Here is a 57,671-nt window from a genome sequence, read left to right as displayed (position 1 = left end):
GCCCGGCACCCAGCGCGAGCCCAGCACCAGGTCGGCGCCGCGCAGCGCGCCCAGCAGCCGGTCCAGTTCCTCGGGCTGGTGCGAGCCGTCCGCGTCCATCTCGACCAGGACGTCGTAGCCGTGGTCGATGCCCCAGCGGAAGCCCGCGAGGTAGGCGGCGCCCAGGCCCTCCTTGCCCTTGCGGTGCATGACGTGCACGTTCGGGTCCTCGGCGGACAGCTTGTCGGCCAGTTCGCCGGTGCCGTCGGGGCTGTTGTCGTCGGCGACCAGCACGTGGGCCTCGGGGACCGCCGCCCGCACCCGGCCGACGATCCGCTCGACGTTCTCCGCCTCGTTGTAGGTCGGAATGATCACCAGGACCCTGCCGAGATCAGCAAAACTCTGCTGGTTCACGGTCACGTACAAACCTCTCGGCCGATGGCGGGGAGTGTCAGAACACCATCGCCCGCACTCTGGAACGCGGCTCCGCCGGCAGCCCGCCGACGGAGTGACCACGGTGGAAACTGCTGTGCAGGGCGGAGACTACTGCGTCCTGGCATCCTACTACCGCGCCCGGGAACCACCGGTCCGGCCAGGGCACTCCCCTCCGGTACCCGCCGTTTCCTCGCGGGCGACACCGGTCGGCTAGGGTCGATGACCTTGCCCGTGCCCGGACCCCCGCACCGCCGGGCCCGTTGCCCCGACGATCCGGCACACCCGCCACCCAGCGAAGGAGTAGGACCGCGCGCATGGACAGGCTCATCAACACCGTCCGCCCGTACGCCTGGGGGTCGCTGACCGCCCTGCCCGAACTGCTCGGGCAGGAGCCGACCGGCGAACCGCAGGCCGAGCTGTGGATGGGCGCCCACCCCGGCGACCCGTCCCGGGCCGACCGGGGCGAGGGGCCCCGCCGGTTGGACGAGCTGATCGCGGCCGACCCCGAGGGCGAACTCGGCGCCGCGACCGTCACCCGGTTCGGTCCGGCCCTGCCGTTCCTGTTCAAGATCCTGACCGCGGGCATCCCGCTGTCCATCCAGGCCCACCCCACGATCGCCCAGGCCCGCGCCGGGTTCGCCGCCGAGAACGCCCTCGGCATCCCGCTGGACGCCCCCGAGCGGAGCTACCGCGACGCCAACCACAAGCCCGAGATGGTCTGCGCGCTGGGCGCCTTCGAGGGGCTCTGCGGCTTCCGGCGGCCCGCCGAGGCGGCCGGGCTGATGGCCGGGCTCGCGGTGCCCGGGCTCGGCCCGCTGATCGACCTGCTGGCCGTCGAGGACGAGGCCGAGGCGCTGCGCGGCACGCTGGCCGCCATCCTCACCATGGACGGGAAGGCCGCCGAGGAGACCGTCCGGGAGACGGCCGCGGCCCTGGCCCGCACCGACCCGGCCGGCGACTACGGGCCGTACGCCCGGATCGCCGAGGACTTCCCGGAGGACCGCGGTCTGATCGCCGCCCTGCTGCTCAACCACTTCCGGCTCCGGGCCGGCGAGGCGCTCTACCTGGACGCCGGCGTGCCGCACGCCTACCTGGCGGGTGCCTGCGTCGAGCTCCAGGCCAACTCCGACAACGTGCTGCGGGCCGGCCTCACCCCCAAGCACATCGACCTGCCCGAGCTGCTGAAGGTCCTGGTCTTCGAGGCCGGCGCCCCCGAACTGCTGCACCCCCGCCCGGTCGACGGCACCGCCGGCGAGGAGCTCTACCCCGTCCCGATCGACGAGTTCCGGCTCTCCCGCTTCGTCCTGGACGGCCGGGACCGCGAGATCGACGGCCGCGCCCCGCAGATCCTGCTCTGCACCGAGGGCACCGCCCGGCTCACCGCCGCCGACGGCACCACCCTGGACCTCGCCCGCGGCCGGTCGGCCTTCCTCCCCGCCACCGGCGCCCCCACCCGGCTGTCCGGCACCGCCACGACCCTCTTCCGCGCCACCGTCACCGTCTGACGGCACCCGGGGACCACGCGCCGAGGGCTCGCCTCCCGGGTGGGAGGCGAGCCCTCGGCGTGTCCGTGCGGCGGTCAGCCGACCCGTTGCCCCGGGCCGCCGGCGCCGACTTCGACCGGCACCTGATCCTTCTCCTGATCCTGGCCCCCGCCCTGGCCCTTCTCCCCGGACTGGGCCGGAACAGCCCCGGCGGCCTCGCCGGTCGCGGGCGCCCCGATCGACACGGCGGCCGCCGGCTGCAGGGCGCTGCCCGGCCAGCGGCGCTCGACCGCCTTGGCCACCTTGCGGCCCAGCTTCTGCACGGGCAGCTCCACCAGCCGGTACATCACCCAGCTCGCCAGCATGATCACGACGAGGTACTCGGCCGTCCAGATCAGCTTGCCGCCGGTCGTCGGCGGCACCTTGGGCACGTGCAGCAGCGGCTGGATGGTGTGGACCAGCGGGACGTGCAGCAGGTAGAGCGAGAAGCTGATCCCGCCGAGCCAGGTGAGCGGCTTCGGGAAGCGGCGCTTGCGCAGCGCCATGCCGATGCCGAACGTGATCCAGGCCCCGAGGTAGGAGCCGGCCCAGGCCATCCAGCCGGCCGTCCAGGTGTTCTGCTCCATGCCGTCACGGTTGTACATCCAGGCGACGGCCACCCCCGCGACGACCACGAAGCCGCAGCACAGGATCGCCTGGAGGCGGTCGATCTGGCGGTTCTCGGCCCGGTAGATCGCGGTGCCCGCGAACATCGTCGCGAAGATCATCAGGGTCTCGAACATCGGGGCCCGGCTGTTGTTGTACATCAGCACGAAGCCCAGCAGACCGAGCGTGATCGCCCCGACCCGGGTCAGGTTCGGCCGGCCGCTCAGCACGCAGGCGAAGCCGAACAGCACGATCAGGACGGAGCCCCAGACCAGGTTGCGGGTCGAGGTGATGTCGCTGGTCAGCGTGTGGGAGGCGATGGAGGTGCCGAAGAGCAGCGCCACGCCGGCGAAGCCGACCGCGATCGGGCCGCTGCGGCGGTGCTGGCCGACCGTGAAGAGCGCGGTGACCATGTAGTAGAAGACCATCTCGTAGCTGAGGGTCCACATGACGCCCAGGCCGTTCCAGACGCCCATGAAGTCCTGCAGCATGGTCGAGTTGGCGGCCACGTAGATCAGGTCGTGATCGGTGGCGAAGAGCGCGACCGAGCCGTCGCCCTTCGGGATGATGGCCAGCGCCACCGTGATACCGATGATCACCGGCGGCCAGAGCCGGAAGATCCGTCCGATCCAGAACGCCCGCACGTCCCCGCGGCGCTCCAGCGAGGCCGGGATGATGTAGCCGCTGACCAGGAAGAACAGCATGACGCCGTAGAGGCCCAGGTCGGCGTGCCACCAGATGAAGGACGCCACCCCGTCCGGCAGCATCTTCAGGACGTCGAAGTGGTGGAGCGCCACCACCAGGGCGGCCACGCCGCGAAGCGCGTCGAGCCAGCCCAGCCGACTGGCCGACCCGCTCGCCCGAGCCTTCGTGCTTCCCCCGGCCCGGCGGGCGGACAGCTGTCGTATCGTTTTCACCGCACGGACAGTAGCTCATCACACTGCTGCGTTGGCCTCGGTGACGATCGGACGAGGCCCCCCGGTGCCCCTCGTCGGTGCCAGGTCCTGTCCTAGTCCCGGGTCATGTCGACGAAGCGCGAGTAGTGGCCCTGGAAGGCCACCGTGATGGTGGCGGTGGGGCCGTTACGGTGCTTGGCGACGATCAGGTCGGCCTCGCCGGCGCGCGGGGACTCCTTCTCGTAGGCGTCCTCGCGGTGGAGCAGGATGACCATGTCGGCGTCCTGCTCGATCGAGCCGGACTCGCGCAGGTCGGAGACCATCGGCCGCTTGTCGGTGCGCTGTTCGGGGCCACGGTTCAGCTGGGAGAGCGCGATGACCGGGACTTCCAGCTCCTTGGCCAGCAGCTTCAGGTTTCGCGACATGTCGGAGACCTCCTGCTGGCGGTTCTCGGCCCGGCGGGAGCCGCCGGACTGCATCAGCTGGAGGTAGTCGATGACGACCAGCTTGATGTCGTTGCGCTGCTTGAGCCGGCGGCACTTGGCCCGGATCTCCATCATCGACAGGTTCGGGGAGTCGTCGATGAACAGCGGCGCCTCGCTGACGTCGGGCATCCGGCGGGCGACGCGGGTCCAGTCGTCGTCCGTCATGTTCCCGGAGCGCATGTGGTGCAGCGCGACCCGGGCCTCGGCGGACAGCAGGCGCATGGCGATCTCGTTGCGGCCCATTTCGAGCGAGAAGATCACGCTCGGCAGCTTGTTCTGGATCGAGCAGGCGCGGGCGAAGTCCAGCGCCAGGGTCGACTTGCCCATCGCGGGGCGGGCCGCGATGACGATCATCTGGCCGGGGTGGAGGCCGTTGGTGAGCGCGTCGAAGTCGGCGAAGCCGGTCGGGACGCCGGACATCTGGCCGTTGCGGGAGCCGATCGCCTCGATCTCGTCGAGGGCGCCCTCCATGATGTCGGCGAGCGGCGCGTAGTCCTCGTTGGTGCGCTGCTCGGTGACGGCGTAGATCTCCGCCTGGGCGGCGTTGACGATCTCGTCGACGTCGCCCTCGGCCGCGTAGCCCATGCCGGCGATCCGGGTGCCGGCCTCGACCAGGCGGCGCAGGACGGCGCGCTCGTGGACGATCTGGGCGTAGTACTCGGCGTTGGCGGCGGTCGGGACGGAGTTGACCAGGGTGTGCAGGTAGGAGGCGCCGCCGACGCGCTGGAGCTCGCCGCGCTTGGTGAGCTCGCCGGCCACGGTGATCGGGTCGGCCGGCTCGCCGCGGGCGTACAGGTCGAGGATCGCGCCGTGGACCATCTCGTGCGCGGGCCGGTAGTAGTCGGCCGGCTTGAGCACCTCGACCACGTCGGCGATGGCGTCCTTGGACAGCAGCATGCCGCCGAGGACGGACTGCTCGGCGGCGAGGTCCTGCGGGGGGACGCGCTCGAAGCCGTCCGCGCCGCCCTGGCCCTCGTCGTCGCCACGGCGCTGCCAGCCGCCGCCACCGCCACCGCTCTGCGAACCGTCGCGCTGGGAGCCGCTCCGGCCGCCCTTGCCGCCCTTCTGGAAGCCGCCCTCGCGGCCGCCGCCGTCGCGGTTGCCGTCCCGGCCGCCGCCCTGGCCGGAGCGGCTGCGGGAGACCGGGAGCCGGTCGCCGGGCCCGTCGGGGAAGGACGCGTCGTCGAAGGCGCCGGCGGGGAAGGGGTCCTCGGCGGGCTGCCAGTCCTCCTCCGGCGGCGGGGCGTCGTGGTCGTCGTACTGGGGGCCGGTCACGCGTGTTCCCCGATCAGCGAGTGGTGCGAGTTGGAGCGGGTCTTGCCGGTGGCTGGGTGGAGCGGAGCCGCTCCTCTTTGTACGCCACGGCACCGACAAATCGGACGCCGGGGCGGGCGGGAGTGTCGGGCGGAGGGCCCACGCTAAGGCGCCGGGAGCCGTTCAGCCAAGGCGGTTATCCACAGGGGGTGTGGACGAGCGGCCCTGGGCTGTGGAGAAGTGCCGCAAAGCTGTGGACGCCCCTGTGGAAGGCCCTGTGGATAACCAGACCATCTGTCCACCGTCAACCTGTTGACCAGGTATTACCTCTTTCCGGGCCTGTGCATGAGAAATTCTTCACACACAGCCGGACCCCCGCGGGCGCGAAGCGGGTCGAACGCCTCGCTCAAGAATTCGAGTAATAGACAACTGCCACTAGCAGTCATTACCTGTGGATGAGTAGCCTGGAGCCCATGACCGCCCCTCCCGCAGCCCCGACCCCCTCCAGACGCCGGCACGACCGGGAGATCCTCGCACTGGCCGTCCCGGCCTTCGGCGCGCTGGTCGCCGAACCGCTCTTCCTGATGGCCGACTCGGCGATCGTCGGCCACCTCGGCACCCCGCAGCTGGCCGGAGTCGGCGTCGCCGCCGCCGCGCTGTCCACCGCGACCGGCGTGTTCGTCTTCCTCGCCTACGCCACCACCGCGGCGGTGGCCCGCCGGATCGGTGCCGGGGACCGCCGCGGCGCCGTCCAGCAGGGCGTCGACGGCATCTGGCTCGCCCTCGGCCTGGCCGTCCCGGTGGTGCTGCTCACCGTGCTGCTGGCCCCCTGGGCGGCCGACGTCCTGGGGGCCTCGGAGACCGCCGCCCCCTACGCCGTGACGTACCTGCGGATCAGCGCCCTGGGCATCCCCGCGATGCTCATGGTGATGGCCGCCACCGGCGTGCTGCGCGGCCTCCAGGACACCCGCACGCCGCTGCTGGTGGCGATCGCGGGCTTCACCGCCAACATCGGCCTGAACGCCGGCCTGGTGTACGGCGCCGGGCTCGGGGTGGCCGGCTCGGCCTGGGGCACCGTGCTCGCGCAGACCGGGATGGCCGCCGTCTACCTGGTCGTGGTGGTGCGAGGGGCGCGGCGCGAGCACGCCTCGCTGCGGCCGGACACGGCCGGCATCCGGGCCAGTGCGAGGGCGGGCGGTCCGCTGCTGGTCCGGACGGTCAGCCTGCGCGCGGTGCTGATGATCGCCACCGCGGTGGCCGCCCGGCTGGGCGACGACCAGGTGGCCGCGCACCAGATCACCATGACGCTGTTCAGCTTCCTGGCCTTCGCCCTGGACGCCATCGCGATCGCCGGCCAGGCGATCATCGGCCGCTACCTGGGCGCCGAGGACGCCCCGGGCGCCAGGGCCGCCACCCGCCGGATGGTCGAGTGGGGCATCGGCTCGGGCGTGCTGCTGGGTCTGCTGGTGGTGGCCGCCCGCCCGCTGTACGTCCCGCTGTTCACGCCCGATCCGGCGGTGCAGGGGCAGTTGGACACCGCCCTGCTGCTGCTCGCCCTCAGCCAGCCGGTCGCCGGCCTGGTCTTCGTGCTGGACGGGGTGCTGATGGGCGCCGGGGACGGCCCCTACCTGGCCTGGGCGGCGATCGCGACCCTGGCGGTGTTCACCCCGGCGGCGATCGCGGTGCCGGCCACCGGCACCGGGCTGGCCGGGCTGTGGTGGGCGATGAACCTGTTCATGCTGGTCCGCGCCGCCTTCCTGGTCGGGCGGGCGCGCGGCGGCCGCTGGCTGGTCACCGGGGCCGTCCGGAGCTGACGCGCCGGGGCCGAGGGCTCCGGCACGGAATGCGCCGGCACCGAATGCGCAGGGGCCGAACGCTCCGGAACACGACCGAGGGCCGGACTCCCGGAGGAGTCCGGCCCTCAGGCCACTGCTACGGAACTCAGGCAGCGACGACGGCGACGTCGAGGTTGGCCTGGACGTCGGCGTGCAGCTTGACCGAGACCTTGTGGGTGCCCACGGTCTTGATCGGCGAGGCGATCGCGACGGCGCGCTTGTCCACGGCCGGGCCGCCGGCGGCCTTGATGGCCTCCACGACGTCGGCCTGGGTCACCGAACCGAACAGACGGCCGGCGTCACCCGAGCGAACGGCCAGCTTGACCTGGACGCCCTCGAGCTTGCCCTTGACCTCGTTGGCGGCCTCAAGGGTCTGGATCTCGTGGATCTTGCGGGCGCGACGGATCGCGTCGACGTCCTTCTGGCCGCCCTTGGTCCAGCGGATGGCGTAGCCACGCGGAACCAGGTAGTTGCGGGCGTAGCCGTCCTTGACCTCGACGACCTCGCCGGCGGAGCCGAGACCCGGCACCTCGTGCGTGAGGATGATCTTCATTACTTGGTCACCCTCTCTTAGCGCGCGGTGCTGGTGTAGGGCAGCAGCGCCATCTCACGGCTGTTCTTCACGGCCGTGGCGACGTCACGCTGGTGCTGGGTGCAGTTGCCGGTGACCCGGCGGGCACGGATCTTGCCACGGTCGGAGATGAACTTCCGCAGCAGGTTCGTGTCCTTGTAGTCAACGTAGTTGACCTTGTCCTTGCAGAAGACGCAAACCTTCTTCTTCGGCTTGCGAGCAGGCGGCTTCGCCATTGTGTGCTCCATTTGGGGTTCACGGCCCGGCCTGCGTCCTCAGGACGCCGGCGGCCGGGCCGCACGAAATCTGTCAGCTCTTAGAACGGAGGCTCTTCCGAGAAGCCGCCACCGGACGGGGCGCCCCAGCTGCCGCCGCCCTGCTGGCCGCCGGACGGAGTGCTGGACGCCCACGGGTCGTCGGAGGGGCCGGACTGGCCGCCGCCGCCGGAGTTTCCACCCCAGCTGCCGCCGCCGCCCTGCTGGCCGCCACCGCCGCCCCAACCGCCCTGCTGGCCACCGCCGCCGCCCTGCTGGCCGCCGAAGCCGCCACCAGAGCCGCCGGGGCCACCGGACCGGTTGGCCCGGGTGACCTTCGCGGTCGCCGAGCGCAGGCTCGGGCCGACCTCGTCGACCTCGACCTCGAAGACCGTCCGCTTCTCGCCTTCCTTGGTCTCGTAAGACCGCTGGCGCAGTCGGCCCTGCACGATGACGCGCATGCCGCGCTGCAGCGACTCGGCCACGTTCTCCGCCGGCTGCCGCCAGACGTTGCACGTGAGGAAGAGGCTCTCGCCGTCCTTCCACTCGTTCGTCTGACGGTCGAAGGTGCGGGGGGTGGACGCGATACGGAACTTCGCGACCGCCGCACCCGACGGGGTGAAGCGCAGCTCGGGGTCGTCGACGAGATTGCCGACGAGGGTGATGACGGTCTCGCCTGCCATGGTGGTGATGACCTCTCGGGAAGATGTCCGTTCACCGCTGTTTCACGTGAAACAGCGGACGCGAGCTACCCGAGACCCGAAGGCCTCAGAGGTGGCTCAGTGGGTGTCCGGGCGCAGGACCTTGGTCCGCAGAACCGACTCGCTCAGGCCCATCTGGCGGTCGAGCTCCTTGACGACCTCAGGCGTGGCCTTCAGGTCGATGACCGAGTAGATGCCCTCGGACTGCTTGTTGATCTCGTAAGCCAGACGGCGACGACCCCAGGTGTCGACCTTCTCCACCTTGCCGCCGGCGTTCCGGACGACGGTGAGGAAGTTCTCGATCAGGGGGGAGACAGCGCGCTCCTCGACCGAGGGGTCGAGGATGACCATCACCTCGTAGTGACGCATGGGTAACCCACCTCCTTTGGACTCAACGGCCACGGTCTCTCCGTGGCAGGAGGGTTGTGCAGCGTCGGCACCGGAGCAGTGACGACACCGGCCACCGTAGCGGCCGGGTCCGACAATCGGGCCCCGCTCACCCGACGGGGTGGTCGCCCGGAAGAGGGCGCAAGGGGGCACAACTACACCAGTGCAGACGGCACAGCCTACCCGCACCCGGACGGCCGAACAAAACGCATAGGGGTTGTGAGACGGGCCCAACCGCCGCAATCTGGACGGAACGGGATTCCTGCCCGTTCGTCTCCACGCCAGGAGGTGGGACTCATGGCCCAGTCCGTCCACCGCATGCCCGCGCTCACACTGAACACCGACGGCCACCCGCACCCCCGCGAGAACGCCCTGGTGGGCCTCACCGCCGTGCTGGGCGTGATCGCCTTCACCACCTCGTTCTTCCACAACCTGCACCTGGTGACCTCGTGGACCGGCCTGTTCGGGATCATCACGGGGCTGCTCGGCATGTTCGTCTCGGTCACCACGGCCGAGCGCTTCGTGCTGATGATCACGCTCGGCGCCTCCGCCATCGGCTTCTACCTCGGCATCGCCCGGGGCGGCCTCTGGGGCTGAACCGCCCCGGTCGCACCGTTCCGGAACCCTCGGCGCCCCCGTGGCGTATCTGCAAGGAGACAGGTACGCGACGGGGGCGCCGTCGCGCCCGCAGCGGCGGGCGCCCGGGCCCCGGACGATAGGGTCAGCCCGAGAACCTGGGCCCACCGCAGCCCGACCGACGAGGAGCACCGAGCAATGAGCCTGCGCCTGAGGACGATCACCCGCGAGGAGCACCTCGCCTTCATCAGGAGCCGCGCCTCGGCCAGCCACATGCAGGTGCCGTCGTGGGGCGACGTGAAGGCCGAGTGGCGCTCGGAGTCGATCGGCTGGTTCGACGAGGCCAACCAGCTCGTCGGCGCCGGCCTGGTGCTCTACCGGCAGCTGCCCAAGCTCAAGCGCTACCTCGCCTACCTGCCCGAGGGCCCGGTCATCGACTGGTTCGACCGGGACCTCGACCGCTGGCTCTCCCCGATGCTCGCCCACCTCAAGTCGCAGGGCGCGTTCTCGGTCAAGATGGGCCCGCCGATCGTCATCCGCCGCTGGAACGCCCCCACCATCAAGGAGGCCATCGCCGGCAAGCAGGCCAAGCGCCTGCGCGACGTCGAGGCCGACTGGTACGAGGCGCGCGCCTTCGAGGTGGCCGACCGGCTGCGCAAGGCCGGCTGGCTGCAGGGCGAGGACGGCGGCGCCGGCTTCGGCGACGTCCAGCCGCGCTACGTGTTCCAGGTGCCGCTGGCCAACCGCTCGCTGGACGACATCCACAAGAACTTCAACCAGCTCTGGCGCCGCAACATCAAGAAGGCCGAGAAGAGCGGCGTCGAGGTGTACCAGGGCGGCTACGACGAGCTGCCGATCTTCCACCAGCTCTACCTGGTGACCGCCGAGCGCGACAAGTTCACCCCGCGCCCGCTGTCCTACTTCCAGCGGATGTGGAAGGCCCTCACCGCCGAGGACCAGAACCGGATGCGGCTCTACATCGCCTACCACGACGGCGAGCCGCTGGCCGCGACCACGATGCTGGTGGTCGGCGAGCACGTCTGGTACTCCTACGGCGCCTCGGCCAACCACAAGCGCGAGGTCAAGCCGTCCAACGCGATCCAGTGGCGGATGATGCGCGACTCCTACGCGCTCGGCGGCGGCGTGTACGACCTGCGCGGCATCAGCGACACCCTGGACGAGAACGACCACCTGTTCGGCCTGATCCAGTTCAAGGTCGGCACCGGCGGCCAGGCCGCCGAGTACCTCGGCGAGTGGGACTTCCCGCTCAACAAGCTGCTGCACAAGGCCCTCGACCTCTACATGTCCCGCCGCTGAGGAGGCTGACCCGATGACGCTGTCGCTCTACCTCGACACCGAACGCTGGCGCACCCACCAGCGCTCCGTCCTCGCCGAGTTCCCCGGCCTGGTGCCGGTCGCCAAGGGGAACGGCTACGGCCTGGGCAACCACCGGCTGGCCGAGGAGGCGACGCTGCTGGGCACCGGTGTGCTGGCCGTCGGCACCGCGTACGAGGCGGCCGACGCCGCCGAGTGGTACGGCGGCGAGCTGCTGGTGCTCACCCCGTACCGGGTCGGCGAGGAGGCGCTGCCGCTGCCGCACGCCCGGGTGATCCGGACGGTGGCGAACCTGGACGCGCTGCGGGCGCTGCGCGGCGCCCGGGTGGTGGTGGAGTGCATGACCTCCATGCGCCGCCACGGGGTGAGCGCCGCCGACCTCACGGCCGTCGCCGCCGAGCTGGACGGCGTCGCCTTCGAGGGCCTGGCGCTGCACCTGCCGATGGACCGGCCGGACGGCTCCAGCCCGACCGAGGAGGTCGTCCACTGGGTGGACACCGCCCGGGCGGCCGGGGTGCCGGTGCACACCGTGTACGTCAGCCACCTCGGCGCGGCCGGCATGGAGCAGCTGGCCCAGCGCTACCCGGACATCGTCTTCCGGGCCCGGATCGGCACCCGGCTCTGGCTGGGCGACCACGGCGCGCTGGAGGTCCGGGCCACGGTGCTGGACGTCACCCCGGTGAAGAAGGGCGACCGCTACGGCTACCGCCAGCACCCGGCGCCGGCCGACGGCCACATCGTGGTGGTGGCCGGCGGCACCGCGCACGGCATCGGCCTGGAGGCGCCCAAGTACGTGCAGACCATGGCCTCCCGGGCCAAGGGCATCGCCCGGGCCGGCCTGGCGACCGTCAACAAGACCAAGTCGCCGTTCCACTGGGCCGGCAAGCAGCTCTGGTTCGCCGAGCCGCCGCACATGCAGGTCTCGCTGCTGTTCCTGGACGGCGAGACCAAGCCCCCCGCGATCGGCGAGGAGCTCGGCCTCCAGGTCCGGCACACCACCACGCACTTCGACCGCGTGGTGGACCGCTAGGCCCTGTCCGGCCCTAGAACGACTGAAGCGCCTACGCCTTCTCGGCCGGCTCCGGCAGTTCCGGCTCGTCCAGCCACTGCTCGGAGCCGGCCGGCGCGTATCCGGCGTAGCTCTCCTCCTCGCGCAGCGTCCGGGCGGTGCCGAGCACGAACACGTCCGGGGCCCGGTCGAGCACCCCGCCGGACGGGTCGTCGCTGCCGTCCCAGCGCACCGGGTCGCGGTCCGGCTGCAGGGCGTCGCGGACCACCATGACCACCAGGTAGAGCGTGCCCAGCAGGTGCAGCACGACCGCGAAGTGGTACCAGGCCTCGCCGATCCCGTGCTGCTTGGGCCCGGTGACGAAGCCCAGGTGGGACCAGATGCCCAGGGTGTACAGCACCTCGCAGGCCTGCCAGATCAGGAAGTCCCGCCAGCGCGGCCGGGCCAGCACCGCGAGCGGCAGCAGCCAGAGCGCGTACTGCGGCGAGTACACCTTGTTGACCAGCACGAACAGGGCGACCACCAGGAAGGCCAGCTGCGCGAAGCGCGGGCGGCGGGGCGCCGTGAAGCCGAGCCACGCTATGGCCAGGCAGCCGAGGACCATCAGCACGCCGATGTAGAGGTCGAGGTCGGCCAGCCCCGTACCCCGGCTCTGCATCAGGATCAGCCAGAACGAGCCGTAGTCCTCGGCGCGGTGCTTGCTGAACACGTAGAAGGTCGACCAGCCCTGCCAGTTGGCCGCCATGATCGGCAGGTTGACCAGCAGCCAGGAGCCGACCGCGCCGGCCAGCATCACCCGGAACTCACGCCACTTCCCGGCCCGCCAGCAGAGCACCAGCAGCGGGCCGAGCAACAGCACCGGGTAGAGCTTGGCCGCGGTGGCCAGGCCGATGAAGACACCCGCCCAGCCGGGCCGGGAGCCGGACCACCAGGCCATCGCCACGGCGGCCAGCGCGACCGCGAGGAGGTCCCAGTTGACCGTGCCGTTCAGCAGCAGGACGGGCGCGAGCGCGAACAGCAGGGCGTCCCAGGGGCGGCGGCGGTGGGTGCGCGAGAGCGCCACCACGGCGACCACCGCGCAGGCCATCAGCAGCCCCGCGTTGATCGCCCAGAACCACCGCTCCTGGTCCTGCGAGGTGCCGGCGCCGGGCGTCAGCCAGGCCGCGACCTGCATGAACAGGCCGGTCAGCACCGGGTATTCGAGGTACTGCAGATCCCCCGAGGTGCCCGGGATGCGGTCCACGTACGGGTGCAGCCCGGCCGAGAAGCCGCGGCCGGAGAACAGGTGCGGGATGTCGCTGTAGCAGGCGTGGATGTACTGCGGCGAACCCGGCTGGAACCAGGCCTGGTTGTAGCAGGGCGCCTTCTGCACCATGCCGAGCACCGAGACCACGATCACCGCCAGCGCCAGGAAGCGCGCCGGGATCCACCAGGAGACGCCCAGCAGCGCCCGGCGGCCCGGCGGGCCGCCGATCACCTCGCTGCCGGCCGCCGCCACCGGGTCCTCGTCGGCCGGGACGACCACGGTGTTGACCGGCGGCGCGGCCGTGGCGACGGCCGGCCCGACCGGCCCTGCGGCGTCGCCGGGCCCGGCCGGCCCTGCGGATTCGTCACGATCGCTCGACGTCATGCCGGACATCCTGCCGCACCGGCCCCACCGGGACGAGGAGGACCCCGCAACGGGCCCGGCCTCCGTCGCCCGGCGGCACGGCGAATCATGACGAAACGGCGGTGGCGGCCCTCCGGAGAGGGCCGCCACCGCCGTTCGGTTCATCCGCTCAGCGGGTGGTGGTCAGGGCAACAGCCCGTTCTGCCCACCGCCACCGCCGGTCGAGGACGGTGTCGGCGGCTTGCCGCTCGGCTTGCTGCTCGTCGCCGGGGGGTCCGTCGGCGGCGCCGTGGGCGGGGGCGTGGTGCAGCCGAGGAGGCCGCAGCTGCTCGTCGGACCGGGGTTGGTCCTGGTGTGCGACGGCGTCTGGCTCGGCTGCGTGCCCGGGCAGTCCACGCCCGGGACACAGCCCGGGCCCTGGGTGGACACGGGCGGCTGCGGCTGGTTGTTGTTGGTCGGCGGCGGCTGGTTGTTGGCCGGCTGGGTCGCGGGCGGGGCCGACGGGGTCTCGCTCGTCGTCGGCGTGGGCGTCATGCTCGGCGAGACCGGGGCGCCGGAGGAGTCCACCTGGGTGCCGACCGGCTGCGGGGTCGGGAAGTCCATCTTCTTCTCGTTGGCCAGCGCGGCCTTCATGTACCGGGTGAAGACGTCGGTCGGGATGTCACCACCGTGGATGGACTCCTTGCCGCCGGTGCCGTTGAGCGACAGCCGCTCGTGCTTGCTCGGGTCCTCGCGCCACATCGCGACGCTGGTCACCAGCTGCGGGGTGTAGCCGACCCACCAGGCCGACTTGTTCTGGTCGGTGGTGCCGGTCTTGCCGGCCACCGGGCGGCCCAGCTCCTTGGCCTTGAAACCGGTACCGTTCTTCACCACGTTCACCAGCACGTCGGTGACGTTGTCCGCGACGGCCGGCTCCAGGGCGACCTTGGCGTCCTTCTTGCCGAAGCCCGGGCGCTCGGTGCCGTTCACCTCGACCTTGGTGACCGAGTAGGGCTCGGCCTCCTTGCCGCTGGCCGCCAGGGTGCCGTAGGCGGTGGCCATCCGGATCGGGCTGATGGTGGAGGTGCCGAGGGCGAAGGTCGGGGTCTTCGGGTCGGCGAAGCTCTCCTTCCGGACGCCCATCTGCTCGGCGATGTTGGCCACGTTCTGGCCGCCGACGTCCTGGTTGAGCTGGACGAAGGGCACGTTGAACGAGTTCTGCATGGCCGACCGCAGCGAGACGTAGCCGCGCTTGCCGGAGTCCTCGTTCTTCTGCCGGTAGGGCTTGCCGTCGTCGCCGATCACCAGCGAGCCGTCCGGCTTGCGGATCTCGGACATGTCGTCGGACAGGTAGCGGCTGTCGGCGTTGATCCGCTTCGGCTTGCCCTTGTCGTCGGTGGCCGTCTGGACGCCGATCTGCATGGCGGTCGCCAGCACGAAGGGCTTGAAGGTCGAGCCGACCTGGACGCCGATGGCGTCGGCGTTGTTGTCGAAGTGGCCGTTCTCCACGCCGTCGCCGCCGTAGAGGGCGACGATCGCGCCGTCGCCGGGGCGGATGCTGGCGGAGCCGAACTGGATGAAGGTGTCGTTGTTGGGGCGCTTCTGGGCGTTGAGGTTCTCGCCCTTGACGTCGTCGACGGCCTTCTTCAGGGCGTCGACCTTGTCCTTCTCGAAGGTGGTGTAGACCTTCAGGCCGCCCTTGTCGATCATCTGCTGGGTGATCGTCTTGTCGGTGGCCATCAGGTACTTGTTGGCGGTGTCGACCAGGTAGCTGACCTCACCGTTCATGTTGGAGCTGGGCTTCTGCGGGATCGGGTCGGGGAAGGTGGTGCACTTCGCCCGCTCCTCCGGGGTGATGGCCTTGGTCTTCACCATGTTCTCGAGGATCCAGGCCCACCGCCCCTGGGCCCGCTCCTTGTTGGCCGGGTTGCTGGGGTCGTAGTACGACGCGCCCTTCAACAGGCCGGCCAGCATGGCGCTCTGACAGAGGTCGAGGTCCTTGGCGTCGACCCCGTAGTAAGCCTGTGCGGCGGCCTGGGCGCCGTTCGAACCGCGACCGAACCAGCTGGTGTTCAGGTACCCCTTGAGGATGTCCGGTTTCTGCATCTTCTGATTGATCTTCAGCGTGATGAAGAACTCCTTCAGCTTGCGGCTGAGGGTCTGCTCCTGACTGAGGTACGCGTTCTTCACGTACTGCTGGGTGATCGTCGAGGCGCCCTGGGTCTCGCCGCCCTTGGCCATGTTGTAGACGGCGCGGAGCATGCCCTTGGGGTCGATGCCGCTGTCCTCGCGGAAGGTCTGGTTCTCCGCCGCGATCACGGCGTTCTGCAGGTTGGGGCTGATGTCGGAGAGCTCGACGATCTGACGGTTGGTCTCGCCCTTGCGGGTCATCTCCGAGCCGTCGGCCCAGTAGTAGATCGTGTTCTGGTCCTTCATCAGATCTTTGAGCTTCGGGATCTCGGTGGTCTGGTAGAGGTAGAAGACCCCGCCCACGCAGGTGGCGAAGACGATCAGGAAGGCGCTCAGCCACTGCCGCCAGGACGGCAGCCAGCGCCGGACGCCGGTCTTGCCGAAGCGCGGGTAGTCGATGAACCGCTTCTTGCCGGGGCCTGCGGCGGCGGCCACCGAGGCGGAGGCCGCGGCGGCACCGCGCCGGCCGCCCTTGCCGCCCTTCTGGGCGGCCTTGCGCATCTCGGCGCGGCCCATCCGGGGCTGCTGAGCGGTCTCCCGTTCGCCCGGGGGGCGCCGGCGGCCGGCGCCGTCCGAGCTCACCTCGTCCCGGCCTGGTCCGCCCTGACGGCCACCACCACCCGGGGGCTGCTGCCCGTCACCGCCCGGGCTGGGCGTCCTTCGCCGTCGTTCACTCATGTTGCAGCCACTCCTCGCCAGGCGGTTCCAGCCTGAAGGCAGGGTTCACGTCCGATGCCCGCCAACCGCCCTAACCCCGGAGGTGGTCCTCGTGCACACGCGACAGCGTACGCAGCCGGGAATCCCAACTAATCGGGCATCAGTCCCCAATGACCGCAAAACGGCAGCAGATCATTACACGCCCGTTGCCAACCACTCCTGCGCGTCGGCTTGTGATCACCTTCACGCGCGCCCCCCTTGCCCGTTCCGAGGGCCCGGTTTACTGTTCTCGATATATCGAGCCGATACATCGACGCGGCATACCGCCCGATGCAGCGGCCGGACAACGGCCGAGAGGCAAGGAGGACGACGGCAATGGGCAGGCGCTCAGGAGTGCTGGAGTTCGCCGTTCTCGGTCTGCTCCACGACGCCCCGATGCACGGCTACGAGCTGCGCAAGCGGCTCAACGTCCTGCTCGGAACGTTGCGGGCGTTCTCGTACGGAACGCTCTACCCGTGCCTGAAGAGCCTGGTCGCCCAGGGCTTCCTGGTCGAGGACAACCCGGACGTCGAGTACGTCCCGGCCACCGCGCTCAACGGCAAGCGGTCCAAGACCGTCTACCGGCTCTCCCCCGAAGGCAAGCAGCGCTTCGAGGAGCTGCTCGCCGACTCCGGGCCCGACGCCTGGGAGGACGAGCACTTCGGCGTCCACTTCGCGTTCTTCGGCCAGACCGACCGGGCCGTGCGGATGCGCGTCCTGGAAGGGCGTCGCAGCCGGCTGGAGGAGCGGCTGGAGAAGATGCGCAACTCGCTGGCCCGCGCCCGCGAGCGGTTCGACGACTACACCGTCGAACTGCAGCGGCACGGACTGGAGTCGGTGGAGCGCGAGGTCCGGTGGCTCAACGAGCTGATCGAGACCGAGCGGGCCAACCGCACCGGCCGGACCGGGCCCGCCACCGGCGGCAACACCACCGCCGTACCCCACAAGACTTCGGACGGCCGTGGCCAGGAGGAAGGGTCCCAGGACCCGCCCGGGCCACCGTACGACCGCCCGGGGCGCTCCGCCCAGGAGCGCTGACACCGCGTCAGCCCTGTGCCGCGCGGCAGGAGTGGGCGCCTCGCGCCCGTACAAGCAGTCATCGAAGAAGCAGGACGAGTGCCGTCGACCCCGGCGGCCCTCATGAGATCACAGGGAGCAACCGGAATGGGTTCGGTTCGCGTAGCCATCGTGGGCGTGGGCAACTGCGCCGCGTCGCTGGTGCAGGGTGTCGAGTACTACAAGGACGCCGACCCGGCCGGCAAGGTCCCCGGGCTGATGCACGTCCAGTTCGGTGAGTACCACGTCCGCGACGTGGAGTTCGTCGCCGCGTTCGACGTCGACGCCAAGAAGGTCGGCTTCGACCTGGCCGACGCCATCGGCAGCAGCGAGAACAACACCATCAAGATCTGCGACGTGCCGCCGACCGGCGTCACCGTCCAGCGCGGCCACACCCTCGACGGCCTGGGCAAGTACTACCGGGAGACCATCGAGGAGTCCGACGAGACCCCGGTCGACGTCGTCCAGATCCTCAAGGACCAGCAGGTCGACGTCCTGGTCTGCTACCTGCCCGTCGGTTCCGAGGCCGCCGCCAAGTTCTACGCCCAGTGCGCCATCGACGCCAAGGTCGCCTTCGTGAACGCCCTGCCGGTGTTCATCGCGGGCACCAAGGAGTGGGCGGACAAGTTCACCGAGGCCGGCGTGCCGATCGTCGGTGACGACATCAAGTCCCAGGTCGGCGCCACCATCACGCACCGCGTGATGGCCAAGCTGTTCGAGGACCGCGGTGTCATCCTCGAGCGCACCATGCAGCTGAACGTCGGCGGCAACATGGACTTCAAGAACATGCTCGAGCGCGAGCGCCTGGAGTCCAAGAAGATCTCCAAGACCCAGGCCGTCACCTCGCAGATCCGCGACCGCGAGATGGGCGCCAACAACGTCCACATCGGCCCGTCGGACTACGTGGCCTGGCTGGACGACCGCAAGTGGGCGTACGTCCGCCTGGAGGGTCGCGCGTTCGGCAACGTCCCGCTGAACCTGGAGTACAAGCTCGAGGTCTGGGACTCCCCGAACTCCGCCGGTGTCATCATCGACGCCGTGCGCGCCGCGAAGATCGCCAAGGACCGCGGCATCGGCGGCCCGATCCTGTCGGCCTCCTCGTACTTCATGAAGTCCCCGCCGGTGCAGTACTTCGACGACGAGGCCAAGGAGAACGTCGAGAAGTTCATCCGCGGCGAGGTCGAGCGCTGAGGTAGAGCGCCGGAGCCGGCGGCGGGTGACCGCCGCCGGCCGCGCCGGAGGGCCCACGATCATCGGATCGTGGGCCCTTCACCGTTTCTCGGCGAATGTTTCACGTGAAACAGCGGCCGGTTCCATGGCACTCTGGGCGGGTGGCGATCACCGAGAACGGCAGCACCCACCAGTCCGCACACCGTGCCACGCTTCTCGGTCTGCTCCGCGGCCGGGACTTCCGGCGGCTGCTGACCGCCCGGGTGCTCTCCCAGCTCTCGGACGGCGTCTTCCAGGTCTCGCTCGCCGCCTACGTCGTGTTCTCCCCGGAGAAGCAGTCCTCCCCCGCCGACATCGCCTCGGTGCTGGCCGTGATGCTGCTGCCGTTCTCGGTGATCGGGCCGTTCGCCGGGGTGCTGCTGGACCGCTGGCGCCGCCGCCAGGTGCTCTACTACGGCAACCTGGCCCGCTTCGGGCTCGGCCTCGTCACCGGCGCCCTGCTCCTGGCGGAGGCGCCGACCTGGCTGTTCTTCGCCTCGGCGCTGCTGGTCACCGCGCTCAACCGGTTCATCCTGGCCGGCCTGTCCGCCGCCCTGCCCCGGGTGGTCGAGCAGGACCAGCTGGTCACCGCCAACGCGCTCTCCCCCACGCTGGGCACGGTCGCCGCCGCCTCCGGCGGAGGGGTCGGCTTCCTGCTGCACCAGGTGATGACCCCCGGACCGAAGGCCGACGCCGCGCTGGTCACGGTGGCCGCGCTGCTCTACCTGTCGGCCGCACTGGCCGCCCGCCGGATGGACCGCGACCTGCTCGGCCCGGAGAAGCACGGCGACCGCCCGGCGCTCGGCCAGGCGCTGGTCCGGGCCGCCGTCGAACTCGGCGCCGCCGTGCGCCACTTGGTGCGGGACTGCCGGCCCGCCGTGCACGCGCTGGCCGCCGTCACCGCGGCCCGGTTCTGCTACGGCGTGCTGATCGTGGTCGTGGTGATGCTCGCCCGGTACACCTTCAACGACCCGACCGACAGCGCGGCCGGACTGGTCACGCTCGGCCAGGCGGTCGGCCTGTCCGCCGCCGGGTTCTTCGTCGCCGCACTGGTCAGCCCCTGGTGCACCCGGCGGCTCGGCCTGGCCGGCTGGATGACGGTCTGCCTGGCGGCCCCGGTGGTCTTCGTCCCGGCGCTCGGCCTGAGCTTCACCCTGCTGCCCTGCCTGCTCGCGGCGCTGCTGCTCGGGGTGGTCACCCAGGGCACCAAGATCTGCGCCGACACCGTGGTCCAGGAGTCGGTCGAGGACGAGTACCGCGGCCGGGTCTTCGCGATCTACGACGTGCTGTTCAACGTCGCCTTCGTGACCGCCGCCCTGGTCACGGCGCTGGTGCTGCCGCTCTCCGGCCGCTCGGTCGTGGTGGTCGTCGGGGTCGCCGCGGTGTACGGGCTCTCGGCGCTCCTCTACCTGCGCTCCGCCCGGCGGTACGGGCCGCTCCCCGGCGACCGGGTCTCCTGAAGGCCCTCGGCCCCTCGGAACGGTGGCGTCCGACCGAGTCGCTAAGGTACGTCAGACCTGTCGCAGCGACAGCACTCGGCCTCGGGGGACGAACTGATGAGCACACCGCCCGGCCCGTACGGGCCACCTCCGCCGTACGGGCCGCCCCCGCAGCCGGCCCCGCCGTACGGGCAGGTGCCGTACATCCCGTCGCAGCCCCAGCCCGCACCGCCCGGCTTCGGACCGCCCCCGCCCGGGCCGCCCCAGCCCGGACCACCCCAGCCCGCACCGCCCGGCTTCGGACCGCCCCCGGCCTACGGCCAGCAGCCGCCCGGCTACGGCGCCCAGCCGCCGTACGGCCAGCAGCCGCCCGCCGGCCCGTACGGCTACCCGCCGCCCGCCTCCGCCGCCGAGACGCCCCCCGCGAAGCGCGGCGTCAAGGCGAAGCTGCGGATCGTCGGCCTGGTCGGCGGCTGCCTCGCGCTGGCCGTCGGCTACTTCGTCAGCGGCCCGAGCGTCAGCAGCGCCAAGCCCGGCGACTGCGTCCGGGTGAGCGGCACCCGCGATGTCGAGATCGTCAAGTGCACTGACGCCAAAGCGAATTACCGGGTCCTGTCGACGTTCGGCGACACCACCGACGTGAACCGCTGCCGGCAGACGCCGCAGACCACCAGCGCCGTCTCGGGCAAGAGCGGACGCCGCTGGAACAAGAAGCGGTACGTGCTCTGCCTCGGCCCGATGACCCCGGCCGGCGCCCCGCTGCCGGGGAAGGCCTGACCTCTCCACCACCACCGCATCCCCGGGGGACCTCTTGTCCGTTCCGCCGCCCCAGCTGCCGTACGGCGCCCCGCCGCCCGACGACGGCAACCCGTACGCCACCGGCAACCCCTACGGCCGGCCGACCCCGCCCCCGCCGCCGGGCCCGCCGCCCGGCTACGGCTACCCGGCCGCCCCGCCGCCGCCCGACCAGCCGTACGGCTACCCTCCCCAGCCCGCGCCCGGCTACGGGTACGGGTACCCGCCACCGGCGCCGCAGGACGGGCCCGCCTGCCGCTTCTGCGGCGGCTTCCCGGCCGTGGACGCCACCGTCCGCGGCCACCAGGGCCTGGTCCTGGCCTACCGGATGCTGCGGATGCCGGGCCCGTTCTGCCGCACCTGCGGGACGGCCACGGTGCGCGACCTGTCCGCCCGCACCCTGGTCCAGGGCTGGTGGAGCCCGGCGTCGGTGCTGCTGGCGCCGATCACCCTGCTGCTGAACCTCGCCGCCAACGGCAAGGTCAAGCGGCTGCCGCCGCCCGTCCCGGGCAGCCACGGCCCCCAGCTCGACCCCGGCGTCCCGCTGGGCCGGCGGCCGCACGCGCTGATGCTGCTGCTGCCGCTCTCGGTGGTCGTCACGCTGGTCCTGGCCGCCACCGGGGTGCTCGGCCCGAAGAAGGACGACCCGGTCGCGCCGATCGCGATACCGACGGTGACGGTGCCCCCGGTGACCACCTTCTCGCCGCCGCCGACCTACACTCCGCGGCCGTTCCCCTCGCCGACGTTCAGCATGCCGCCGGTGCCCACCATCACGCTGCCGCCGCCGACCGCCCCCAGCACCGCTGCCGACAGCATCGACCGGGCCAACCCCGGCGACTGCCTGCGCAACGAGAACGGCACCGGCGCGACCCACGACGCCAACCCGAAGATCACCATGCTGCCCTGCGGCGACTCCCGCGCCCAGTACAAGGTGGTCTTCAAGTACCTGGCCACCTCCGACGAGAAGGTCTGCGAGAAGCAGCCGAAGTCGGACAGCACCTACACCCGCACCTACTCCAACCTGCCGGCCCTCAACTACGTGCTCTGCCTGCAGAGCCTCCACGGCTGACCCGGCACGCCCGAGGGGTGGTCCCGGCGTCGGCCGGGGCCACCCCTCGCAGCACCTCTCAGCCCTGCTGCTCGGCCCACCAGGCCCGCAGCGCGGCCACCGCCGCGTCGTGCTCCAGCGGGCCGTGCTCCAGCCGGAGTTCGAGCATGTGCTTGTACGCCTTGCCGACCTGCGGGCCGGGCTTGAGCCCGAGCAGCTCCATGATCTGGTTGCCGTCCAGCGCCGGGCGGACGGCGTCCAGCTCCTCCTGGGCCTTCAGCTCGGTGATCCGCTGCTCCAGGCCGTCGTAGGTGCGCGACAGCGCCGCCGCCTTCTTGCGGTTGCGGGTGGTGCAGTCGGAGCGGGTGAGGTTGTGCAGGCGCTCCAGCAGCGGTCCGGCGTCGGTGACGTAGCGGCGCACCGCGGAGTCCGTCCACTCGCCGCCGCCGTAGCCGTGGAAGCGCAGGTGCAGCTCGACCAGCTGCGAGACGTCCTCGGTGCGCTCCTTGGAGTACTTGAGCTCGCGCATCCGCTTGCGGGTCATCTTGGCGCCGACCACCTCGTGGTGGTGGAAGGAGACCCGGCCGTCCGACTCGAAGCGGCGGGTGCGCGGCTTGCCGATGTCGTGCAGCAGCGCGGCCAGCCGCAGGGTGAGGTCCGGGCCGTCCTGCTCCAGGTCGACGGCCTGTTCCAGGACGGTCAGCGAGTGCTCGTAGACGTCCTTGTGCCGGTGGTGCTCGTCGCGCTCCAGCCGCAGTGCGGGCAGTTCGGGCAGCACGTGGTCGGCCAGGCCGGTGTCGACCAGCAGCCGCAGGCCCTTCACCGGGTGCTTGGCCAGCAGCAGCTTGTTCAGCTCGGCCTGGACGCGCTCGGCGGACACGATGGTGATCCGCTCGGCCATCGCGGTCATCGCGGCGACGACCTCGGGGGCCGGCTCGAAGTCGAGCTGGGCGGCGAAGCGGGCGGCGCGCATCATCCGCAGCGGGTCGTCGGAGAAGGACTCCTCGGGGGTCGCGGGGGTGCGCAGCACCCGGGCCTCCAGGTCGTCCAGGCCGTGGTGCGGGTCGACGAAGCCGCGGCCGGGCAGGTCGACGGCCATCGCGTTGACGGTGAAGTCCCGGCGGACCAGGTCCTGCTCGATGGTGTCGCCGTAGGTGACCTCGGGCTTGCGGGAGGTCCGGTCGTACGCCTCGGAGCGGTAGGTGGTGATCTCGATCAGGAAGGAGCCCTCGGGGGTGTCCTTGCGGGCGCCGACCGTGCCGAAGGCGATGCCGACGTCCCAGACCGCGTCCGCCCAGCCCTTGACCAGCCTGAGCACCTGCTGCGGGCGGGCGTCGGTGGTGAAGTCCAGGTCGTTGCCGAGCCGGCCGAGCAGGGCGTCCCGCACCGAGCCGCCGACCAGGGCCAGCCGGTGGCCGGCCGCCTCGAACCGACGGGCGATCTCGTCGGCCACCGGCGACACCCGCAGCAGCTCTTGCAGCCCCAGGGTCTGGGCCTCGCTCAGGCCTGGGACGGCCTGGACGGCGGTGCTGGAACGGTCGAGGTGCGCGGTGGACTCATTGGCAGTGGACACGGCTCACAAGAGTACGTGGCCCGACAGGTCAACCGCCCGCGCGTTTTGGGCGTCTCACCCCAAGGCCCGCAACACTGCACCGCGGGCTGCATCGTTACCATGCCGGTGGACGAGTCTCGGGCACCGGACAGGGGATGCGGTGTCGCGTGCCGCCGTGGCCGGCGGAGCTCCCGCGGCACCAGCGCGGCGAACTGCGTCGAGCGAAGAACGTCAAGCGAACAGCATCAGCAGCGAGCGATCGAGAACGGCGAGGGCGGAACGAGTGAGTGAGCCGGCACGGCACTCGGGCCTGGGGGCGGAACGACGGCCCGGAAGGACCGAACGCCCCGTCGAAGGGCACGGTACGGGGCGGCGCGCGGGGCGGGCGGCCCGCCGCCTCGCCGCCGTCTGCGGGGCCGCCCTGGCCCTGTTCTCAGCGGTCGCCCCGGCCGCGGCGCTACCCGCCGGGGGCGGCGTCCGGCCGACCACCGACAACGGCGTCTCGGCCGAGTACCCGGTGGAGATGACCATCGAGACGGTGGCACCGCAGGTGGCCAGCCCGAACGGCATCGTGAAGATCACCGGGCACGTCACCAACACCGGCAAGGCCGCGGTCAAGAACGCCCACGCGGCCGTCCGCAAGCCGCTGTCCAGCAAGCCGCTGCAGCGGCGCAGCGACCTGTCCCTGGTGACCACCCGCAGCGGCCCGACCAACTCCGACGGCGTGGAGCTGGACAGCCCGCAGTACGCCCTGCCGGAGCTGGGTCCGGGCCAGAACCAGCCCTACACCCTGAGCGTCTCGGTGAGCGACCTCGGGCTGTCCGACAGCGGCGTCTACGAGCTCGCGGTGGACGCCTGGGGCTCGACCGCCGACAACCAGCGCGACCGGCCGCTGGGCATCGCCCGGACCTTCCTGCCGTACAACCCGGGCGGCGCCGAGGCACAGCCCAGCAAGGTCACCACGCTCTGGCCGCTGGTGCACGCGCCGGTGCTGGCCGCGCAGACCTACTCCGACAACGACCAGCCCGTCCCCGTCCTGCGCGACGACAGCCTGACCGCCGAGTTCTCCCCGGGCGGCCGGCTGTACGAGCTGGTGGACACCGGGGCCAAGATGACCGGGCTGACCTGGGTGGTCGACCCGGACCTGCTGGACACCGCGTTCGCGATGACCAGGCCGTACCGGGTGCAGAAGCCGGGCCAGGACGTCGGCAAGCCGGCCAAGGACGACAACACCGTCCCCGGCACCGGCCAGGCCGCCGCCACCGCCTGGCTGGACAAGCTGCGGGCCGCCGTCGCCAAGCCGGGCGGCCAGGTGGTGTCGCTGCCCTACGCCGACCCGGACCTCGCCTCGATCGCGCACAACGGCGCCGACCTGACCGGGATGGGCACCGCCCTGGGCAAGGCGGCCACCGCCGGCCGGCTCACCGTCGAGGGCCGGCTGTCCGTCGACACCCGCTCGGACGTGGCCTGGCCGTACCAGGGCTACCTGGACCAGCAGATCGCGGGCATCGCCCAGCAGGCCGGCAACGGCCTGGTCCTGGTCAACGGCGCGAGCATGCCGGAGCCGGACGCGATGAACTACACCCCGACCGCGGTGCGCCCGATCGGCAGCGGGCAGAACGCGGTGGTCGCCGACGAGACCGTCTCCTCGCTGTTCCAGACCGACCTCGCCTCCCCGCAGGCGCAGACCAAGGCGAACCAGCGCTTCCTCGCCGAGACCTACACGATCACCCACGAGCAGCCGCAGAACCAGCGCGGCCTGCTGGTGATGCCGCCGCGCGACCTGACCGCGAGCACCGCCAAGGTGCTGGCGGACGCCCTGCAGACGGCCTCCGACAACAAGTGGCTCGCCCCGGTCAAGCTGGACACCCTCGCCCAGGCCTCGCCCGACCAGAAGGCCAACACCGCCGTCCCGGCGGCCGCCGACTACCCGGCCCAGGTCCGGGCCTCGGAGCTGTCCGCGGCCGAGCTGAGCAGCACCGACGAGATCCAGCAGAACCTGGACACGCTGATGCGGGTGCTCACCCTGCCGCAGCGGGTGCGCGGCCCGTTCAGCGCCGCGATGGTCCGCTCGCTGTCCACCGCGTGGCGCACCGACGCGGCGGCCGGCAGCACCTACCGCGCGGACGTCGCCAAGTACCTGGACGAACTGACCGGAGCCGTCCGGGTGACGAAGAAGAACGTCGTCACCCTCGCCGGCGACACCGGCCTGGTGCCGGTCAGCGTCCGCAACGACCTCACCCAGACCGTCACCAACCTCAAGCTGGTGCTCACCTCGACCCAGCCGAACCGGCTGCGGGTGGGCAAGGAGGAGGAACTGGTCATCCCCGCCGCTCAGAGCGCCACCCTCCGGTTCCAGGCCGAGGCGCGCAACAACGGCCCGGTCACCATGACCGCCCAGCTCTGGACCACCGGCCCCAACCCGCAGAAGTACGGCACACCGCAGCAGTTCACAGTGGAGGTCACCTCGGTGACCAACGGCGTGCTGTACGTCTTCGCGGCCGCCGCCGGCCTGCTGCTGCTGGCCGCGCTGCGCTTCGTGCGGCAGCGCAAGCGGCGGGCCGGGCAGCCGCACGCCGACGGCGACCAGCCGGTCGACGGCCCGGCGGCGGACGGCGCACCGGCCCCGGCGGCGGACGAGGCCCGGGACGGGGCGCAGGACGCGGGCGGGGACGCGAGCGGGGAGAAGCCCGACGGCGAGGCCGGGGGCGGTGCCGGCGAACCCTCCGGGAACGGCCCCGGCGGCGGCCCCGAAGACGGCTCCGGCGGCGGATCCGCCGAGGCCGGCCCCGCGCAGACACCGCGCGGCAGCAACGCGGATGGCCGGGATCGGACCGCCAGTGATGAGAAGGTTGGTCCTTGATACCGCCGACCCCCCGCAACGCCGGGCCGGCCTCCCCCACGACAGCGAAGAGGTGACATGACCGGGCGCAGCGAGGAGCGGCCGCCGGGCCGCGGTGAGAACCGGCCGGGCGCCGAGTCGCCGTCCGGCGACTGGTACGTGGCCGACACCTACGCCCAGGACCCGTACGCGGCCGACGCGTACGGGAACCCGCAGGCCGGCCAGGACCCGTACGGTCTGCGGGCCGACCGGCCCGCGGCACCTCAGCCGCCGGCCACCGCGTACGACGTGCCGCCGCAGCTGCCGCCGCAGGGCGGCGGCTACCCGACGCCGGTGCCGCCGGCGCAGTATTCGGCGCCGACGCCGTTCGCGGCCCCGGTGCCGCCCGTGCAGCCCGGCTGGGACACCCCGGTGCAGGCCGCCTGGCAGGAGGCCCCGGCCCCGGCCGGCGGCGGCCAGTGGGGCGGCCAGGAGCAGCCCCGGCCGCAGTGGGAGCCGGGCCCGGCGCACTCGACCTGGGACAGCGAGACCACCGAGTACGTCGGGGTGGACGCGCTGTTCGGCGGCCACCAGGCGCAGGCGGCGGCCCAGCCGCCGGTGCCCCCGCCCGCCCCGGTGCACCCGATGGCACCGCCGGTCGCGCCCCCGCCCCCCGTTGCCGGGCCGCCGCACGCCCCCGCGCCGTACCCGCCGGTGGGCGGCTACCCGGGGCAGCAGCAGTACGCCGGCCCGGACGGGCACCGCCCCTTCGTCCCCCCGATCGAGTTCGACCCGCCGCTCTCCGAGGACGAGGCCACCATGCAGGTGGCCGCCGTGGCGGTGCCGCCGGCGGTGGAGCCGCTGGCGGACCTCGTCGCCGAGGAGCGCGCCGCACAGCCGGCGCCCGCGGCCGAGCCCGCCCCGGCGGCCGGCGGCGGCGGCAAGGTCGCGAGCCTGCTGAACTCCAGCGCGATCATGGCGGCCGGCACGCTGGTCTCCCGCGGCACCGGCTTCGTCCGGACCATGGTGATCACCGCCGCCATCGGCGTCGCCGCCATGGGCGACTCGTACAACGCCGCTTACACCCTGCCGACTCTGCTCTACATCCTGATCGGCGGCGGCGCGCTAAACGCCGTCTTCGTGCCGCAGCTGGTGCGCAGCATGAAGAACGACGAGGACGGCGGCACCGCGTACGCCAACCGGCTGCTCACCCTGGTGATGGTCGGGCTCGGCGGCGTGGTGTTCCTCGCGGTGCTCGGGGCACCGCTGCTGGTGCAGCTGATCTCGCACTCGATGATGGAGAACGCGGACCGCGCCGAGACCACGGTCGCGCTGGCCCGGTACTGCCTGCCGACCATCTTCTTCATGGGCGTCCACGTGGTGATGGGGCAGATCCTCAACGCCCGCGGCCGGTTCGGCGCGATGATGTGGACCCCGGTCCTCAACAACATCGTGGTGATCTTCACCTTCGGCGCCTACATCTGGGTGTACGGCGGCTACAGCGGCACGCACGTGACGCCCGAGGGCATCTCGCCCGAGGGCGTCCGGCTGCTCGGCCTCGGCACCCTGCTCGGCCTGGTCGTCCAGTCGCTGGCGATGATCCCGTACCTGCGGTCGGCCGGCTTCCGCTACCGGCCGCGCTTCGACTGGCGCGGCCACGGCCTGGGCAAGGCCGCCCGGCTGGCCAAGTGGACCTTCTTCTTCGTGCTCGCCAACCAGGCCGGCTTCCTGGTCATCACCCAGCTGGCCACCGCCGCCGGCAGCGCCGCCGAGAAGGGCGGCCACGAGGGCGTCGGCCTCGCGGCGTTCTCCAACGCCCTGCTGATCTGGCAGCTCCCGCAGGCCGTGATCACCGTCTCGATCATGAGCGCGGTGCTCCCCCGGCTCTCCCGGGCGGCGGCCGACGAGGACGCCGGCGCCGTCCGCGACGACCTGTCGTACGGGCTGCGCACCACCGCGGTGGCGGTCGTCCCGGGCGCCTTCCTGTTCCTGTCGCTCGGCCCGGCGATCGCCCGCTCGATCTACGGGATCGGCGGCGGTGACCGGGCCCTGGACAACGCCTCCAACGTCGGCCTGATGCTCTCGGCCTTCGCGCTCGGGCTGATCCCGTACTCGGCCCAGTACGTCATGCTGCGCGGCTTCTACGCCTACGAGGACACCCGGACGCCGTTCTCCAACACCGTCTGGGTCGCGGTCTGCCAGGCCGGGTTCTCGGTGGTCTGCTGGTTCACGCTGCCCGCCCAGTGGGCCGTGATCGGGATGTCCTTCGGCTATGGTCTGGCCTACGCCGTCGGGGTGACGGTCGCACTGCCGAAGTTGAAGAAGAAGATCGGCGGGCTGGACAGCAAGCGGATCGGCAAGACCTACAGCCGACTGGCCACCGCCGGCGTGCCGTCCGCGCTGGTCGGCCTCGGCGTCAGCCTGGCGGTCCAGCAGGTGCTGGACGGCTGGCTGGGCAGCGTGCTGTCCCTCGTCGCGGGCGGCGGCCTCCAGCTGGCCGTGTTCGTGCTCATCGCGAAGCGCCTGCGGATCGAGGAGCTAAACGCCATGCTCGGCATGGTGCGCGGCCGGCTGGGCCGCTGATCCACCACACCGACCGACCGGACGAGCGGACGCCCTGACCGGGTGTCGACGGGAGCCACCGGCTCCTCCGCCCGTCCGGCCGGGTGCCGGGCCGCCGCCCGCGCCCGGCTCCGCCCGGGCCGCGAGATGGCGGCCCGGTGTCGGATCTGCACCACATCTCTCCACCAGCACGCAACCGAGCGCGCCCCTCAGCGGTCGTACTCGGTGGAGAAGAGTGGGCACAATTGTCCTGGAGCACGTGGCCGCCAACCCGCGGGCTCCAGCGACTCTCTCAAGCCGGGGCGACACAAGGGGAGGCAGGACCACGGTGGCTGATGGCACCAAGGCGGTCGTCGACACGTCAGCAGCTGACGCGGCGGCGGACGAGGCCGCACTGGCCGCGGCGATCGACGAGCTCACGGCGGGGAAGGCAGCCCCGGCGGGCGCCGTCGCCGACGCCTCCTCCCAGGACGCCTCCGAGGACCGGGGCGCCGCCCCGGACACCCCGGTGGCCGCCGACCCGGACCCGGACACCGACGCCGCCGACCCCTCCGACCCCTCCGAGCCCTCCGACCTCTCCGACCTCTCCGACGTCGGCCAGGACGCCCCCCGCGGCGAGGAGACCTCGGAGATCACCGCTCCGCTCTCGGTCCACGAGATCGCCGCCGAGCTGGCCGCCGGCACCGTCCGGCGCAAGCCCGCCGCCCCGGAGCCCGCAGCCGCCAAGCGCCGCCCCACCGACCCGCAGCCCACCGTCGACCCGCGCGACACCGCCACCCTGCCCCGCACCCTCCCCGCCCCGCTGCGGCACAGCGGCGACATGATCGGCCACCGGTACCGGCTGGAGGAGTGCATCTCCCAGACCGAGACCTTCAGCAGCTGGCGCGCGGTCGACGAGAAGCTGCGCCGGGCCGTCGGCGTCCACCTGATGGCCTCCGGCCACCAGCGCGCCCGCAAGGTGCTCGCCGCCGCCAAGTCCGCCGCCCTGCTCGGCGACCCGCGCTTCGTCCAGGTCCTGGACGCCGTCCAGGAGGGCGAGCTGGTCTACGTCGTGCGGGAGTGGCTGCCGCACGCCTCCGACCTCGCCAAGCTGCTCGCCGACGGCCCGATGGAGCCGCACGAGGCGTACCAGATGGTCCGCCAGGTGACCGACGCGGTCGCCGCCGCCCACCGGCGCGGCCAGGCCCACCTGCGGCTCACCCCGCGCTGCGTGCTGCGCACCGACAGCGGCCAGTACCGGATCAACGGCATCGCGGTGGACGCCGCCCTGCGCGGGCTGCCCGACGAGGACGGCACCGACGGCTCCGAGCGCACCGACACCCGCGCGATCGGCGCCCTGCTGTTCGCCGCGCTCACCCACCGCTGGCCCTACCCGGAGGACCGCTACGACCTCCAGGGCCTGCCCAAGGGCCTCCAGAACGCCGCGCCGGACCAGGTCCGCGCGGGCGTCCACAAGGGCCTGTCCGAGCTGGCCGCGCGGGCCCTGTTCGACCACCCGCCGCACCACGCCGAGCCGATCACCACCCCGGAGGAGCTGACCCGGGCGATCGCGCAGATGCCCCGGATCCGCCAGCCCGAACCGGAGCTGCCCCCCTTCCCGGCCCCGCCCCGGCACAACACCCACGCGCTGCCGACCGCGCCCAACCCGACCCGGGTGGCCGACCCGGCGGTCGCCCCGCTGCCCGCCTCGTCCCGGCCGACCGCGAGCCGGCGCACCCGGCGACGGCTGCGCCGGGTGGTCAAGGCGACGGCCTGGACGGTCGCCCTGGGCGCCATCGGCGTCGCCTCCTGGCAGTTCGTGGACACCCTGCGCAACACCGGCCCGACCACCTCCCCGCAGACCTCGGCCACCAGCGACGCACCGACCCCGCAGGCCAGCACCCACAACCCGACGCCGATCGCGCCCAAGGCCGCCCTCTCGTACAACCCGAAGGGCGATTCGGCGGAATCCGCCTGGGCCCTCCCCAAGGCCATCGACGGCGACCCCAGCACGAGCTGGCCGACCTTCGGCTACGACGACCAGTTCGTCCCGGGCGGCTACAAGGAAGGCACCGGCCTGCTGATCGATCTCGGCTCGCCGCACGGCGTCAACTCGGTGAGCGTCCAGTTCGTCGGCACCACCACGGCCGAGCTGCGGATCCCGAACGGTCAGGCGGCGGACAACCCGCAGAAGGCGCCGCTGGCCTCCTTCACGGCCGTGGGGAAGAAGAGCGGCACCACCGTCGACTTCGCTCTCAGCACCCCGACGAACACGCGCTACCTCTTGATCTGGCTGACCAGCCTGCCGAAGGATACGGACGGCAGGTTCCGCGGGCAGGTCGCCGAGGTGAAGGTCTCCGGCTGACCGGCGGTCCGGTCTCCAGGACGACGGCGAGGGGGGCGAGGGGTGACGGTGGCGGAGGACGACGCGGCGCTGCTCGCCCGGCACGTCGCCGGCGACCCGGACGCCTTCGGCCTCCTGGTGAACCGCCACCGCGACCGGCTCTGGGCGGTCGCCCTGCGCACCCTGGGCGACCGCGAGGAGGCCGCCGACGCCCTCCAGGACGCCCTGGTCTCCGCCTTCCGCGCCGCCCCCGGCTTCCAGGGCCGCTCGGCGGTCACCACCTGGCTGCACCGGATCGTGGTCAACGCCTGTCTGGACCGCGCCCGGCGCAGCGCCACCCGCCGCACCACCCCGCTCGACGAGGACCCGCGGCGCCTGGACACCCTGGTCGGCGCCGCGGAACCGGCCGACTCCCCGGTGGTCCGGGCCGAGGTGCAGCGCGAGCTGGCCGCCGCGCTCGCCGAACTGCCCGCCGAGCAGCGGGCCGCACTCGTCCTGGTCGACATGCAGGGCTACCCCGTCGCCGAGGCCGCCGAGCTGCTGGGCGTCCCGGTGGGCACGGTGAAGAGCCGCTGCGCCCGGGGCCGGGCCCGGCTGCTCCCGCTGGTTCGCCATCTGCGCGAGAGCGGCGGTGGCGGACCGGATGTTTCACGTGAAACACCGAACGCCCCCGGCGCGGCCGCGCCACCTCGGCGGAACGCGCCGGGGAACCCGACGGGCACCCGCACCGTCACAGGGACAGGCCCGAACACCGGTCGGACGGTTCTGGAAGGAGACGCGAGCACGCGATGACGGCCCACCTCTCCTCCTCCGGCCCCACCGGCCCCGCCGAGGCCCACCCCTCCGTCGACGAGCTCGCCGACCTCGCCGAGGGGCTGGTCGAGTCCGCCGACGCCGCCCGGACGCTGCGCCGACACCTGGACGACTGCGCCGAGTGCCGCGAGACCGCCGACGCGCTCGGCGAGGTCCAGGCACTGCTCGGCGCCGTCGAGGCCCCGCCGATGCCCGCCGACATCGCCGCCCGGCTGGACGCCGCCCTCGGCGCGGCCGCCGCCTCCGCAGCGGAGGAGGAGGAGGAGGCCGAGAACGCCCCCCTCGCGGCCTCCCGGGCCGCCACCCCCACCCTGGCCCCCCGGGGCGCCGCGGCGCCCGCCGCACCCCCTTCCCGGCCCGCCGCGCCCACCGGCCCGGGCCGCCCCCGCCCCCGGCGGCGGCGCGCCGGCCTGCTGCTCGGCGCGACCGCCGCCCTGGCCGCCATCGCCCTCGGCGCAGCCCTGCTGCTGCACCCGGCCGGCCAGGACGACCAGCACCCGACGCTGTCCGCCGGCGCCCCCGCCTCCGCCTCCCTCGGCACCGGCGCAAGCCCCGGCACGACGCAGAGCCCCCGCGCCGACCACGCCGCGGGGGCCGGCCCGACCTACCAGGACGACCAGCTCGCCGCCCAGATCCAGCAGCTGCTGGCCCGGTCGGGCACCGCCCCCGGGCTGCGCCCGACCGGGCCCGCCAAGCCCTCCGCCGCGATGCCCGCCGACGGCCGCCAGGAGCTCACCACCCAGGCCTCCCCGCCGTCCTCCCCGCCGTCCTGCCAGGCCCTCGCCGAGGGCGTGCCGCTGGCCACCGACCACGGCAGCTACGCGGGCACCCCGGTCGAGGTCCTGGTCTACCCGGCGCCCGGCCGGCCCGGGTTCGCAGACGTCTACCTGCGCTCCCCCGACTGCGGCCCGGTCGTGCTGCAGCGCACCGTGCCCACCCGTTGACGTCCCGGGGCGGGCGCCCCGGGGATCCGGGCTCCGTTCCCATGCGATCGACGAGCAGGGCGCCGCGCCGCTCCCACAGTGCGGTCGCCTGGTACTGATCCGCCTGGGAATGCGAGACACTGGTCAGTCGTTGTCCCGGGCGGCGGAGCAGAACCGCCCTCCCCGCACCTAGCGCGGGTCGCGATGCGAACCAGGAGATGCAGTGAGCGACGTCCGTAACGTGATCATCATCGGTTCCGGCCCGGCCGGCTACACGGCCGCGCTCTACACGGCGCGGGCCTCCCTCAAGCCGCTGGTCTTCGAGGGGGCCGTCACCGCCGGCGGCGCCCTGATGAACACCACCGAGGTCGAGAACTTCCCGGGCTTCCGGGACGGCATCATGGGCCCCGAGCTGATGGACAGCATGCGGGCGCAGGCCGAGCGCTTCGGCGCCGAGCTGATCCCGGACGACATCGTCTCGGTCGACCTCACCGGTGACATCAAGACCGTCACCGACTCCGAGGGCAACGTGCACCGGGCGCGCGCCGTGATCGTCACCACCGGCTCCCAGCACCGCAAGCTGGGCCTGCCGAACGAGGACAAGCTCTCCGGTCGCGGTGTCTCCTGGTGCGCCACCTGTGACGGCTTCTTCTTCCGCGACCAGGACATCGCCGTGGTCGGCGGCGGCGACACCGCCCTGGAGGAGGCGACCTTCCTCTCCCGCTTCGCCAAGAGCGTCACGATCATCCACCGCCGGGACAGCCTGCGCGCCTCCAAGGCGATGCAGGAGCGCGCCTTCGCCGACGAGAAGATCCGCTTCGAGTGGGACAGCGCGGTCGAGGCCATCCACGGCGACCCGAAGCTGAGCGGCGTCACCCTGCGCGACACCACCACCGGCGAGACCCGCGAGCTGGCCGTCACCGGCCTGTTCATCGCGATCGGCCACGACCCGCGCACCGACCTGTTCAAGGGCCAGCTGGACCTCGACGCGGAGGGCTACCTCAAGGTCGAGGCGCCCTCGACCCGGACCAACATCCCGGGCGTGTTCGGCGCCGGCGACGTCGTGGACCACACCTACCGCCAGGCCATCACGGCCTCCGGCACCGGCTGCTCCGCCGCGCTGGACGCCGAGCGCTACCTCGCCGCCCTGGACGACCTGGAGGCCAAGGCCACCGCCGCCGTGGCGGTCTGACCCCCTCGCCACCGACCGACCCCCGCGGGGGTGTGACACCCGTTTCACGTGAAACACCCCCGCCCCGGCCAGGGCGAAACAGAACGGGCCCGCCCGTTGTTCACCTGGCAGCAGCCCCCTCCGTCCGAACCCGAGGAGTTCCCGTGGCCGGCGCCACCACCACCGTCACCGACGCGACGTTCAAGGCCGACGTCCTGGACAGCGACAAGCCCGTGCTGGTCGACTTCTGGGCCACCTGGTGCGGCCCGTGCCGCCAGGTCGCCCCGATCCTGGACGAGATCGCTTCCGAGCACAGCGACAAGCTGACCATCGCCAAGCTGGACGTGGACGCCAACCAGGCGACCGCCGCCCAGTACGGCGTCATCTCGATCCCGACCCTGATCCTCTACAAGGGCGGCGAGCCGGTGAAGTCCATCACCGGTGCCCGTCCGAAGGCCGCGCTGCTGCGCGAGCTGGACGGCTTCATCTAGGCCCTGTCCGGTCGACCGGTCGTCGACCGTACGGCGGCGGGGCTCCCCACACCGGGGAGCCCCGCCGTCGTCGTTTCCAGCCGCCTCCCGCCTCAGAACGGCCGCAGCGCCGGCTCCTTGCGCGCCCCGCCGAGCAGCCGCTCCAGCGCCACCTCCACATCGCCCCGCCAGGACAGCGTGGTACGCGCCTCCAGCCGCAGCCGCGGGTAGCGGTGGTGCGAGCGGACGGTCTTGAAGCCGACCGCGAGCAGGTGGTCGGCCGGCAGCACGCAGCCGACCGGCTCAGGACCGGCCGAGCCGAAGGCCTCGATCGCCCGCACCCCGCGCCCGAGCAGGTCCTTGGCCACGGTCTGCACCAGCACCCGGCCGAGCCCCTGCCGCTGGTAGCCCGGAACCACCCGGCTGACCATCAGCTGGACGGCGTCCGGCGAGACCGGACTGGTCGGGAAGGACTGCGACCGGGGGACGTAGGCGGGCGGCGCGTACAGCACGAAGCCGGCCGGCTGGTCGTCCACGTAGACGATCCGACCACAGGAACCCCACTCCAGCAGCACCGCGGAGATCCACCCCTCCTTCTCCAGCTCCGGCTTCCCGGACTCCACCGCCGCCTTCCCGCTGACCGGATCCAGCTCCCAGAACACGCAGGAGCGGCAGGTCGTCGGCAGATCGGCGAGGTTGTCCAGGGTCAGCGGAGCGATCCGGCGTCCCATGCCCCGCACCTCCTCCTCCACTTCACGGTCGAGCATGCCCCCACAGACGCCGATGGGTGCATGTTTCACGTGAAACAGTGCTCACGCGGAACATGCACCCATCGGGTATCGTCCCCGGCTCAGCCCTGCGACAGCCGCAGACCGTCCTCGCCCGGGGCCAGGCTGTCCAGGATCCGGTTCAGGTCCTCCACCGAACCGAACTCCAGCACCACCTTGCCCTTGCCGAGCTTGCCGCCGCGCTGCGACACCTCGACCTTGACCCGGGTGTCGAAGCGGTCCGACAGCCGGCTCGCCAGATCGTTGAAGGCCGGGGAGATCAGCTTGCCCGCCTTCGGCGCCTGGCGCTTCGGCTTCCGGTCCTCCTCCTCGCCCATCAGCGCGACGATCTCCTCGGTGGTCCGCACCGAGAGGCCCTCCGCGACGATCCGCTTGGCCAGCAGCTCCCGCCGCTCGGCGTCCGGCACCCCGAGCAACGCCCGGGCGTGGCCGGCGGTCAGCACCCCGGCGGCGACCCGGCTCTGCACGGTGGGCGAGAGCTTCAGCAGCCGCAGCGTGTTGGAGACGTGCGAGCGCGAGCGGCCGATCCGGTCGGCCAGCTCGTCGTGGGTGCAGGAGAAGTCCCGCAGCAGCTGGTCGTAGGCGGCCGCCTCCTCCAGCGGGTTCAGCTCGGCCCGGTGCAGGTTCTCCAGCAGGGCGTCCAGCAGCAGCTTGTCGTCCTCGGTGGCACGGACGATGGCCGGGATCTGCTTCAGCCCGGCCTCCTTGGAGGCGCGCCAGCGGCGCTCGCCCATGATCAGCTCGAAGCGATCGGGCGCGACCTGGCGCACCACGATCGGCTGGAGCAGACCGACCTCCTTGATCGAGACGACCAGCTCGGCCAGCTTGTCGTCGTCGAAGACCTCACGGGGCTGGCGCGGGTTGGGCTCGATCGCGTCCAGCGGCAGCTCGGCGAAGAAGGCACCGGCCACCGGCGCCGGCTGCGCCTGCTCGGCCTGCTTCTCCGCGGCCGCCCGGGCCGCCACCGTGCCGCGGCCGGTCGGCAGCGTCGGTACCGAGGTCGGCGACGTCGCGCCGATCGCCCCCACCGGGGCCGGTGCGGGCGCCGCCGCCCCGCCGTCCACCGGCACGGCGGGGCGGATCAGCGCCTCCAGCCCTCGTCCCAAACCCCTGCGACCACTCACCGATGACCCTCCGTCGTACCGTGCTGTGCCACCGGGGCTCCGTGCCCCGTACCGCTGCCGTGCCGTTGCTGCCCCAGGAGCGGGCCGCCGCCGACCGCCGCCGCGCGCAGCCCGAGCTCGCGGGCGGCCTCCAGGTAGGAGAGCGCCCCGGTCGAGCCCGGGTCGTAGGTGAGGACCGTCTGACCGTAGCTGGGCGCCTCCGAGATGCGCACCGAGCGCGGGATCGCGGTGCTCAGCACCTCCTGCGGGAAGTGCGTCCGGACCTCCTCGGCGACCTGGGCGGCCAGCCTGGTCCGGGCGTCGTACATGGTGAGCAGGATGGTCGAGACGTGCAGCGCGGGGTTGAGGTGCGCGCGCACCAGCTCGACGTTGCGCAGCAGCTGGCCCAGGCCCTCCAGCGCGTAGTACTCGCACTGGATCGGGATCAGCACCTCCCGCCCGGCCACCAGGGCGTTGACCGTCAGCAGGCCCAGCGAGGGCGGACAGTCGATCAGGACGTAGTCCAGCGGCTGCTCGTAGGCGGCGATGGCGCGCTGGAGCCGGCTCTCCCGGGCCACCAGCGACACCAGCTCGATCTCGGCGCCGGCCAGGTCGATGGTCGCGGGGACGCAGAACAGCCCCTCGACGTCCACCACCGGCTGCACCACGTCGGCGAGCGGCTTGCCCTCGACCAGGACGTCGTAGACGGACGGCACATCGGCGTGGTGGTCGATGCCGAGGGCGGTGGAGGCGTTGCCCTGCGGGTCGAGGTCGACGACCAGGACGCGCAGTCCGTGCATGGCGAGCGAGGCGGCCAGGTTGACGGTGGTGGTGGTCTTGCCGACCCCGCCCTTCTGGTTGGCGACCACGATCACCCGGGTGGCGGCGGGGCGGGGCAGCCCCTCACCCGCTCGGCCGATCGCCTGAACCGCAGCCTGGGCAGCCCTCGCGATGGGCGTGTCATCGATCTGGCCGATGGTCTCCGAGTCCTGCATGGGGGTCAGTGTTTCACGTGAAACCGGAGCGGCAACAGTCGCCGCCCGGCTGCGGCCAAGGATTCCCGAGAGCAAGGAGCGACGTTTCACGTGAAACACCATGCCCGCTATGTCGGAAATCTGACGTTGCGACACTCCGGTGTCCTCCCGTCGACCAGCCGTCACCCCGACGGCCACCGGAACGCCGACGGGCGGGTGGCTCCCCCCTCAGGAGGAACCACCCGCCCGTCGTCGAGCGTGCCAGGCGTCACCCGCCTCAGCGGGTGCGGCGCCGACCACCCCGGCTGCGCTCACCGGTCCGGACGCCGCCCGCGTTCCGTCCGGCCCGGGCCGCCTTCGCCCGCCGGGTCGCGGCCTTCACCCCGCCGGGGCTCTCCCCCGCCTTGACCTGGACCACCCGGGTCGAGGTCTCCAGGGTGCCCTCGCCGACCGAGATCACGCTCCACTCGACCGCGCCCAGCTTGGTCAGCCCGGCCCGCGAGTCGGCCAGCTCCTGCTCGGCGCTGTCGCCCTTGAGTGCCAGCATCTGCCCGTGCGGACGGAGCAGCGGCATCCCCCAGCCGGCCAGCCGGTCCAGCGGCGCCACCGCCCGGGCGGTCACCACGTCCACCGCGAGCTTGCCGACCATCTCCTCGGCGCGGCCGCGCAGCACCGTGACGTTCTCCAGCCCCAGCTCCCGGACGACCTCCTCCAGGAAGGTGGTCCGCCGCAGCAGCGGCTCCAGCAGCGTCACCGAGACGTCCGGACGGACCAGCGCCACCGGGATGCCCGGCAGGCCGGCGCCGGAGCCGACGTCGCACAGGGTGGAGCCGGCCGGCAGCAGCTCGGCGAGCACCGCGCAGTTGAGGACGTGCCGGTCCCAGAGCCGGGGCACCTCGCGCGGCCCGATCAGCCCGCGCCGCACGCCCGCGGTGGCCAGCAGCTCGGTGTAGCGGACCGCGGCGTCGAAACGATCACCGAAGACCTCCCGGGCGACGGCCGGGGCCTCGGGCACCTCGGGCACCTCGGTCGCCTCGACCGCCTCGGCGGCCGGCCCCGCAGCGGCCGGATTCACGTCGTCCGCCCCCGGCCGGCCAGCGGCCGCGTTCTCCGTGTCCATCTCGACCTCTCCGATCCCCGGATCCACCGACCCGCTCTCCGCACAGTTTCACGTGAAACATCTCGCGCCGGGCCCACGCCCCGCGAATGGACGACGACCCCGCCCGCACGAGGCGGACGGGGTCGCGTCCGGTGAAGCCCACCGGCCGCCGAGGCGGCCGGTCGTCGTACCGCCGGCCTCAGACCGGCAGCACGACCACGCACCGCTCGGGCTCCTCGCCCTCCGACTCGCTGCGCAGACCGGCGGCCGCGACCGCGTCGTGGACGACCTTGCGCTCGAAGGGCGTCATCGGCCGCAGCTTGACCTGCTCGCCACTGCTCTTCGCCTGCTCGGCGGCCTCGGCACCGAGCGCGGCCAGCTCGGAGCGCTTGCGGGCCCGGAAGCCGGCAATGTCCAGCATGAGGCGGCTGCGCTCCCCGGTCTCCCGGTGGACAGCCAACCGGGTCAGCTCCTGCAGCGCCTCCAGCACCTCGCCGTCCTGGCCGACCAGGCGCTGCAGCGCGCGGTCGTTGCCCTCACCGACGATGGAGACCAGGGCGCGGTCGCCCTCGACGTCCATGTCGATGTCACCGTCGAGGTCGGCGATGTCGAGCAGACCCTCCAGGTAGTCCGCCGCGATGTCGCCCTCCTGCTCCAGTCGGGCGATGACGTTCTCGTCGGTGCTGGCGGCGGCCTCGGCCTCGACGGCGGAGGTGGTGCCTTCCGTCACTGATGGACTCCTTCGGAGATGGGCCCAGATTGGTGGGCCGGGAACGAAGCTCTGCGCGCTGTCACAACGGATCCAGGGCCGGTCAGGACTTCTTCTTCGGCCGCTGGCCGCCACGCTTGGGCTGCTGCCGACCGGTGCCCGGCTTGGCCGCGCCGGGCTTGGCCGGGCCCTGCTGGGCGGCCGCCGGCTTGGCGCCGGAGTCGGCCGGGACGGTGTCGGCGGGCTCCTCGGCGGGCTCCTCGGCCGGGGCCTCGGTGTCCTTGGTCAGGTCGGCGGTGTGCTGAGCACCGCCCTGCTGGCGCTGCGCCTTGGTCTGCTTGCGGGGCTGCTGGCGGCGTGCCTGCGCCGACTCCTCGACCACGGCGGCCGCCGCCGAGGCGGCGTCGAGGGTCGACTTGGACGGGGGCAGCAGGCCCCAGAGCGCGCCCTTGATCTCCGAACCGTCCGGGTTCAGCCGGCCGGCCTTCTTCAGCCGGACCTGCCGCTCGTCCCACGCCTTGCTGCCCGGGGTCGGGTTGTTGTGGATGACGATCAGCTGCTGGCCCATCGACCAGACGTTGGTGGTCAGCCAGTAGACCAGGACACCGACGGGGAAGTTGATGCCCATCACGGCGAACATCACCGGGAAGACGTACATCAGCATCTTCTGCTGCTGCATGAACGGCGTCTTGACCGTGAGGTCGACGTTCTTGGTCATCAGCTGGCGCTGGGTGATGAACTGCGACAGCGACATCATGATGATCATCACCGCGGTGACGATCTTGACGCTGGTCTCGTGGCTGCTGACGAAGGTCGCGGAGAGCGGGGCACCGAAGATGTGCGCCTTGCCGGCGCTCAGCAGCAGGTCGCCGTGGATGACGCCGATCTGCTCGCTCTTGGCGACCTTGGCGAGCACGCCGTAGAGGGCGGTGAAGAACGGCGCCTGCACGATGATGGGAAGGCAGCTGGAGAACGGGTTGGTACCCGCCTCCTTGTACAGCTTCATCATCTCTTCGGACTGGCGCTGCTTGTCGTTCTTGTAGCGCTCCTGGATGGCCTTCATCTTCGGCTGGATCGCCTGCATGGCCCGGGTCGCCTTGATCTGCTTCACGAAGAGCGGGATCAGGCAGATCCGGATGACGACCACCATCGAGGCGATGGCCAGACCCCAGGCCCAGCCACCGTCCGGGTCGAAGATGTTGCTGTACAGCGAGTGGAACTGGACGATGATCCAGGACACCGCTGTGTACAGGGGATTCAGGAAGGAGAAGGTCACCGGTCAGGCTCCTTGGACATGTGGATTGGCCCCTCGGGGCCAATGGTCGCCGGGCCCTCGGGGTCCGGACCGGCGGGGGTCGTGGTCACCGGCTGTCCGGTGGCGGACCGGCTGCTCAGCCAGTCTCGCAGCCGCCGGTGCCACACCGGATGCTTGCGCGGCGGAACGTGATCGACCCCGCCGGGCGTCCACGGATTGCAGCGCAGGATGCGCCACACGGTCAGTCCGCCGCCCTTGACCGCCCCGTGCACCTTCACGGCCTCGTAGCCGTAGTGCGAGCAGGAGGGGTAGTAACGGCAGACCGGACCGAGCAGTGGGCTGATGGTCCACTGGTAGACCCTGATCAAACCCATCAGCAGGAACTTCATCGTCCTGCTCCCGTCGGCGCCGTCGTGGCGGGCTCCACCTTCAGCAACCGTTTCAGCGCCGCGTCCAGGTCACGTTCGAGGTCCTGGTACGAGGCGGTCGCGGCTTGGGGCAGCGCACGCACCACTATCAGGCTACCGGCGGGCAGCCTGGAGAGACGATCACGAACGAGGTGCCGCAACCGGCGCTTGACCAGGTTGCGAACGACCGCCGGGCCGACGGCCTTGCTCACGACGAAACCCGCACGCGCCGAAGGAGTCCCCTCGGCGACGTGCGGGCGGGAGTCGCTGGTCCGGTCGGTCTGCCCCTTGGGGTCGTCTTCTCTGCTGAGATGGACGACCAGAAGGGGCCGGCCGGCCCGGCGACCGCGTTTCACTGCGGTCGCGAAGTCCTGGCGCCGCCGCAGCCGATTCTCGGAGGGCAGCACAACAGACTCTGTCGTGGATCAGGCGGACAGGCTGGTGCGGCCCTTGCCACGGCGGGCAGCCAGGATGGCGCGGCCGGCGCGGGTACGCATACGCAGCCGGAAGCCGTGGGTCTTCGCGCGACGACGGTTGTTCGGCTGGAAGGTGCGCTTGCTCACTCGGGGGCTCCTGAGGTGAATCGTAGGATGACGGGGAATCGCTTGGCCGTCACCGTGCGTCCGCGTGATCTCCCCTGGTTCGGAAATCCGGCCCATCGCCCCAGTTCGGCTGGGGTTCAAGGCAATCCACGGCGCCCGTGCTGCGCGCCTTATGGAGCGGGTGGACCCGCGGACATGCGGCAGCGGCCATCGACAACTCGACCTGGTTACGGTACGCGGGACGGGGCACGAGGGTCAAACCGGCTTTTTCGAGCGGCCCCCCGAGGGCATCCGGAGCCCCCTTTGCCCACAGCCTGTGGACAACGACTTGATCCGGCCCTGTTCGCTGACTACCGTTGCAGGACTTGTCTGGTTTGTTCTTCGTGTTCTTCCTCGTGGGGTCGGTCCGCCGGAGACGGACCCGCCGATCCACAGTCTCCTGATCCACCACCCCCTGCTGGAGCCGCGGGGAACCGAGAAAGCGTGCACCAGTGGCTGATGTCAACAGCGACCTCGTCCCGGTCTGGGCGAGAGTCGTCGAGCGGCTGGTCAGCGACCCGGACGTCGGGGAGATGGACAAGCAGTGGGTGCAGCGCACCCAGCCGATGTGGATGATGCACGACACCGCCCTGCTGGCGACCCCCAACGAGCGGGCCAAGCAGGTGCTGGAGGGCCGGCTGCTGCCGCAGCTCACCGAGGCCCTCAGCCGCGAGCTCAGCCGTCCGGTGCGGATCGCCGTGATGGTCGACGCCAACGCCGTCCCGACCACCCCCGCACCCGCCGCCCAGGCCCCGGCCGAGCCGTACCCCGGCCCGACCGAGGAGGATGCCGGCGGCTACGGCGGCCAGGACTACCAGCAGCCGTACGAGCAGGACTACGACCGGCCCCGCTACGACACCGGCGGCTACGAGCAGCGCCCCGCGCCGTACGGCGGTCCGGCGGCCGGACCGGCCTGGCCGGGCTACCCCGAGCAGGGCGGGTACCCGGAGCAGGGCGGCTACCCCGAGCAGAACGGGTACCAGGAGCAGGGCGGGTACCCGGAGCAGGGCGGCTACCCGGAGCGGCCCCCCGGCTACCGCGAGGCCGACGAGCCGTCCCGGCCGGCGCCGCGCCCGATGCCCGGCCCGCCCTCGACCACCCAGGGCGACCTGTTCGGCGGCGCCTACGGCCCCGGCCCGAACGAGCAGCCCCGCGCCGGCGCCGGCCGCCGCGCCCCCGGCTCACGCCCGGCCGGCGGCCGTCCTGCGGACAAGAACGCGCCGGAGCGCGCCACCGAGCGCCCGGCTGTCCCCGGCGTGCCCGCCCCGCCCGGCGCCCCGCCGGCCGGCGGCTCCCGCAAGGACGAGCCGGCCGCCCGGCTGAACCCCAAGTACCTCTTCGACACCTTCGTCATCGGCGCCAGCAACCGCTTCGCGCACGCGGCGGCGGTGGCGGTCGCCGAGGCTCCGGCCAAGGCGTACAACCCGCTCTTCATCTACGGCGAGTCCGGGCTGGGCAAGACCCACCTGCTGCACGCCATCGGGCACTACTCGCGCAGTCTCTTCCCGGGCACCCGGGTGCGCTACGTGTCCTCGGAGGAGTTCACCAACGAGTTCATCAACTCGATCCGGGACGGCAAGGCGGACACCTTCCGCCGGCGCTACCGGGACATGGACATCCTGCTCGTGGACGACATCCAGTTCCTCGCGAGCAAGGAGTCCACGCAGGAGGAGTTCTTCCACACCTTCAACACCCTGCACAACGCGAACAAGCAGATCGTCCTCTCCTCGGACCGGCCGCCCAAGCTGCTGACCACGCTGGAGGACCGGCTGCGCAACCGCTTCGAGTGGGGCCTGATCACCGACGTCACCCCGCCGGAGCTGGAGACCCGGATCGCGATCCTTCGCAAGAAGGCGATCCAGGAGCAACTCAACGCCCCGGCCGACGTGTTGGAGTTCATCGCGTCCCGGATCACCCGCAACATCCGGGAGTTGGAAGGCGCCCTGATCCGGGTCACCGCCTTCGCCAACCTCAACCGGGCGCCGGTGGACCTGGAGTTGGCCGGGATCGTCCTCAAGGACCTGATCCCGGGCGGGGACGAGGACGCCGGGCCGGAGATCACCGCGCAGGTCATCATGCAGCAGACCGCCGCGTACTTCGGGCTGAGTGTGGACGACCTCTGCGGATCCTCGCGCAGCCGCGTCCTGGTGACGGCTCGTCAGATCGCCATGTACCTCTGCCGGGAGCTGACCGACCTCTCGCTGCCGAAGATCGGCGCGCAGTTCGGCGGCCGCGACCACACCACGGTGATGCACGCGGACCGCAAGATCCGCTCGCTGATGGCCGAGCGCCGGTCGATCTACAACCAGGTCACCGAGCTGACCAACCGCATCAAGAGCTAGCCGCAGGGCCGGTGGTGGGTCCGGCGCCACCTCGGCGCCGAGTCCGGCGCCGAGGTGGCCGGAAAGGGCGTCAGGAGCGATCCTGGCGCCCTTTTCGCACATCCACAGGTGTGCCTCGGGCGCCGGCTGGGCAGAGATGCCGTCGACGGACGTTGCGCCAGTCCACAGCCCGCGCCGAACATCTGACCGGTGATTCGAAAACCGGGGCCGCGCAGGGCAGTTGTCCACAGGCCGGGCACCTTCCCCGTAGTCCACAGGCCGGGGCGTCCGAAGTTATCCAGAATTCGTCCACAGGCGTGTCGCCGCTACGCTCTTCCGCGCAGGTCAGGTGCCTGTGGACTTGTGCACAACCGTTATCCACAGGCTGTGGACAATTGACGGGCCGCCAATGGGCCATCCGGGTTGTCCACCGGTTGTCCCCAGGGGAGGGGCGGTTATCCCCAGGTTGTCCACAGCATGATCCACAGTTCGACAAGCGTGGGGCGGCGTTCATGCCCTGGTGTGAAAGGCGTCACGTAAAGTTGACCGGCACCCGTGGATAACCGGGCCGGAATCTGGGGACAGCCCTGGGGATAACCTGTGGATACCCAGCGTGCCCTGTGGGTAACGCTCCGCTGTCCACAGCACGGCGTGTTCGTCCACAGCCGCCGTCCACACCCGCTGTGGACAAAAAAGTGGGTCTGACCTGCGGAAACGGGGTTATCCACGGTTTCCACAGGCCCTACTACTACCACTACACATTTAGACCCATCGACTCGCTTGAAAGTGGGTGGGCCCCGAATCTGTGGACAACCGCGCCCCGACATCTGTTCGGCTTGCTTCCGCCCGTCTGCCCCGTCTGTCGGCGGAGTACGTCAGACTGTCCTCGGCGACCGGAAGCGGAGTGGCAGAGCTCGGTGGACAGTCCGACCGACGATCAAGATCAGACGAACCAGAGTGCGAGCGGGAGCGCTCGATCCAGGAGGCGGTTACCGGTGAAGTTCCGGGTGGAGCGTGACGTCCTCGCGGAGGCGGTGGCCTGGGCTGCCCGCAGCCTCCCGGCACGGCCGCCGGTGCCGGTGCTGGCCGGCCTGCTGCTGACGGCACAGGACGGCAGCCTGGCGCTGTCCGGCTTCGACTACGAGGTCTCGGCCCGGGTCGAGCTGGAGGCCGACATCGAGGAGGCCGGCACCGTCCTGGTCTCCGGTCGGCTGCTGAACGACATCTCGCGCAACCTGCCGAACCGGCCGGTGGAGATCTCCACCGACGGCCAGCGGGTCAGCGTGGTCTGCGGCAGTTCCCGCTTCACCCTCCCCACCCTCCCGGTGGACGAGTACCCGGCGCTGCCCCAGATGCCGACCGCCACGGGCACCGTCTCGGGCGACGTGTTCGCCTCCGCGGTCAGCCAGGCCGCGGTGGCCGCCGGCCGTGACGACACCCTCCCGGTGCTCACCGGTGTCCGGGTCGAGATCGAGGGCGACCGGATCACCCTGGCCGCCACCGACCGCTACCGCTTCGCGGTCCGCGACCTGCTGTGGAAGCCCGAGCAGTCGGACATCTCGGCCGTCGCCCTGGTGCCCGCCAAGACGCTGCAGGACATCGCCAAGTCCCTGGGCAGCGGCGACACCGTCTCGATCGCGCTCTCCTCGGGCGGCGCGGGCGAGGGCCTGATCGGCTTCGAGGGCGCCGGCCGCCGGACGACCACGCGGCTGCTGGAGGGCGAGTTCCCCAAGTTCCGCAGCCTGTTCCCGACGGAGTTCAGCGCCGTCGCCGCGATCCAGACCCAGCCCTTCCTGGAGGCGCTCAAGCGCGTCTCGCTGGTCGCCGAGCGCAACACCCCGGTCCGGCTCAGCTTCGAGCAGGGCGTGCTGACCCTGGAGGCGGGCTCGGGCGACGACGCCCAGGCCACCGAGCGGATCGACGCCGACCTGGAGGGCGACGACATCTCGATCGCCTTCAACCCGGGCTACCTGGAGGAGGGCCTCAAGGCCATCGACTCCGCCTACGCCCAGCTGAGCTTCACCACCCCGACCAAGCCCGCGCTGCTCAGCGGCAAGGCCTCGGTGGACGCCGAGGAGGACAAGGCGTACCAGTACCTGATCATGCCGGTCCGCCTCTCCGGCTGACCTCGCGGCCGCTGCCCGCAGGCCGTCACCCACAGGCTGTGCACATCGGCTGTGCACAGCCTGTGGGCGTCCTCCCCCGGTCGGCCCGACCACAGGGAGCCGCCACCGCCGCAGCGCGTAGGCTCGGGGCGTGCGGCAACGGCGCCGCCGGCAGGCACGTCACCACAGGTAAGGACTTGGTCATGGAGCTCGGCCTCATCGGTCTCGGCAAGATGGGCGGCAACATGCGCGAGCGGATCCGCCGCGCCGGCCACACCGTCATCGGCTACGACCGCAACCCGGACATCTCCGACGTCGCGAGCCTCCAGGAGCTCGTCTCCAAGCTGCAGGGCCCGCGGGTGATCTGGGTGATGGTCCCGGCCGGCGCCGCCACCCAGGCGACCGTCGACGAGCTCGCCGAGCTGCTCTCCCCCGGCGACGTGGTGGTCGACGGCGGCAACTCCCGCTGGACCGACGACATCAAGCACGCCGAGGCGCTGGCCGCCAAGGGCATCGGCTTCGTCGACTGCGGCGTCTCCGGCGGTGTCTGGGGCCTGGAGAACGGCTACGCCCTGATGTACGGCGGCGACGCCGAGCACGTGGCCCGCGTCCAGCCGGTGTTCGACTCGCTCAAGCCCGAGGGCGACTTCGGCTCGGTGCACGCGGGCGCCGTGGGCGCCGGCCACTTCGCCAAGATGGTCCACAACGGCATCGAGTACGCGATGATGCAGGCCTTCGCCGAGGGCTGGGAGCTGCTGGAGGCCGCCCCCGAGGTCACCGACGTGCGCGAGGTCTTCCGCAGCTGGCAGGAGGGCACCGTCATCCGCTCCTGGCTGCTGGACCTGGCCGTCCGCGCGCTGGACGACGACGAGCACCTGGCGAAGCTGCGCGGCTGGGCCGCCGACTCCGGTGAGGGCCGCTGGACCGTCGAGGCCGCGATCGACCACGCGGTGCCGCTGCCGGCGATCACCGCCTCGCTGTTCGCCCGCTTCGCCTCCCGCCAGGACGACTCGCCGCAGATGAAGATGATCGCCGCGCTGCGCAACCAGTTCGGCGGCCACGCGGTCGAGTCCAAGTAACCCGCACCTCCCCAGAAGGCGAGCGCAGTCCACAGCCATGCACGTCGCGCATCTGTCGCTCGCCGACTTCCGGTCGTACGCCCGGGTCGAGGTTCCCCTCGACCCGGGCGTGACGGCCTTCGTCGGGCCCAACGGCCAGGGCAAGACCAACCTGGTCGAGGCGATCGGCTACGTCGCCACACTGGGCAGCCACCGGGTCGCCACCGACGCCCCGCTGATCCGGCTGGGCGCCGAGCGGGCGGTGGTCCGCACCTCGGTGGTGGACCGCGGCCGCACCACCCTGGTCGAGCTGGAGCTGACCCCGGGCAAGGCCAACCGGGCCCGGATCAACCGCTCCGACAACGTCCGCCCGCGCGACGTGCTGGGCCTGCTGCGGACCGTCCTGTTCGCTCCCGAGGACCTCAGTCTGGTCAAGGGCGACCCGGGTGAGCGCCGCCGTTTCCTGGACGAGCTGCTGACCGCCCGGGCCCCCCGGCTGGCCGGGGTCCGGCAGGACTACGAGCGGGTCCTCAAGCAGCGCAACGCCCTGCTGAAGACCGCCGCGATGGCCCGCCGGGCCGGTGGCGGCAAGGGCGCCGACCTCTCCACCCTGGAGGTCTGGGACGGCCATCTGGCAAGGGCCGGAGCCGAGTTGACGGCCTTCCGGATCCAGCTGGTGGCTTCCCTCCAGCCGTTGGTGGCGGCCGCGTACGGGCAGCTGGCCCCGGGCGGTGGCGACACCGTCCTGGAGTACCGCAGTTCCTTCGAGGGCGGGCTGCCGACCAGCCGCGAGCAGGCCGAGGAGCAGTTGCTGAACGCGCTGGCGACGGTCCGCAAGCAGGAGGTGGACCGCGGCATCACCCTGGTCGGCCCGCACCGCGACGAGCTGGTGCTCAGCCTCGGCCCGCTGCCCGCCAAGGGCTACGCGAGCCACGGCGAGTCCTGGTCGTTCGCGCTGGCGCTGCGGCTGGCCTCGTACGAGCTGCTGCGCGCCGACGGCGGCGAGCCGGTGCTGATCCTGGACGACGTGTTCGCCGAGCTGGACGCGGCCCGCCGGGACCGGCTGGCCGAACTGGTGGCCGACGGCGAGCAGGTGCTGGTCACCGCGGCGGTCGCCGAGGACGTGCCGAAGGCGCTGGCCGGCGCCCGGTTCGCGGTCGCCGACGGCGCCGTCCGCCGGATCGACGCCTGACTCCCCCCGCACCTTCGCAACCGCCGTCCGGGCACTCCCGTAGGCTGGACGGCTCACCGGCGCGCGTCCGCGACCGTTGTCCACAGGCTGGGGAAAGGAGATCGCCGTGAGCGAGCCGGCGGAGCACTCCCCCCAGCCGGGCGACGCGGCGCCGACCGGCGCCGACCTCGCCCGCTCGGCGCTGCGGGCGGCCCGGGCCCAGGCGCGGCAGCGCGGCGAGCAGGTCCGGGAGAAGCGCGAGGCGAAGCGGCACGGCCTGCGCAGCGGAGCCCGGTCGGACGGCCGCGACCCGGTCCCGCTGGGGGCGGCGCTGAACCGGCTGCTGACCGAACGGGGCTGGGAGTCCTCGGCCGCGGTCGGCGGGGTGATGGGCCGTTGGCCCCAGATCGTCGGCCCGGACATCGCCGCGCACTGCCACCCCTCCTCCTACGACGACGCCGCCGCGGTGCTCACCGTGCAGTGCGACTCCACCGCATGGGCCACCCAACTGCGCTGGCTGGCAAGGCAGTTGGTGGCCCGCCTGAACCACGAGCTGGGCCACGGCACGGTCCGCACCATCAAGGTGCTGGGCCCGGCGGCGCCCGCCCGCGGCTACGGTCGGCTGCGCGCTCCGGGGAGCAAGGGGCCGGGCGACACCTGGGGCTGACCGGGTTGCCGGCCCGCCGTCGAGGGCGTGGAGCGGACCACGATCTTCCGGAACCCCTGACAGCCCTTCCAGGCGCTCTGGGCCCCCCGGGCGAGTATCGGGACATGTCCAGAGGGGATTCAGGGCGGCATATCTGCCTTCAAGGGCTGCCAAACGCCCATCTCTGTCAGTCGTACCGGTAGACTGAGAGCCAAACACTGTTGCTAGTGGCAACCGAGTCTAAACGCCGTGGTCGCACGCCCGCCCACACGGGGCGGGAATGCGGCCCGTGCTGTGCCAGAGAGGGCGCTTCGTGGCCGATTCCGGCAACCCCAGCCAGACCCCAGACCAGACCGACCAGGCTTCCTACACCGGTAGCAACATCCAGGTGCTGGAAGGCCTCGACGCCGTCCGCAAGCGCCCCGGCATGTACATCGGCTCCACCGGCGAGCGGGGCCTGCACCACCTGGTGCAGGAAGTGGTGGACAACTCCGTCGACGAGGCGATGGCCGGGTACGCCGACACCATCGACGTCACGCTCCTCGCCGACGGCGGGGTCCGGGTGGTGGACAACGGCCGTGGCATCCCGGTCGACATCGTCCCCGGCCAGGAGAAGCCGGCCGTCGAGGTCGTGCTCACCGTCCTGCACGCCGGCGGCAAGTTCGGCGGCGGCGGCTACGCCGTCTCCGGCGGTCTGCACGGTGTCGGCGTCTCGGTCGTGAACGCGCTGTCCACCCGCCTGGCGGTGGAGATCCACCGCGACGGCTCGCGCTTCACCCAGGAGTACAAGGCCGGTGCGCCGACCGCGCCGCTGGCCACGCACGAGGGCTCCGAGCAGACCGGCACGACCGTCACCTTCTGGGCCGACCCGGAGATCTTCGAGACCACGGTCTACTCCTTCGAGACGCTGTCCCGGCGCTTCCAGGAGATGGCCTTCCTCAACAAGGGCCTCTCGATCTCGCTGACCGACGAGCGCCCCGAGCACGTGGACGAGGAGGGCAAGCCGCTCACCGTCACGTACAAGTACGACGGCGGCATCGCCGACTTCGTCGCCCACCTCAACTCCCGCAAGGGCGAGGTGATCCACCCCTCGGTGATCGACTTCGAGGCGGAGGACAAGGACCGGGCGATCTCGGTGGAGATCGCGATGCAGTGGAACTCCTCCTACACCGAGGGGGTCTACAGCTTCGCCAACACCATCCACACGCACGGCGGCGGTACCCACGAGGAGGGCTTCCGCGCGGCGCTGACCGGCCTGGTCAACCGCTACGCGCGGGACAAGAAGCTGCTCCGGGAGAAGGACGACAACCTCTCCGGCGAGGACATCCGCGAGGGCCTGACCGCGATCATCTCGGTCAAGCTCGGCGAGCCGCAGTTCGAGGGCCAGACCAAGGACAAGCTCGGCAACACCGAGGCGAAGACCTTCGTCCAGAAGGTCGTCCACGAGCACCTCAACGACTGGTTGGACCGCAACCCCAACGAGGCCTCGGACATCATCCGCAAGTCCATCCAGGCCGCCACCGCGCGCGTCGCCGCCCGCAAGGCCCGCGACCTCACCCGCCGCAAGGGCCTGCTGGAGTCCGCCTCGCTGCCGGGCAAGCTCTCCGACTGCCAGTCCAAGGACCCGGCCGAGTGCGAGATCTTCATCGTCGAGGGTGACTCCGCCGGCGGCTCGGCCAAGCAGGGCCGCGACCCGCGCACCCAGGCCATCCTGCCGATCCGCGGCAAGATCCTGAACGTCGAGAAGGCCCGGATCGACAAGGTGCTGCAGAACACCGAGGTCCAGGCGCTGATCTCGGCCTTCGGCTGCGGCATCCAGGAGGACTACGACGACTCCAAGCTCCGCTATCACAAGATCGTCCTGATGGCGGACGCCGACGTCGACGGGCAGCACATCCGCACCCTGCTGCTCACCCTGCTGTTCCGCTTCATGCGGCCGCTGGTCGAGTCCGGGTACGTCTACCTCGCCATGCCGCCGCTGTACAAGATCAAGTGGGGCAAGGACGACTTCGAGTACGCCTACTCGGACCGCGAGCGCGACGCGGTCATCGCGGCCGGGGTCGAGGCCGGGCGCCGGCTGCCCAAGGACGACGCGATCCAGCGCTTCAAGGGCCTCGGCGAGATGAACGCCGAGGAGCTCCGGGTCACCACCATGGACGCCGAGCACCGGCTGCTGCTCCAGGTCACCCTGGAGGACGCCGCTCGCGCCGACGAGCTGTTCTCCGTGCTGATGGGCGAGGACGTCGAGGCACGCCGCTCCTTCATCCAGCGCAACGCCAAGGACGTCCGCTTCCTGGACGTGTGACGCCGCCCGACCGGCAGCGAAACCACGTACCAGTCCGCGTGAAAGGAAACTGACCACCAGTGGTCGACGACAACCGTCCCGAAGGCGAACAGCCCGAGACCCCCACAGCCGCCGAGGCCACCGCCCAGGTGACCATGCGGATCGAGCCGGTCGAGCTCGAGACCGAGATGCAGCGCTCGTACCTCGACTACGCGATGAGCGTGATCGTCAGCCGGGCGCTCCCCGAGGTCCGCGACGGCCTCAAGCCGGTGCACCGACGCGTGCTCTACGCGATGTACGACGGCGGGTACCGCCCCGAGAAGGGCTACTACAAGTGCGCCCGCGTCGTCGGCGACGTCATGGGCAACTACCACCCGCACGGCGACACCTCCATCTACGACACCGTCGTGCGCCTGGCCCAGCCGTGGTCGCTGCGGATGCCGCTGGTGGACGGCAACGGCAACTTCGGCTCCCCGGGCAACGACCCGGCCGCGGCCATGCGCTACACCGAGTGCAAGATGATGCCGCTCGCCATGGAGATGATGCGCGACATCGACGAGGGCACCGTCGACTTCGCGTCCAACTACGACGGCCGCTCGCAGGAGCCGACCGTCCTGCCCGCGCGCATCCCCAACCTGCTGGTCAACGGTGCCACCGGCATCGCGGTCGGCATGGCCACCAACATCCCGCCGCACAACCTGCGCGAGGTCGCCTCCGGCGCGCTCTGGGCGCTGGAGCACCCGGACGCCTCCAACGAGGAGCTGCTCGAAGCCCTGATCGAGCGGATCAAGGGCCCCGACTTCCCCACCGGCGCGCTGATCGTCGGCCACCGCGGGATCGACGACGCCTACCGCACCGGCCGCGGCTCGATCACCATGCGCGCCGTGGTCGAGGTCGAGGAGATCCAGGGCCGCCAGTGCCTGGTGATCACCGAGCTGCCGTACCAGGTCAACCCGGACAACCTCGCGCTGAAGATCGCCGACCTGGTCAAGGACGGCAGGGTCGCCGGCATCGCCGACGTCCGCGACGAGTCCTCGTCGCGCACCGGCACCCGCCTGGTGGTCGTGCTCAAGCGCGACGCCGTCGCCAAGGTCGTGCTGAACAACCTCTACAAGCACACCGAGCTGCAGACCAACTTCGGCGCCAACATGCTGGCCCTGGTCGACGGCGTGCCGCGCACGCTGTCGCTGGACGCCTTCATCCGGCACTGGGTCAACCACCAGGTCGAGGTCATCGTCCGGCGCACCACCTTCCGGCTGCGCAAGGCCGAGGAGCGCGCCCACATCCTGCGCGCCCTGCTGCGCGCCCTGGACATGATCGACGAGGTCATCGCGCTGATCCGGGCCTCGGCGAGCGCCGACGCGGCCCGCACCGGCCTGATGGGGCTGCTCTCCATCGACGAGCTCCAGGCCAACGCCATCCTGGAGATGCAGCTGCGCCGCCTGGCCGCCCTGGAGCGCCAGCGGATCATGGACGAGCACGACGAGCTGCAGCGCAAGATCGACGAGTACAACGCGATCCTGGCCTCGCCGACCCGCCAGCGGGAGATCATCTCCGAGGAGCTCACCGCGATCGTCGAGAAGTACGGCGACGAGCGGCGCTCCACCCTCATCCCGTCCGACGGCGACCTCTCGATCGAGGACCTCATCGCCGAGGAGGACATCGTCGTCACGATCACCCGTGGCGGCTACGTCAAGCGGACCCGCTCCGACCTCTACCGCTCGCAGAAGCGCGGCGGCAAGGGCGTGCGCGGAGCGCAGCTCAAGCAGGACGACATCGTCGACCACTTCTTCGTGACGACGACGCACAACTGGATCCTGTTCTTCACCAACAAGGGCCGGGTCTACCGCGCCAAGGGCTACGAGCTCCCGGACGCCGGGCGCGACGCCCGCGGCCAGCACGTGGCCAACCTGCTGGCCTTCCAGCCGGATGAGCACATCGCCCAGGTGATGGCCGTGCGCACCTACGAGGACAAGCCCTACCTGGTCCTCGCCACCCGGGCCGGCCTGGTGAAGAAGTCCGCGCTGAAGGACTACGACTCCCCGCGCTCCGGCGGCCTGATCGCGATCAACCTGCGCCAGGACGAGGAGGGCCGGGACGACGAGCTGATCGGCGCCGAGCTGGTCTCCGCCGAGGACGACCTGCTGCTGGTCTCCAAGAAGGCCCAGTCGATCCGCTTCACCGCGACCGACGACGCGCTGCGGCCCACCGGCCGCGCCACCTCCGGCGTCAAGGGCATGGCCTTCCGCGAGGACGACGAAATGCTCTCGATGAACGTCGTCCGCCCGGGAACGTACGTGTTCACCGCGACCGACGGCGGGTACGCCAAGCGCACGGCCGTGGACGAGTACCGTGTCCAGGGGCGTGGCGGCTACGGCACCAAGGCGGCGAAGATCGTCGAGGGCCGGGGCTCCCTGGTCGGCGCGCTCGTGGTCGACGACACCGACGAGATCATGGCGATCACCCTTTCGGGTGGGGTGATCCGCACAAGGGTTTCCGAAGTTCGTGAAACCGGACGTGACACCATGGGCGTCCAACTGATCAACCTCGGTAAGCGCGACGCGGTCGTGGGCATGGCCCGCAACGCGGAAGCCGAGGACGAGGAGACGGTGGAGGACGAGGTCGCGGACACCGCGTCCACCGAAACGGCTGAGGGTGCGGAGACGACGGCCGGCGGCGACGCCGAGGTCTGAACCGAACCACGGGCCGGTGCCGTCGCGTCCTGATAGAGGGGCGTGGCGGCACCGGCCGCCCACCAGTTCCGGGCAATCCCGCCGGGCGCTGGATGACGAGTGACGAAGCAGGACGGTGCCGCCGTCCTGGTGGGAAGTGCGGGAGGACCAGGTGAGTGGAGCCACGGGTGCTGCGGGAGGGCCCTCCGGCGGCCGTCCGGGCGCGCAGGGCGGGGGTGGGTACGGCGCGCAGCAGCCGCCGGCCGAGCACTCGGCCGCGTCCACCTCGCTGATGCCACCGGTCGGCGGGGCGGGGCAGGGCGGCGCGACCTACGGCGGGCAGACGCCCCCGCCGCCGGGCGCTCCGGCGCCGGGCGCGAGCGGATTCTCGCAGCCGACCACCTATGCCAAGGGGCAGCCGACCCCGGCCCGGGGCACCCGGACCAGCGGCAACACCCCGCCCGGCGGCACGCCCGTCCCGGGCGCGGCGCGCCGGCCGGCCGCCCCGGCCGCCCCCGCGGCGGCCGCCGGTGTCGGCCTCGGCCGGACCCGCAAGGCCCGGCTGCGGGTGACCAAGGTCGACCCGTGGTCGGTGATGAAGGTCAGCTTCCTGCTGTCGCTGGCGGTCGGGATCATCATCATCGTGGCCGCGGCGGTGCTGTGGATGACGCTGGACTCGCTCGGCGTCTTCGACTCGCTGACCAAGACCCTCAAGGACGTCACCGGCTCGGACAGCGCCGGCGGCCTCAACCTGATGGACTACGTGGGCTTCGGCAAGGTGATGACCTTCACCTCGCTGATCGCCGTGGTCGACGTCGTCCTGCTGACGGCGCTGTCCACGCTCTCGGCGTTCATCTACAACGCGGCGGCCGGCTTCACCGGCGGCGTCGAGCTGACCCTGGCCGAGGAGGACTGACCCCGGTCGGATCCTGACCCCTGGTCAGTTCGCCGTCCACGGACGGAATGGACGGGCCCCGCAGGCTGTTGCAGCCTGCGGGGCCCGTCGGCATTTCGGGTGACAGCCGGCCGCCCGCGGCGTGCCGCCCGGGAGCGGGCCGGCCGCGGTGGGATTAGCTGGGTGGCGCCCGGTCCACGCCTGGGAGTGCCGCAGGCCGCCCCCGGTCCGCCCGGCCGGGTCAGGAGACGTTCCGCAGGACGGCTGGACGGAGGCGCGCGGTGGCGAAGCTCGCAGGTCAACTGGTCGAGGCCCTGGACGGGCTGTTGGGGGTTCCGGTACCGCTGCGGGTCCAGGCCTGGGACGGCAGCGTCGCCGGGCCGCCGGGAGCCCCCACGGTCGTCCTGCGCAACCGCCGGGCGCTGCGCCGGCTGCTCTGGCAGCCGGGCGAGCTGGGCCTGGCCCGGGCGTACGTCGCGGGGGACCTGGAGATCGCCCCCGGCACCGACCTCTACGAGGTGCTCTCGGCCGTCGCCCGGTTCGTGGAGCGGCCGGAGATCCGCCGCCTCGACCTCGGCCCGCGGGACGTGCTCGGCGCCAACGGGCGCCGCGTCCTCGCGGCCGCGCTGCGGGCCGGGGCGCTCGGCCCCGAGCCCACGCCGCCCCCGGAGGAGGTCCGCAAGGCCCGCGGGCGGCTGCACAGCCGCAGCCGGGACCGCGCGGCCATCAGCCACCACTACGACGTCGGAAACGACTTCTACGGGCTCGTCCTGGGCTCCTCCATGGTCTACTCGTGCGCCTACTGGACCCCGGAGGCCAAGAGCCTGGAGGCCGCCCAGGAGGCCAAGCTCGACCTGATCTGCCGCAAGCTCGGCCTACGGCCCGGGATGCGCCTGCTGGACGTCGGCTGCGGCTGGGGCTCGCTGCTGCTGCACGCGGCCGAGCGCTACGGCGTCACCGCGGTCGGCGTCTCCATCTCGCGGGAGCAGGTCGCGCTGGCCCGCCGGCGGGTCGAGGAGGCCGGCCTGGCCGGGCGGGTGGAGGTCCGGCTCCAGGACTACCGGGAGATCGTCGACGGCCCGTTCGACGCGATCTCCAGCGTCGGGATGGCCGAGCACGTCGGCTCCGAGCAGTACCGGGTCTACGCCGAGGGCCTGCACCGGCTGCTGGTGCCCGGTGGCCGGCTGCTCAACCACCAGATCGCCCGCCGCCCCGACCACCCCGGTGAGCCGCACCGCACCAGCCCCTTCATCGACCGCTACGTCTTCCCCGACGGCGAGCTCTCCCCCGTCGGTTCCACCGTGGCCCGGCTGGAGGAGGCCGGCTTCGAGGTCCGGGACGTCGAGTCGCTGCGCGAGCACTACGGGCTGACCCTGCGCGAATGGGTGGCCAACCTGGAGGCGCACTGGAGCGAGGCGGTCCGGCTGGTCGGCCGCGGCCGGGCCCGGGTCTGGCGGCTGTACATGGCCGCCAGCGCGCTCGCCTTCGAGGAGAACCGGATCGGGATCAACCAGATCCTCGCCGTCCGCAGCACCGAGGAGGGCGCGGCCGGCCTCCCGGCGACCCGCGAGGAATGGCTGCTGCGCCCGGCCGCCGGAGCGCCGCCGCTGGTCGGCGGGGTGCCCGCCGGGAACCCCGCCGGCCCGGATTTGGGAGATCGGCCATCGGTCCGCTAATCTTTCAGTGCGGCAAGGGCCTATAGCTCAGACGGTTAGAGCGCTTCCCTGATAAGGAAGAGGCCACAGGTTCAAGTCCTGTTAGGCCCACCACCGCGAAGGGCCCGGAGTGATGCACTCCGGGCCCTTCGGCGTTTTCCCCGCCGTTCCGGGAACCGCGTGCCCCGCCGGGCTGTTCTCCCGGGAGGGAACGTGTGGAGGGATGGTGACGACATGGCGATCTTCTGGGCGATGAGCATCCCCGGACTGATCTGCGCCCTGGTGGTGCTCGCGGCGGTCGACCAGCTCGCGCTGCGGGCGCGCCGCTCACGCTGGGTGCCGTGGCGGGGGACCGGCCGGGAGGGGCAGATCTCGGCCACCGGTTTCGAGCAGCTGCACGCGCAGTTCGCCGCCGGCAAGCAGCACGAGCTGGACGAACGCGGCACGACCCTGATGCTGCGCGACGAGGAGGGCGAGGGGGCGCCGCCCCGGACCAGGGTGGACCTGGCGGGCGGGAAGGCCGTGGTGGTGACGCCGTCGAACCGGCAGCCCGACCGCTCGTCGGACCATCCGTCCGGCGCCCCGCCGGGCACGCCGTAGGGCCCGGCCGGGGAGGGCCGGCCGTACGGCAGGAGGTGCGGCGTCAATCCTCCGCCCGGACCGCCGGGTTGGCCGCAGCGGTGGCTGGTCACGATTGGGACACCGGTGTGTATCATCGGCCGCAAGGGCAGTCTGGCACCCGGCAGCCCGTTCGCGATCGAAACACATCTGGACTCGTCGGCCCGGTCAGTCCGGCCGGAGCACCGGCTCTTGAGTCCGCCAACGCAAGAAGGACGAGGTCCCGCGGTGAAGAAGCTTCTCCTGGTCGCCCTGGTCGCCCTCGGCGGCTTCTTTGTCTACCGTCAGGTCCAGGCGGACCGCGCCGAGCAGGACCTGTGGACCGAGGCCACCGACCCGGTTCCGGCCGGTCGCTGAGCCCGGACGATCCGACGATCAACGATCTTCGGAGGCGCTTCACCGCGCCTCCAGGGCCGGCCGGCCCGGTCACCCGACCGGATCGGCCGGATCCCAGGCACCGCCCGGACGCCGCCTCGGCGGCAGGTCCGGTCGGCCCGGGGGTAGGGCGCCGGGAACGGCGCCGGAACCCGGTACGCTAGTGCCCGTCGGCACCTGCGGTGCCGTCGAGGGGCATTAGCTCAGTTGGTAGAGCGCTGCCTTTGCAAGGCAGATGTCAGGAGTTCGAGTCTCCTATGCTCCACAGCTCATCGCAGTCGTGACGCCGATCGGCCGCTGACCTGAATCCCGGCACACCGGGCGGGGGCGGACCGGGGGTTGGGGCCCCCCGGGGGGGTGGGGCCCCGGCGCCACCCCCCACCCCCGGGTGGGCCCCCCGCCCGCCCCCCCGGGGGCCCACCCCGGACTCCCGGCGGTAGATCTGCGCCTGCG

Annotated in this window: 47 protein-coding genes and 2 tRNA genes (1 of these 49 running past the window's edge); 30 read left to right on the top strand and 19 right to left on the bottom strand. The window is 71.9% G+C overall.

Annotated elements, in window-relative coordinates; genetic code table 11:
* Nucleotides 1–399, bottom strand: partial view of a polyprenol monophosphomannose synthase gene (locus ACFWPI_RS09545; protein ID WP_380369740.1) — the 5' portion only. The gene continues 366 nt to the left of window position 1, outside the view; the window shows 399 of its 765 coding nt (coding positions 1–399); the start codon lies at nucleotides 397–399; its stop codon lies beyond the left edge, outside the window.
* A 329-nt stretch (nucleotides 400–728) separates the two neighbouring features.
* Between ACFWPI_RS09545 and manA the strand changes: the two genes are divergently transcribed.
* Nucleotides 729–1,919 carry a mannose-6-phosphate isomerase, class I gene (gene manA / locus ACFWPI_RS09540; protein ID WP_380369738.1) on the top strand — a complete coding sequence of 397 codons (1,191 nt, stop codon included), beginning with the start codon at nucleotides 729–731 and terminating at the stop codon, nucleotides 1,917–1,919.
* Nucleotides 1,920–1,993: 74 nt separating this feature from the next.
* Here the strand turns inward: manA and ACFWPI_RS09535 are convergent, their stop codons facing one another.
* Nucleotides 1,994–3,460, bottom strand: a complete 1,467-nt coding sequence (locus ACFWPI_RS09535; protein ID WP_079135734.1) for an acyltransferase — start codon at nucleotides 3,458–3,460, stop codon at nucleotides 1,994–1,996.
* A gap of 92 nt (nucleotides 3,461–3,552) precedes the next feature.
* Nucleotides 3,553–5,199 carry a replicative DNA helicase gene (dnaB, locus tag ACFWPI_RS09530; protein ID WP_380369734.1) on the bottom strand — a complete coding sequence of 549 codons (1,647 nt, stop codon included), beginning with the start codon at nucleotides 5,197–5,199 and terminating at the stop codon, nucleotides 3,553–3,555.
* Nucleotides 5,200–5,651: 452 nt separating this feature from the next.
* Here dnaB and ACFWPI_RS09525 point away from each other — a divergent pair, with 452 nt between their 5' ends.
* Nucleotides 5,652–6,992, top strand: a complete 1,341-nt coding sequence (locus ACFWPI_RS09525) for an MATE family efflux transporter (protein ID WP_380369731.1) — start codon at nucleotides 5,652–5,654, stop codon at nucleotides 6,990–6,992.
* 127 nt (nucleotides 6,993–7,119) lie between these two features.
* Here ACFWPI_RS09525 and rplI read toward each other — a convergent pair whose 3' ends face one another.
* The 4 genes from rplI to rpsF all read right to left on the bottom strand — a co-directional run bounded on the left by rplI (nucleotide 7,120) and on the right by rpsF (nucleotide 8,908).
* Nucleotides 7,120–7,566, bottom strand: a complete 447-nt coding sequence (gene rplI / locus ACFWPI_RS09520) for a 50S ribosomal protein L9 (protein ID WP_063348488.1) — start codon at nucleotides 7,564–7,566, stop codon at nucleotides 7,120–7,122.
* Nucleotides 7,567–7,583: 17 nt separating this feature from the next.
* A complete protein-coding gene (rpsR, locus tag ACFWPI_RS09515; RefSeq protein WP_030304537.1) occupies nucleotides 7,584–7,820 on the bottom strand; it encodes a 30S ribosomal protein S18 in 237 nt (78 codons plus the stop codon).
* A gap of 80 nt (nucleotides 7,821–7,900) precedes the next feature.
* Nucleotides 7,901–8,521, bottom strand: a complete 621-nt coding sequence (locus ACFWPI_RS09510; RefSeq protein WP_063348487.1) for a single-stranded DNA-binding protein — start codon at nucleotides 8,519–8,521, stop codon at nucleotides 7,901–7,903.
* Nucleotides 8,522–8,617: 96 nt separating this feature from the next.
* Nucleotides 8,618–8,908: a 30S ribosomal protein S6 gene (gene rpsF / locus ACFWPI_RS09505; RefSeq protein WP_063348486.1), complete on the bottom strand. Its 291-nt coding sequence runs from the start codon at nucleotides 8,906–8,908 to the stop codon at nucleotides 8,618–8,620.
* Between the two features lie 315 nt (nucleotides 8,909–9,223).
* On the opposite strand from rpsF, the gene ACFWPI_RS09500 reads away from it, so the two are divergent.
* From ACFWPI_RS09500 to ACFWPI_RS09490, 3 genes are all read left to right on the top strand, one after another.
* On the top strand, nucleotides 9,224–9,523 hold the full coding sequence (locus tag ACFWPI_RS09500; RefSeq protein WP_380369727.1) for a hypothetical protein: 300 nt from the start codon (nucleotides 9,224–9,226) through the stop codon (nucleotides 9,521–9,523).
* 177 nt (nucleotides 9,524–9,700) lie between these two features.
* A complete protein-coding gene (locus ACFWPI_RS09495; protein ID WP_063348484.1) occupies nucleotides 9,701–10,819 on the top strand; it encodes a peptidoglycan bridge formation glycyltransferase FemA/FemB family protein in 1,119 nt (372 codons plus the stop codon).
* 13 nt (nucleotides 10,820–10,832) lie between these two features.
* Nucleotides 10,833–11,867 carry an alanine racemase gene (locus ACFWPI_RS09490; protein ID WP_063348483.1) on the top strand — a complete coding sequence of 345 codons (1,035 nt, stop codon included), beginning with the start codon at nucleotides 10,833–10,835 and terminating at the stop codon, nucleotides 11,865–11,867.
* 31 nt (nucleotides 11,868–11,898) lie between these two features.
* On the opposite strand, the gene ACFWPI_RS09485 is transcribed toward ACFWPI_RS09490, so the two are convergent.
* Nucleotides 11,899–13,476 carry a glycosyltransferase family 87 protein gene (locus ACFWPI_RS09485; RefSeq protein WP_380369723.1) on the bottom strand — a complete coding sequence of 526 codons (1,578 nt, stop codon included), beginning with the start codon at nucleotides 13,474–13,476 and terminating at the stop codon, nucleotides 11,899–11,901.
* A gap of 162 nt (nucleotides 13,477–13,638) precedes the next feature.
* A complete protein-coding gene (locus ACFWPI_RS09480; protein WP_380379722.1) occupies nucleotides 13,639–16,302 on the bottom strand; it encodes a transglycosylase domain-containing protein in 2,664 nt (887 codons plus the stop codon).
* 354 nt (nucleotides 16,303–16,656) lie between these two features.
* Here ACFWPI_RS09480 and ACFWPI_RS09475 point away from each other — a divergent pair, with 354 nt between their 5' ends.
* From ACFWPI_RS09475 to ACFWPI_RS09455, 5 genes are all read left to right on the top strand, one after another.
* Nucleotides 16,657–17,358 carry a PadR family transcriptional regulator gene (locus ACFWPI_RS09475; RefSeq protein WP_063348480.1) on the top strand — a complete coding sequence of 234 codons (702 nt, stop codon included), beginning with the start codon at nucleotides 16,657–16,659 and terminating at the stop codon, nucleotides 17,356–17,358.
* 126 nt (nucleotides 17,359–17,484) lie between these two features.
* Nucleotides 17,485–18,567 carry an inositol-3-phosphate synthase gene (locus ACFWPI_RS09470; protein WP_063348479.1) on the top strand — a complete coding sequence of 361 codons (1,083 nt, stop codon included), beginning with the start codon at nucleotides 17,485–17,487 and terminating at the stop codon, nucleotides 18,565–18,567.
* A gap of 140 nt (nucleotides 18,568–18,707) precedes the next feature.
* Nucleotides 18,708–20,045 carry an MFS transporter gene (locus tag ACFWPI_RS09465; protein ID WP_380379725.1) on the top strand — a complete coding sequence of 446 codons (1,338 nt, stop codon included), beginning with the start codon at nucleotides 18,708–18,710 and terminating at the stop codon, nucleotides 20,043–20,045.
* A 96-nt stretch (nucleotides 20,046–20,141) separates the two neighbouring features.
* Entirely contained in the window at nucleotides 20,142–20,801 is a 660-nt protein-coding gene (locus tag ACFWPI_RS09460) for a hypothetical protein (RefSeq protein ID WP_380379727.1), read from the top strand.
* A 34-nt stretch (nucleotides 20,802–20,835) separates the two neighbouring features.
* Nucleotides 20,836–21,888: a hypothetical protein gene (locus ACFWPI_RS09455; protein ID WP_063348477.1), complete on the top strand. Its 1,053-nt coding sequence runs from the start codon at nucleotides 20,836–20,838 to the stop codon at nucleotides 21,886–21,888.
* 58 nt (nucleotides 21,889–21,946) lie between these two features.
* On the opposite strand, the gene ACFWPI_RS09450 is transcribed toward ACFWPI_RS09455, so the two are convergent.
* Nucleotides 21,947–23,347 (bottom strand): CCA tRNA nucleotidyltransferase, encoded by a 1,401-nt coding sequence (locus ACFWPI_RS09450; RefSeq protein WP_380379740.1) that lies wholly within the window; start codon nucleotides 23,345–23,347, stop codon nucleotides 21,947–21,949.
* Between the two features lie 355 nt (nucleotides 23,348–23,702).
* On the opposite strand from ACFWPI_RS09450, the gene ACFWPI_RS09445 reads away from it, so the two are divergent.
* The 7 genes from ACFWPI_RS09445 to trxA all read left to right on the top strand — a co-directional run bounded on the left by ACFWPI_RS09445 (nucleotide 23,703) and on the right by trxA (nucleotide 34,523).
* The gene (locus tag ACFWPI_RS09445) at nucleotides 23,703–26,282 is read left to right on the top strand and encodes a DUF6049 family protein (protein ID WP_380379729.1); all 2,580 of its coding nucleotides are present in this window, start codon (nucleotides 23,703–23,705) and stop codon (nucleotides 26,280–26,282) included.
* A gap of 57 nt (nucleotides 26,283–26,339) precedes the next feature.
* Entirely contained in the window at nucleotides 26,340–28,823 is a 2,484-nt protein-coding gene (murJ, locus tag ACFWPI_RS09440) for a murein biosynthesis integral membrane protein MurJ (protein ID WP_380379732.1), read from the top strand.
* A 307-nt stretch (nucleotides 28,824–29,130) separates the two neighbouring features.
* On the top strand, nucleotides 29,131–31,146 hold the full coding sequence (locus ACFWPI_RS09435) for a protein kinase family protein (protein ID WP_380379734.1): 2,016 nt from the start codon (nucleotides 29,131–29,133) through the stop codon (nucleotides 31,144–31,146).
* 42 nt (nucleotides 31,147–31,188) lie between these two features.
* The gene (gene sigM, locus ACFWPI_RS09430) at nucleotides 31,189–31,917 is read left to right on the top strand and encodes an RNA polymerase sigma factor SigM (protein WP_380379737.1); all 729 of its coding nucleotides are present in this window, start codon (nucleotides 31,189–31,191) and stop codon (nucleotides 31,915–31,917) included.
* Entirely contained in the window at nucleotides 31,914–32,882 is a 969-nt protein-coding gene (locus ACFWPI_RS09425; protein WP_380424708.1) for a hypothetical protein, read from the top strand. Before sigM ends, ACFWPI_RS09425 begins: the two co-directional genes overlap by 4 nt.
* A gap of 202 nt (nucleotides 32,883–33,084) precedes the next feature.
* Nucleotides 33,085–34,053 (top strand): thioredoxin-disulfide reductase, encoded by a 969-nt coding sequence (gene trxB, locus ACFWPI_RS09420; RefSeq protein ID WP_063348471.1) that lies wholly within the window; start codon nucleotides 33,085–33,087, stop codon nucleotides 34,051–34,053.
* A 143-nt stretch (nucleotides 34,054–34,196) separates the two neighbouring features.
* The gene (gene trxA / locus ACFWPI_RS09415; protein ID WP_063348470.1) at nucleotides 34,197–34,523 is read left to right on the top strand and encodes a thioredoxin; all 327 of its coding nucleotides are present in this window, start codon (nucleotides 34,197–34,199) and stop codon (nucleotides 34,521–34,523) included.
* 92 nt (nucleotides 34,524–34,615) lie between these two features.
* Here the strand turns inward: trxA and ACFWPI_RS09410 are convergent, their stop codons facing one another.
* The 9 genes from ACFWPI_RS09410 to rpmH form a co-directional block, all read right to left on the bottom strand.
* On the bottom strand, nucleotides 34,616–35,233 hold the full coding sequence (locus tag ACFWPI_RS09410; RefSeq protein ID WP_063348469.1) for a GNAT family N-acetyltransferase: 618 nt from the start codon (nucleotides 35,231–35,233) through the stop codon (nucleotides 34,616–34,618).
* Between the two features lie 119 nt (nucleotides 35,234–35,352).
* Nucleotides 35,353–36,396, bottom strand: a complete 1,044-nt coding sequence (locus tag ACFWPI_RS09405) for a ParB/RepB/Spo0J family partition protein (RefSeq protein WP_380424705.1) — start codon at nucleotides 36,394–36,396, stop codon at nucleotides 35,353–35,355.
* 14 nt (nucleotides 36,397–36,410) lie between these two features.
* On the bottom strand, nucleotides 36,411–37,361 hold the full coding sequence (locus ACFWPI_RS09400; RefSeq protein ID WP_380379085.1) for a ParA family protein: 951 nt from the start codon (nucleotides 37,359–37,361) through the stop codon (nucleotides 36,411–36,413).
* Between the two features lie 283 nt (nucleotides 37,362–37,644).
* Nucleotides 37,645–38,487 carry a 16S rRNA (guanine(527)-N(7))-methyltransferase RsmG gene (gene rsmG, locus ACFWPI_RS09395; RefSeq protein WP_079136282.1) on the bottom strand — a complete coding sequence of 281 codons (843 nt, stop codon included), beginning with the start codon at nucleotides 38,485–38,487 and terminating at the stop codon, nucleotides 37,645–37,647.
* Nucleotides 38,488–38,665: 178 nt separating this feature from the next.
* The gene (locus tag ACFWPI_RS09390) at nucleotides 38,666–39,196 is read right to left on the bottom strand and encodes a R3H domain-containing nucleic acid-binding protein (RefSeq protein WP_063348467.1); all 531 of its coding nucleotides are present in this window, start codon (nucleotides 39,194–39,196) and stop codon (nucleotides 38,666–38,668) included.
* An 82-nt stretch (nucleotides 39,197–39,278) separates the two neighbouring features.
* Nucleotides 39,279–40,451, bottom strand: coding sequence for a membrane protein insertase YidC (gene yidC, locus ACFWPI_RS09385; RefSeq protein WP_363368224.1), 1,173 nt, complete (start codon nucleotides 40,449–40,451; stop codon nucleotides 39,279–39,281).
* On the bottom strand, nucleotides 40,448–40,819 hold the full coding sequence (gene yidD / locus ACFWPI_RS09380; protein WP_063348465.1) for a membrane protein insertion efficiency factor YidD: 372 nt from the start codon (nucleotides 40,817–40,819) through the stop codon (nucleotides 40,448–40,450). Before yidD ends, yidC begins: the two co-directional genes overlap by 4 nt.
* Nucleotides 40,816–41,244: a ribonuclease P protein component gene (gene rnpA / locus ACFWPI_RS09375; RefSeq protein ID WP_063348464.1), complete on the bottom strand. Its 429-nt coding sequence runs from the start codon at nucleotides 41,242–41,244 to the stop codon at nucleotides 40,816–40,818. The genes yidD and rnpA overlap by 4 nt, the downstream gene beginning before the upstream one ends.
* Before the next feature lie 18 nt (nucleotides 41,245–41,262).
* Nucleotides 41,263–41,400, bottom strand: coding sequence for a 50S ribosomal protein L34 (gene rpmH / locus ACFWPI_RS09370; RefSeq protein WP_030392420.1), 138 nt, complete (start codon nucleotides 41,398–41,400; stop codon nucleotides 41,263–41,265).
* 470 nt (nucleotides 41,401–41,870) lie between these two features.
* Here rpmH and dnaA point away from each other — a divergent pair, with 470 nt between their 5' ends.
* The 13 genes from dnaA to ACFWPI_RS09305 all read left to right on the top strand — a co-directional run bounded on the left by dnaA (nucleotide 41,871) and on the right by ACFWPI_RS09305 (nucleotide 57,483).
* Nucleotides 41,871–43,760: a chromosomal replication initiator protein DnaA gene (dnaA, locus tag ACFWPI_RS09365; RefSeq protein WP_380379080.1), complete on the top strand. Its 1,890-nt coding sequence runs from the start codon at nucleotides 41,871–41,873 to the stop codon at nucleotides 43,758–43,760.
* 974 nt (nucleotides 43,761–44,734) lie between these two features.
* Nucleotides 44,735–45,865 carry a DNA polymerase III subunit beta gene (gene dnaN, locus ACFWPI_RS09360; RefSeq protein ID WP_063348462.1) on the top strand — a complete coding sequence of 377 codons (1,131 nt, stop codon included), beginning with the start codon at nucleotides 44,735–44,737 and terminating at the stop codon, nucleotides 45,863–45,865.
* A gap of 182 nt (nucleotides 45,866–46,047) precedes the next feature.
* The gene (gene gnd, locus ACFWPI_RS09355; protein WP_063348461.1) at nucleotides 46,048–46,923 is read left to right on the top strand and encodes a phosphogluconate dehydrogenase (NAD(+)-dependent, decarboxylating); all 876 of its coding nucleotides are present in this window, start codon (nucleotides 46,048–46,050) and stop codon (nucleotides 46,921–46,923) included.
* Between the two features lie 37 nt (nucleotides 46,924–46,960).
* Nucleotides 46,961–48,094 carry a DNA replication/repair protein RecF gene (gene recF / locus ACFWPI_RS09350; RefSeq protein ID WP_063348460.1) on the top strand — a complete coding sequence of 378 codons (1,134 nt, stop codon included), beginning with the start codon at nucleotides 46,961–46,963 and terminating at the stop codon, nucleotides 48,092–48,094.
* A gap of 106 nt (nucleotides 48,095–48,200) precedes the next feature.
* On the top strand, nucleotides 48,201–48,740 hold the full coding sequence (locus tag ACFWPI_RS09345; RefSeq protein ID WP_063348459.1) for a DUF721 domain-containing protein: 540 nt from the start codon (nucleotides 48,201–48,203) through the stop codon (nucleotides 48,738–48,740).
* A 268-nt stretch (nucleotides 48,741–49,008) separates the two neighbouring features.
* Nucleotides 49,009–51,024, top strand: a complete 2,016-nt coding sequence (gyrB, locus tag ACFWPI_RS09340; protein ID WP_063348458.1) for a DNA topoisomerase (ATP-hydrolyzing) subunit B — start codon at nucleotides 49,009–49,011, stop codon at nucleotides 51,022–51,024.
* 59 nt (nucleotides 51,025–51,083) lie between these two features.
* The gene (gene gyrA, locus ACFWPI_RS09335; RefSeq protein ID WP_063348457.1) at nucleotides 51,084–53,696 is read left to right on the top strand and encodes a DNA gyrase subunit A; all 2,613 of its coding nucleotides are present in this window, start codon (nucleotides 51,084–51,086) and stop codon (nucleotides 53,694–53,696) included.
* Between the two features lie 151 nt (nucleotides 53,697–53,847).
* Nucleotides 53,848–54,591 carry a DUF3566 domain-containing protein gene (locus ACFWPI_RS09330; protein WP_244293408.1) on the top strand — a complete coding sequence of 248 codons (744 nt, stop codon included), beginning with the start codon at nucleotides 53,848–53,850 and terminating at the stop codon, nucleotides 54,589–54,591.
* A gap of 260 nt (nucleotides 54,592–54,851) precedes the next feature.
* Nucleotides 54,852–56,246, top strand: a complete 1,395-nt coding sequence (locus ACFWPI_RS09325) for a cyclopropane-fatty-acyl-phospholipid synthase family protein (protein ID WP_063348455.1) — start codon at nucleotides 54,852–54,854, stop codon at nucleotides 56,244–56,246.
* A gap of 16 nt (nucleotides 56,247–56,262) precedes the next feature.
* Nucleotides 56,263–56,339 (top strand) — tRNA-Ile (locus tag ACFWPI_RS09320).
* Nucleotides 56,340–56,459: 120 nt separating this feature from the next.
* Nucleotides 56,460–56,825 (top strand): DUF6191 domain-containing protein, encoded by a 366-nt coding sequence (locus ACFWPI_RS09315; protein ID WP_380379083.1) that lies wholly within the window; start codon nucleotides 56,460–56,462, stop codon nucleotides 56,823–56,825.
* A gap of 246 nt (nucleotides 56,826–57,071) precedes the next feature.
* Nucleotides 57,072–57,200, top strand: coding sequence for a DLW-39 family protein (locus ACFWPI_RS09310; RefSeq protein WP_014137031.1), 129 nt, complete (start codon nucleotides 57,072–57,074; stop codon nucleotides 57,198–57,200).
* Between the two features lie 210 nt (nucleotides 57,201–57,410).
* A tRNA-Ala gene (locus tag ACFWPI_RS09305) sits at nucleotides 57,411–57,483 on the top strand.
* Nucleotides 57,484–57,671: the final 188 nt, after the last annotated feature.

Origin of the sequence: Kitasatospora sp. NPDC058492 (assembly GCF_042720685.1) — a bacterium.
Lineage (GTDB): Bacteria > Actinomycetota > Actinomycetes > Streptomycetales > Streptomycetaceae > Kitasatospora.
The sequence above is the reverse complement of the archived record's forward strand: the minus strand, read 5'-3'. Positions and strand labels throughout refer to the sequence as shown.

Coding starts and splice junctions, on each gene's coding strand:
- manA (WP_380369738.1), top strand. CDS start 729: ATGGACAGGCTCATCAACACCGTCCGCCCGTACGCCTGGGGGTCGCTG.
- yidD (WP_063348465.1), bottom strand. CDS start 40,819: ATGAAGTTCCTGCTGATGGGTTTGATCAGGGTCTACCAGTGGACCATC.
- ACFWPI_RS09475 (WP_063348480.1), top strand. CDS start 16,657: ATGGGCAGGCGCTCAGGAGTGCTGGAGTTCGCCGTTCTCGGTCTGCTC.
- rsmG (WP_079136282.1), bottom strand. CDS start 38,487: ATGGACACGGAGAACGCGGCCGCTGGCCGGCCGGGGGCGGACGACGTG.
- ACFWPI_RS09485 (WP_380369723.1), bottom strand. CDS start 13,476: ATGACGTCGAGCGATCGTGACGAATCCGCAGGGCCGGCCGGGCCCGGC.
- ACFWPI_RS09480 (WP_380379722.1), bottom strand. CDS start 16,302: ATGAGTGAACGACGGCGAAGGACGCCCAGCCCGGGCGGTGACGGGCAG.
- ACFWPI_RS09470 (WP_063348479.1), top strand. CDS start 17,485: ATGGGTTCGGTTCGCGTAGCCATCGTGGGCGTGGGCAACTGCGCCGCG.
- ACFWPI_RS09495 (WP_063348484.1), top strand. CDS start 9,701: ATGAGCCTGCGCCTGAGGACGATCACCCGCGAGGAGCACCTCGCCTTC.
- ACFWPI_RS09425 (WP_380424708.1), top strand. CDS start 31,914: ATGACGGCCCACCTCTCCTCCTCCGGCCCCACCGGCCCCGCCGAGGCC.
- murJ (WP_380379732.1), top strand. CDS start 26,340: ATGACCGGGCGCAGCGAGGAGCGGCCGCCGGGCCGCGGTGAGAACCGG.
- rplI (WP_063348488.1), bottom strand. CDS start 7,566: ATGAAGATCATCCTCACGCACGAGGTGCCGGGTCTCGGCTCCGCCGGC.
- ACFWPI_RS09460 (WP_380379727.1), top strand. CDS start 20,142: ATGAGCACACCGCCCGGCCCGTACGGGCCACCTCCGCCGTACGGGCCG.
- ACFWPI_RS09490 (WP_063348483.1), top strand. CDS start 10,833: ATGACGCTGTCGCTCTACCTCGACACCGAACGCTGGCGCACCCACCAG.
- ACFWPI_RS09410 (WP_063348469.1), bottom strand. CDS start 35,233: ATGGGACGCCGGATCGCTCCGCTGACCCTGGACAACCTCGCCGATCTG.
- ACFWPI_RS09500 (WP_380369727.1), top strand. CDS start 9,224: ATGGCCCAGTCCGTCCACCGCATGCCCGCGCTCACACTGAACACCGAC.
- rpsF (WP_063348486.1), bottom strand. CDS start 8,908: ATGCGTCACTACGAGGTGATGGTCATCCTCGACCCCTCGGTCGAGGAG.
- gnd (WP_063348461.1), top strand. CDS start 46,048: ATGGAGCTCGGCCTCATCGGTCTCGGCAAGATGGGCGGCAACATGCGC.
- ACFWPI_RS09525 (WP_380369731.1), top strand. CDS start 5,652: ATGACCGCCCCTCCCGCAGCCCCGACCCCCTCCAGACGCCGGCACGAC.
- rpsR (WP_030304537.1), bottom strand. CDS start 7,820: ATGGCGAAGCCGCCTGCTCGCAAGCCGAAGAAGAAGGTTTGCGTCTTC.
- recF (WP_063348460.1), top strand. CDS start 46,961: ATGCACGTCGCGCATCTGTCGCTCGCCGACTTCCGGTCGTACGCCCGG.
- ACFWPI_RS09510 (WP_063348487.1), bottom strand. CDS start 8,521: ATGGCAGGCGAGACCGTCATCACCCTCGTCGGCAATCTCGTCGACGAC.
- ACFWPI_RS09315 (WP_380379083.1), top strand. CDS start 56,460: ATGGCGATCTTCTGGGCGATGAGCATCCCCGGACTGATCTGCGCCCTG.